54 protein-coding genes and 1 pseudogene (2 of these 55 cut by a window edge) are annotated in these 55,494 nt (G+C 64.0%); 30 read left to right on the top strand and 25 right to left on the bottom strand.

What is annotated here, in order from left to right:
* The 3 genes from CAY82_RS11835 to CAY82_RS11825 form a co-directional block, all read left to right on the top strand.
* Positions 1-1,738, top strand: the 3' portion of a protein-coding gene (locus CAY82_RS11835) for a molybdopterin cofactor-binding domain-containing protein (protein ID WP_087501361.1). It extends 512 nt beyond the left edge of the window; the window shows 1,738 of its 2,250 coding nt (coding positions 513-2,250); the start codon falls outside the window, past its left edge; the stop codon is at positions 1,736-1,738.
* A gap of 17 nt (positions 1,739-1,755) precedes the next feature.
* Entirely contained in the window at positions 1,756-3,099 is a 1,344-nt protein-coding gene (locus CAY82_RS11830) for a cytochrome c (protein WP_087501360.1), read from the top strand.
* A 152-nt stretch (positions 3,100-3,251) separates the two neighbouring features.
* Complete coding sequence (locus tag CAY82_RS11825; RefSeq protein ID WP_087501359.1) at positions 3,252-4,271, top strand: XdhC family protein; 1,020 nt, start codon at positions 3,252-3,254, stop codon at positions 4,269-4,271.
* A gap of 21 nt (positions 4,272-4,292) precedes the next feature.
* On the opposite strand, the gene CAY82_RS11820 is transcribed toward CAY82_RS11825, so the two are convergent.
* From CAY82_RS11820 to CAY82_RS11805, 4 genes are all read right to left on the bottom strand, one after another.
* The gene (locus CAY82_RS11820; RefSeq protein ID WP_087501374.1) at positions 4,293-5,084 is read right to left on the bottom strand and encodes an ABC transporter substrate-binding protein; all 792 of its coding nucleotides are present in this window, start codon (positions 5,082-5,084) and stop codon (positions 4,293-4,295) included.
* Positions 5,085-5,250: 166 nt separating this feature from the next.
* Positions 5,251-5,892 carry a LysE family translocator gene (locus tag CAY82_RS11815; RefSeq protein ID WP_087501358.1) on the bottom strand — a complete coding sequence of 214 codons (642 nt, stop codon included), beginning with the start codon at positions 5,890-5,892 and terminating at the stop codon, positions 5,251-5,253.
* Between the two features lie 50 nt (positions 5,893-5,942).
* A complete protein-coding gene (locus CAY82_RS11810; RefSeq protein ID WP_087501357.1) occupies positions 5,943-6,143 on the bottom strand; it encodes a DUF1289 domain-containing protein in 201 nt (66 codons plus the stop codon).
* A gap of 8 nt (positions 6,144-6,151) precedes the next feature.
* Entirely contained in the window at positions 6,152-6,469 is a 318-nt protein-coding gene (locus tag CAY82_RS11805; protein WP_087501356.1) for a hypothetical protein, read from the bottom strand.
* A 315-nt stretch (positions 6,470-6,784) separates the two neighbouring features.
* Here CAY82_RS11805 and CAY82_RS11800 point away from each other — a divergent pair, with 315 nt between their 5' ends.
* On the top strand, positions 6,785-8,533 hold the full coding sequence (locus CAY82_RS11800) for a BCCT family transporter (RefSeq protein ID WP_087501355.1): 1,749 nt from the start codon (positions 6,785-6,787) through the stop codon (positions 8,531-8,533).
* A 110-nt stretch (positions 8,534-8,643) separates the two neighbouring features.
* Here CAY82_RS11800 and CAY82_RS11795 read toward each other — a convergent pair whose 3' ends face one another.
* Entirely contained in the window at positions 8,644-9,123 is a 480-nt protein-coding gene (locus CAY82_RS11795; protein ID WP_087501354.1) for a VOC family protein, read from the bottom strand.
* Positions 9,124-9,327: 204 nt separating this feature from the next.
* Here CAY82_RS11795 and CAY82_RS11790 point away from each other — a divergent pair, with 204 nt between their 5' ends.
* Positions 9,328-9,978 carry a TIGR04211 family SH3 domain-containing protein gene (locus CAY82_RS11790; protein WP_087501353.1) on the top strand — a complete coding sequence of 217 codons (651 nt, stop codon included), beginning with the start codon at positions 9,328-9,330 and terminating at the stop codon, positions 9,976-9,978.
* Between the two features lie 123 nt (positions 9,979-10,101).
* On the opposite strand, the gene CAY82_RS11785 is transcribed toward CAY82_RS11790, so the two are convergent.
* Together CAY82_RS11785 and CAY82_RS11780 are read right to left on the bottom strand one after the other, a co-directional pair.
* Positions 10,102-10,374 carry a hypothetical protein gene (locus CAY82_RS11785; protein WP_087501352.1) on the bottom strand — a complete coding sequence of 91 codons (273 nt, stop codon included), beginning with the start codon at positions 10,372-10,374 and terminating at the stop codon, positions 10,102-10,104.
* A 93-nt stretch (positions 10,375-10,467) separates the two neighbouring features.
* Entirely contained in the window at positions 10,468-11,388 is a 921-nt protein-coding gene (locus CAY82_RS11780; protein ID WP_087501351.1) for a LysR family transcriptional regulator, read from the bottom strand.
* Between the two features lie 124 nt (positions 11,389-11,512).
* On the opposite strand from CAY82_RS11780, the gene CAY82_RS11775 reads away from it, so the two are divergent.
* Both CAY82_RS11775 and CAY82_RS11770 read left to right on the top strand, forming a co-directional pair.
* Positions 11,513-12,247, top strand: a complete 735-nt coding sequence (locus CAY82_RS11775) for an SDR family NAD(P)-dependent oxidoreductase (RefSeq protein WP_087501350.1) — start codon at positions 11,513-11,515, stop codon at positions 12,245-12,247.
* Positions 12,248-12,262: 15 nt separating this feature from the next.
* The gene (locus tag CAY82_RS11770; RefSeq protein WP_061551649.1) at positions 12,263-12,469 is read left to right on the top strand and encodes a 4-oxalocrotonate tautomerase family protein; all 207 of its coding nucleotides are present in this window, start codon (positions 12,263-12,265) and stop codon (positions 12,467-12,469) included.
* 23 nt (positions 12,470-12,492) lie between these two features.
* On the opposite strand, the gene CAY82_RS11765 is transcribed toward CAY82_RS11770, so the two are convergent.
* Positions 12,493-13,362 (bottom strand): LysR family transcriptional regulator, encoded by an 870-nt coding sequence (locus CAY82_RS11765; protein ID WP_087501349.1) that lies wholly within the window; start codon positions 13,360-13,362, stop codon positions 12,493-12,495.
* 107 nt (positions 13,363-13,469) lie between these two features.
* On the opposite strand from CAY82_RS11765, the gene argC reads away from it, so the two are divergent.
* Both argC and CAY82_RS11755 read left to right on the top strand, forming a co-directional pair.
* A complete protein-coding gene (gene argC / locus CAY82_RS11760; RefSeq protein WP_087501348.1) occupies positions 13,470-14,411 on the top strand; it encodes an N-acetyl-gamma-glutamyl-phosphate reductase in 942 nt (313 codons plus the stop codon).
* Between the two features lie 79 nt (positions 14,412-14,490).
* On the top strand, positions 14,491-15,177 hold the full coding sequence (locus CAY82_RS11755; protein ID WP_087501347.1) for a GNAT family N-acetyltransferase: 687 nt from the start codon (positions 14,491-14,493) through the stop codon (positions 15,175-15,177).
* A 111-nt stretch (positions 15,178-15,288) separates the two neighbouring features.
* Here CAY82_RS11755 and CAY82_RS11750 read toward each other — a convergent pair whose 3' ends face one another.
* From CAY82_RS11750 to CAY82_RS11730, 5 genes are all read right to left on the bottom strand, one after another.
* Positions 15,289-16,044, bottom strand: a complete 756-nt coding sequence (locus CAY82_RS11750; protein WP_087501346.1) for an ABC transporter permease — start codon at positions 16,042-16,044, stop codon at positions 15,289-15,291.
* Positions 16,044-17,249, bottom strand: a complete 1,206-nt coding sequence (locus CAY82_RS11745) for an ABC transporter substrate-binding protein (RefSeq protein ID WP_087501345.1) — start codon at positions 17,247-17,249, stop codon at positions 16,044-16,046. Before CAY82_RS11745 ends, CAY82_RS11750 begins: the two co-directional genes overlap by 1 nt.
* Complete coding sequence (locus tag CAY82_RS11740) at positions 17,236-18,057, bottom strand: ABC transporter ATP-binding protein (protein ID WP_087501344.1); 822 nt, start codon at positions 18,055-18,057, stop codon at positions 17,236-17,238. The genes CAY82_RS11745 and CAY82_RS11740 overlap by 14 nt, the downstream gene beginning before the upstream one ends.
* A complete protein-coding gene (locus CAY82_RS11735; protein WP_087501343.1) occupies positions 18,054-19,118 on the bottom strand; it encodes an acyl-CoA dehydrogenase family protein in 1,065 nt (354 codons plus the stop codon). The genes CAY82_RS11740 and CAY82_RS11735 overlap by 4 nt, the downstream gene beginning before the upstream one ends.
* Positions 19,119-19,217: 99 nt before the next feature.
* Complete coding sequence (locus tag CAY82_RS11730; RefSeq protein WP_046615469.1) at positions 19,218-19,778, bottom strand: carboxymuconolactone decarboxylase family protein; 561 nt, start codon at positions 19,776-19,778, stop codon at positions 19,218-19,220.
* Between the two features lie 102 nt (positions 19,779-19,880).
* On the opposite strand from CAY82_RS11730, the gene CAY82_RS11725 reads away from it, so the two are divergent.
* Positions 19,881-20,792: an AraC family transcriptional regulator gene (locus CAY82_RS11725; RefSeq protein WP_087501342.1), complete on the top strand. Its 912-nt coding sequence runs from the start codon at positions 19,881-19,883 to the stop codon at positions 20,790-20,792.
* Between the two features lie 118 nt (positions 20,793-20,910).
* Here the strand turns inward: CAY82_RS11725 and CAY82_RS11720 are convergent, their stop codons facing one another.
* Positions 20,911-21,450: an Rrf2 family transcriptional regulator gene (locus tag CAY82_RS11720; RefSeq protein ID WP_087501341.1), complete on the bottom strand. Its 540-nt coding sequence runs from the start codon at positions 21,448-21,450 to the stop codon at positions 20,911-20,913.
* A 258-nt stretch (positions 21,451-21,708) separates the two neighbouring features.
* On the opposite strand from CAY82_RS11720, the gene CAY82_RS11715 reads away from it, so the two are divergent.
* The gene (locus CAY82_RS11715; RefSeq protein WP_087501340.1) at positions 21,709-22,911 is read left to right on the top strand and encodes an NAD(P)/FAD-dependent oxidoreductase; all 1,203 of its coding nucleotides are present in this window, start codon (positions 21,709-21,711) and stop codon (positions 22,909-22,911) included.
* Positions 22,912-22,979: 68 nt separating this feature from the next.
* On the opposite strand, the gene CAY82_RS11710 is transcribed toward CAY82_RS11715, so the two are convergent.
* Positions 22,980-24,386 (bottom strand): cytosine permease, encoded by a 1,407-nt coding sequence (locus CAY82_RS11710; protein ID WP_087501339.1) that lies wholly within the window; start codon positions 24,384-24,386, stop codon positions 22,980-22,982.
* 317 nt (positions 24,387-24,703) lie between these two features.
* On the opposite strand from CAY82_RS11710, the gene CAY82_RS11705 reads away from it, so the two are divergent.
* The 10 genes from CAY82_RS11705 to CAY82_RS11660 all read left to right on the top strand — a co-directional run bounded on the left by CAY82_RS11705 (position 24,704) and on the right by CAY82_RS11660 (position 33,970).
* Positions 24,704-25,189, top strand: coding sequence for a flavin reductase family protein (locus tag CAY82_RS11705; protein WP_087501338.1), 486 nt, complete (start codon positions 24,704-24,706; stop codon positions 25,187-25,189).
* A 75-nt stretch (positions 25,190-25,264) separates the two neighbouring features.
* Entirely contained in the window at positions 25,265-26,305 is a 1,041-nt protein-coding gene (locus tag CAY82_RS11700; protein ID WP_087501337.1) for an LLM class flavin-dependent oxidoreductase, read from the top strand.
* 271 nt (positions 26,306-26,576) lie between these two features.
* The gene (locus CAY82_RS11695; protein WP_087501336.1) at positions 26,577-27,173 is read left to right on the top strand and encodes an amino acid synthesis family protein; all 597 of its coding nucleotides are present in this window, start codon (positions 26,577-26,579) and stop codon (positions 27,171-27,173) included.
* A 68-nt stretch (positions 27,174-27,241) separates the two neighbouring features.
* On the top strand, positions 27,242-28,075 hold the full coding sequence (locus CAY82_RS11690; protein ID WP_087501335.1) for an alpha/beta fold hydrolase: 834 nt from the start codon (positions 27,242-27,244) through the stop codon (positions 28,073-28,075).
* Positions 28,072-29,553, top strand: coding sequence for an aldehyde dehydrogenase (locus tag CAY82_RS11685; RefSeq protein WP_087501334.1), 1,482 nt, complete (start codon positions 28,072-28,074; stop codon positions 29,551-29,553). The genes CAY82_RS11690 and CAY82_RS11685 overlap by 4 nt, the downstream gene beginning before the upstream one ends.
* 12 nt (positions 29,554-29,565) lie before the next feature.
* Positions 29,566-30,051 (top strand): flavin reductase family protein, encoded by a 486-nt coding sequence (locus tag CAY82_RS11680; protein WP_003258675.1) that lies wholly within the window; start codon positions 29,566-29,568, stop codon positions 30,049-30,051.
* 142 nt (positions 30,052-30,193) lie between these two features.
* On the top strand, positions 30,194-30,583 hold the full coding sequence (locus tag CAY82_RS11675) for a carboxymuconolactone decarboxylase family protein (protein WP_046617259.1): 390 nt from the start codon (positions 30,194-30,196) through the stop codon (positions 30,581-30,583).
* 90 nt (positions 30,584-30,673) lie between these two features.
* Entirely contained in the window at positions 30,674-31,420 is a 747-nt protein-coding gene (locus tag CAY82_RS11670; RefSeq protein ID WP_087501333.1) for a GntR family transcriptional regulator, read from the top strand.
* 21 nt (positions 31,421-31,441) lie between these two features.
* The gene (locus CAY82_RS11665; protein WP_087501332.1) at positions 31,442-32,005 is read left to right on the top strand and encodes an NUDIX hydrolase; all 564 of its coding nucleotides are present in this window, start codon (positions 31,442-31,444) and stop codon (positions 32,003-32,005) included.
* 183 nt (positions 32,006-32,188) lie between these two features.
* Positions 32,189-33,970, top strand: coding sequence for an ATP-binding protein (locus tag CAY82_RS11660; protein WP_087501331.1), 1,782 nt, complete (start codon positions 32,189-32,191; stop codon positions 33,968-33,970).
* 4 nt (positions 33,971-33,974) lie between these two features.
* Here the strand turns inward: CAY82_RS11660 and CAY82_RS11655 are convergent.
* Both CAY82_RS11655 and CAY82_RS11650 read right to left on the bottom strand, forming a co-directional pair.
* A pseudogene (locus CAY82_RS11655) lies at positions 33,975-34,157 on the bottom strand (LysE family translocator); the annotation flags it as partial.
* 15 nt (positions 34,158-34,172) lie between these two features.
* On the bottom strand, positions 34,173-34,787 hold the full coding sequence (locus CAY82_RS11650) for a LysE family translocator (protein ID WP_087501330.1): 615 nt from the start codon (positions 34,785-34,787) through the stop codon (positions 34,173-34,175).
* 112 nt (positions 34,788-34,899) lie between these two features.
* On the opposite strand from CAY82_RS11650, the gene CAY82_RS11645 reads away from it, so the two are divergent.
* Positions 34,900-35,352, top strand: a complete 453-nt coding sequence (locus tag CAY82_RS11645) for an Lrp/AsnC family transcriptional regulator (RefSeq protein WP_087501329.1) — start codon at positions 34,900-34,902, stop codon at positions 35,350-35,352.
* Between the two features lie 413 nt (positions 35,353-35,765).
* Positions 35,766-37,178: a cytosine permease gene (locus CAY82_RS11640; RefSeq protein ID WP_087501328.1), complete on the top strand. Its 1,413-nt coding sequence runs from the start codon at positions 35,766-35,768 to the stop codon at positions 37,176-37,178.
* Between the two features lie 23 nt (positions 37,179-37,201).
* On the opposite strand, the gene CAY82_RS11635 is transcribed toward CAY82_RS11640, so the two are convergent.
* Entirely contained in the window at positions 37,202-37,906 is a 705-nt protein-coding gene (locus CAY82_RS11635) for an NUDIX hydrolase (protein WP_087501327.1), read from the bottom strand.
* 140 nt (positions 37,907-38,046) lie between these two features.
* Between CAY82_RS11635 and CAY82_RS11630 the strand changes: the two genes are divergently transcribed.
* Both CAY82_RS11630 and pncB read left to right on the top strand, forming a co-directional pair.
* Positions 38,047-38,697: an isochorismatase family protein gene (locus CAY82_RS11630; RefSeq protein ID WP_087501326.1), complete on the top strand. Its 651-nt coding sequence runs from the start codon at positions 38,047-38,049 to the stop codon at positions 38,695-38,697.
* Positions 38,694-39,893 (top strand): nicotinate phosphoribosyltransferase, encoded by a 1,200-nt coding sequence (pncB, locus tag CAY82_RS11625; RefSeq protein WP_087501325.1) that lies wholly within the window; start codon positions 38,694-38,696, stop codon positions 39,891-39,893. Before CAY82_RS11630 ends, pncB begins: the two co-directional genes overlap by 4 nt.
* Before the next feature lie 11 nt (positions 39,894-39,904).
* On the opposite strand, the gene CAY82_RS11620 is transcribed toward pncB, so the two are convergent.
* Positions 39,905-40,792: a LysR family transcriptional regulator gene (locus tag CAY82_RS11620; RefSeq protein WP_087501324.1), complete on the bottom strand. Its 888-nt coding sequence runs from the start codon at positions 40,790-40,792 to the stop codon at positions 39,905-39,907.
* Between the two features lie 111 nt (positions 40,793-40,903).
* Here CAY82_RS11620 and CAY82_RS11615 point away from each other — a divergent pair, with 111 nt between their 5' ends.
* Complete coding sequence (locus CAY82_RS11615) at positions 40,904-41,965, top strand: YeiH family protein (RefSeq protein ID WP_087501323.1); 1,062 nt, start codon at positions 40,904-40,906, stop codon at positions 41,963-41,965.
* Positions 41,966-42,177: 212 nt separating this feature from the next.
* The gene (gene ppnN / locus CAY82_RS11610; RefSeq protein WP_085623623.1) at positions 42,178-43,551 is read left to right on the top strand and encodes a nucleotide 5'-monophosphate nucleosidase PpnN; all 1,374 of its coding nucleotides are present in this window, start codon (positions 42,178-42,180) and stop codon (positions 43,549-43,551) included.
* A 209-nt stretch (positions 43,552-43,760) separates the two neighbouring features.
* Here the strand turns inward: ppnN and CAY82_RS11605 are convergent, their stop codons facing one another.
* From CAY82_RS11605 to katG, 3 genes are all read right to left on the bottom strand, one after another.
* Positions 43,761-46,310 carry an EAL domain-containing protein gene (locus CAY82_RS11605; RefSeq protein ID WP_087501322.1) on the bottom strand — a complete coding sequence of 850 codons (2,550 nt, stop codon included), beginning with the start codon at positions 46,308-46,310 and terminating at the stop codon, positions 43,761-43,763.
* A 102-nt stretch (positions 46,311-46,412) separates the two neighbouring features.
* Positions 46,413-47,741 carry a CDP-diacylglycerol--serine O-phosphatidyltransferase gene (gene pssA, locus CAY82_RS11600; RefSeq protein ID WP_087501321.1) on the bottom strand — a complete coding sequence of 443 codons (1,329 nt, stop codon included), beginning with the start codon at positions 47,739-47,741 and terminating at the stop codon, positions 46,413-46,415.
* Positions 47,742-47,958: 217 nt separating this feature from the next.
* Complete coding sequence (gene katG / locus CAY82_RS11595) at positions 47,959-50,187, bottom strand: catalase/peroxidase HPI (RefSeq protein ID WP_087501320.1); 2,229 nt, start codon at positions 50,185-50,187, stop codon at positions 47,959-47,961.
* Positions 50,188-50,552: 365 nt separating this feature from the next.
* On the opposite strand from katG, the gene CAY82_RS11590 reads away from it, so the two are divergent.
* Positions 50,553-51,458, top strand: a complete 906-nt coding sequence (locus CAY82_RS11590) for a LysR family transcriptional regulator (protein WP_087501319.1) — start codon at positions 50,553-50,555, stop codon at positions 51,456-51,458.
* 99 nt (positions 51,459-51,557) lie between these two features.
* Positions 51,558-52,154: a hypothetical protein gene (locus CAY82_RS11585; protein WP_087501318.1), complete on the top strand. Its 597-nt coding sequence runs from the start codon at positions 51,558-51,560 to the stop codon at positions 52,152-52,154.
* Positions 52,155-52,260: 106 nt separating this feature from the next.
* Here the strand turns inward: CAY82_RS11585 and CAY82_RS11580 are convergent, their stop codons facing one another.
* Positions 52,261-53,139, bottom strand: a complete 879-nt coding sequence (locus tag CAY82_RS11580) for a DMT family transporter (protein ID WP_087501317.1) — start codon at positions 53,137-53,139, stop codon at positions 52,261-52,263.
* A 247-nt stretch (positions 53,140-53,386) separates the two neighbouring features.
* On the opposite strand from CAY82_RS11580, the gene CAY82_RS11575 reads away from it, so the two are divergent.
* Positions 53,387-54,211, top strand: a complete 825-nt coding sequence (locus CAY82_RS11575; RefSeq protein ID WP_087501316.1) for an aldo/keto reductase — start codon at positions 53,387-53,389, stop codon at positions 54,209-54,211.
* A 76-nt stretch (positions 54,212-54,287) separates the two neighbouring features.
* Here CAY82_RS11575 and CAY82_RS11570 read toward each other — a convergent pair whose 3' ends face one another.
* On the bottom strand, positions 54,288-54,797 hold the full coding sequence (locus tag CAY82_RS11570; protein ID WP_087501373.1) for a GNAT family N-acetyltransferase: 510 nt from the start codon (positions 54,795-54,797) through the stop codon (positions 54,288-54,290).
* A gap of 126 nt (positions 54,798-54,923) precedes the next feature.
* Positions 54,924-55,494, bottom strand: partial view of a catechol 1,2-dioxygenase gene (gene catA / locus CAY82_RS11565; protein WP_087501315.1) — the 3' portion only. 365 nt of this gene lie beyond the right edge of the window; only the last 571 of its 936 coding nucleotides appear in the window; its start codon lies off the right edge, out of view; its stop codon occupies positions 54,924-54,926.

Raw genomic sequence — 55,494 nt, 5'->3', positions numbered from 1 at the left:
AGGTCACGTGGTACATACCACGACTGGCCGTTCCATCCCCTATGGTGAACTGGCCGGGCGCGCCATGGACCTGCCGGTGCCAGACCCAGCCAGCGTCAAGCTGCGCGATCCCAGCCAGTTTCGCTGGATCGGCAAGCCGGTACGTCGCCTGGATGCCTACGACAAGTCCACCGGCAAGGCCGTATACGGCATCGATATCAAGGTCGACGGCATGCTCCACGCTGCCGTGCAGCACGCACCACGCCTGGGCATGACCGTCGGCAGCCTGCGCAACGAAGACCAGGTCAAGGCCATGAAAGGCGTGCATTCGGTGCATCAGCTGCCGGGTGCCGTAGCCGTGGTTGCCGAACGCTGGTGGCACGCCAAGCGCGCGGTCGAAGCCATCCAGGTGGACTGGCAGGAGCCCGCGGCCGACAGCCCGGTACGGCCGATGCCGGCCGATTTCTCCAGCGATGGCTGGCGCGAGCACCTTGCCACGGTCACGGGCCCGGCCCGCGACGACGAAAACCAGGGCGATGTGGCCGGCATGCTGGCCAGTGCCAAGACCCGGGTCGAGGCAACCTACCACAACCAGTACCTCAACCACGCCCAGCTTGAGCCGCCGTCTGCACTGGCGCGCTTCAACCCGGATGGCACCCTGGAAGTGTGGCTGCCTAACCAGGCCCCGGACATGTTCCGGGACGACATCGCCAAACGCACCGGCCTGCCCCCGGAGCAGATCACCCTGCATTCGCCGTTGCTGGGCGGTTTCTTTGGTCGCCACTTCCTGTACGACTCGGCCAACCCCTACCCGCAGGCCATTGCCTTGGCCAAGGCGGTCGGCCGGCCGGTGAAACTCATCTGGAGCCGCGAAGAAGAATTCCTCCGTGATGTGCTGCGCCCGGTCGCCGTGGTGAAGTTCCGCGCCGGGCTGGATGCCGACGGCTTGCCGGTGGCCCTCGAAGCCGTGAGCGCCACCGAAGGCCCGACCGAAGCCATCGCTGGCAAGCAAGGCGAAAAACTCGACCCGACCGCGCTCGAAGGCTTGTCGGGCAAGGCCTACGCCATCGCCAACAAGCGCATCGCGCAGATCTACGTAAAAGGCCCTGCCATGCTCGGCTACTGGCGCTCGGTGGGCAACTCGCTGAACGATTTCTTCTATGAGTCGTTCCTCGACGAACTGGCCGACAAAGGCGGCAAGGACCCGTTCGAACTGCGCCTGCACCTGCTGCGCGACAATCCGCGCCTGACCAACCTGTTGCAGGCCGTCGCCGAGCTTTCCGGCGGCTGGAAGCGCGGGCCGTTCACCGCCGAGGATGGCAGCAAGCGGGCGCGCGGCGTGGCCATGGCCTCGCCGTTCGGCTCGGAAGCAGCGGTCATTGCCGAGGTGTCGATCGAGAACGGCCAGGTCAAGGTGCACGACATCTGGCAGGCCATCGACCCGGGCAGCATCGTCAACCCGGCGATCATCGAACACCAGGTCAACGGTGCCGTAGCTCTGGGCCTGTCGCAGACGCTGCTGGAGGAAGCGGTGTACGTGGAGGGCAAGCCGCGCGCACGCAACTACGACCTGTACCCGATCCTGCCGCCGTCGCGCATGGCCAGGGTGCATATGCGCATTGTCGAAAGCGGGGCGAAGATGGGCGGAATCGGAGAACCACCGTTGCCCGCGGTGGCACCGGCAGTGGTCAACGCAGTCGCGCAGCTCATTGGCCAGCGCGCACGCAGCCTTCCATTGAGCAGCCATACCTTCAGCTGAGCACACAAGGACGCCCCATGACCCATCGTTTCGCAAGAACCGCTGGCTGGCTGGCGCTGCCGTGCCTGGTCGCAGCAGGCCTGCTGGCCTGGTACGTCACCCGCGAGCCCGCCTCGCCATTTGCCGACGCGCAAGCCACGGCCGCCGACCCGGCACTGGTCAGCCGTGGCGAGTACGTGGCCCGGCTCAGCGACTGCGTGGCCTGCCACAGCCTGCCGGACGGCAAACCGTTCGCCGGCGGGCTGGAAATGGCCACCCCGCTGGGGGCGATCCACGCCACCAACATTACCCCCGACCGCGACACCGGCATCGGTCACTACAGCCTGGCCGACTTCGATCGCGCCGTACGCCAGGGCGTCGCGCCCGGTGGCCGGCGGCTTTACCCGGCCATGCCCTACCCGTCCTACGCCAAGCTCAGCGATGACGATGTAAAGGCGCTGTACGCCTTCTTCATGCACAGCGTGCGACCTGTGCAGCAGGCCAACCTGACCAGCGACATTCCCTGGCCACTGAACCTGCGGTGGCCCATCGCCTTGTGGAACGGCCTGTTCGCCGCCACCACGCCATACACCGGTCAGGCCGGGCAGGATGCGCAGTGGAACCGCGGCGCCTACATCGTCCAGGGCCCCGGCCACTGCGGCAGTTGCCATACCCCGCGCGGCCTGGCCTTCAACGAAAAGGCCCTGGATGACAGCGGCAAGCCGTTCCTCGCTGGCGCACTGCTCGATGGCTGGTATGCACCTAGCCTGCGTGCCGACCCCAACACCGGGCTGGGGCGCTGGAGCGAGGCGGAAATAACGCAGTTCCTGAGGACCGGGCGCAATCGGCACGCGGTGGTATTTGGCTCGATGACCGAGGCCTTCAACAACTCCACGCAGTTCATGAGCGACGAGGACCTGGCCGCCATCGCCCACTACCTGAAGTCGCTGCCCGGGGACCCGCAACGCGACGGCGCGTCGTGGCAGTACCAGGCCGAATCGGCGGCAGCGCGGCTCGATCGCCCTGGGGCACATACCTATGTAACCCGCTGTGCGTCGTGCCACGGCCTGGACGGCAAGGGCCAGGCCGAATGGATGCCACCCTTGGCCGGCGCTACCTCGGCACTGGCCAAGGAAGACGCCTCGGCGATCAATATCACCCTCAATGGTTCGCAGCGGGTGGTGACGGACGGGTTGCCCGATGCCTATCGCATGCCGGCCTTCCGTGAGCAATTGAGCGACCAGGAAATCGCTGATGTGCTGGGTTTCGTGCGCAGTGCCTGGGGGAACAATGGCGGTGCAGTGAACGCGCAGGCGGTGGGCAAGTTGCGTGGGCATACCGACCCGGCCAGCAGTAGCCCGATCATTTTGCACATGCGATGAAATTTGGTGGCTGTACTGGCCTCTTCGCGGGTGAACCCGCTCCCACAGGTACTGCACAGGCACTGATGACTAGTGCAAATCCTGTGGGAGCGGGCAAGCCCGCGAAGAGGCCGGAACTGCCACCCTTGAACATCAGGTTTAACGGAGTCCCCATGGAAAGCATCGACCTGCTCGTCCTGCGCACCACCCGAGACTGGCTCGCCGCCGGCCACCGCGTCCTGCTCGCCACGGTGGCTCGCACCTGGGGCTCTTCCCCCCGCCCAGTGGGCTCGATGATGGCCCTGCGCAGCGACGGCCGTGTGGTCGGCAGTGTTTCTGGCGGCTGCATCGAAGACGACCTCATCCACCGCTACACCAGCGCCTACGGCGGCCCCGGCATGCCCGGCGGCCTGCCCCAGGTGGTGCGCTATGGTGTCAGCGCCGACGAGGCCCACCGCTTCGGCCTGCCCTGTGGCGGTACCCTCGAACTGGTGCTGGAATTCACCCCGTCGTTGCAAAACCTCGAGCAACTGCTGGCCGGCCTCGACAGCGGCAGCCTGGTACGCCGTGAGCTCGACCTGCGCAGCGGCAAAGCCGGCCTCACCGCCACCACCACGCCCGAACTGTTCAGCTTCGATGGCCAGCACATGCTCAGCACCCTCGGCCCCGGCTACCGTCTGCTGCTGATCGGTGCCGGCGCGCTGGCCGAATACCTGGCGACCATGGCCCTGTTCAATGGCTTCAACGTTTCACTGTGCGACCCGCGCCCCGAGTACACGGCAGGCTGGCACGTTGCCGGCGTCAACCGCCTGGCCGGCATGCCGGACGACGTGGTCCGCGCCTTCGCCCCGGACCTGCGCAGCGCCATCGTCGCCGTCAGCCACGACCCCAAGCTGGATGACCTGGCCCTGCTCGAAGCCCTGCACAGCCCGGCGTTCTACATCGGTGCCATCGGCTCAAGGCGCAACAGCCAGCTTCGTCGCGAGCGGCTGATCGAGCACTTCGGCGAAAGCGAAGCGTCGTTGCAGCGCCTGCACGGCCCTATCGGCATTTATATCGGTAGCAAGACCCCGGCCGAGATCGCCGTCAGCGTCATGGCCGAAATCCTCGCGGCGAAGAACAATGTCAGCCTGCCCGGCGCGGTCAGCGTGACCCGGGCCAAGGAAGCCGAGCAGCTGGCGCGGGCCCTGTAGGAGCGCATACCAGGCTGCTATTTATTGCCAACGCTCCAGGTTTTGCTGCAACAACTGCTCCGGCAGCGCCCCGGCAACGATCTTTTCCATCTCCCTCGCCAGCGCCTCACGCAGTTGTGGCTGGTTGCAGGGCGAGTAATGGGACAGTGCCAGATACAGCCCTTCACTGGATATCGGTGGCTCCAGCACCTGTACAGTACCGGCAATCCCCAGGGTGCGCGCCAGCGCCATGCCGGGGTACTGCTCGTACACCACGTAATCGCTGCGCTTGTGCATCAACTTCTCGAACGCCTGCCTGGCACCGGGTACCGCTTCGAGGGTGAGGTTGGCCCTGGCGTAGTCGTCGAACTGCTGGCCGTGGCTGTTGTTGACCAGCGTGCCGCCTTTTCGGCCCTTCAGATCGGCCCATTGCTGGTAGGCAAAGGCATTGTCCTGACGCACCCAGACCACGCTGGGCGTATGCAGGAATGGCGGGGCAATGAAATCCATTTGTTGCTGGCGGGCCTTGGTCAGGAAATACCCGGCCATCAGGTCGATCCGTCCCGTGCGCACTTCTTCCTGGGCGCGCGACCACGGCCCGCCGTAGACCACCTCGATTTCCAGCCCCAACTGCTTGCCCAGGTACTTGAGCAGGTCGGCATTGGCACCGATCAGTTGCTGGGGGTTTTGTGGGTCGCGCCACAGATAGGGGGGGTATTCCGGGTTGCCGGTGGCGGTTAGCCGCCGGCACTCCTCAAGCGCTGCCGCCGCCGACGGCAGCAGCAACAGGCACGGCAACAGCAGCAAAGCGTGGCGAAAGCAGCGCTCCATTATCGACAACCCTCGGCACATGTAACATCCGCAGACCCGGAGCGGTGGCCAAAGACTGCCACATCCTGTGGTCGACTGCAGCATCCATCTGTGCGTGCTGTAGACAGTCTGGACCATGTACGGCCATCAGGTTGGCCTTTTATCGGCCAGAAGAAGCGGCCCTCGTATTTCAGGCCCCTTGCCGGCGCATCGCCAGGATCGCCGCGCCAAAACCGATGAAGGTCGTGCCCACTACCCGGCTCACCCAGCGCGACAGCGACGGCCGGCTCAGCACGCCCTTGGCCCGCGCCGCAAGCGCGGCATACAGGCTCAGCGAAACCAGCGACAAGGCCACGAATATCCCGGTCAGGATCAGGAACTGCGGTAGCAAGGCCGCCCCTTGGTCGATGAATTGCGGGAACAGCGCGGTGAAGAACATCGTCGCCTTGGGGTTGGTCACCGCCGTAAGGAAGGCCGACTTGTATAGCTTCAGCCGCGTGGGCCGGACCTTGGCCACACCCTCTACGGTGCCCTGCGCCAGCATCGGGCTCTTTTTCAGCAATTGCCGCGCCCCCAGATAGAACAGGTAGCCCGCCCCCAGGATCTTCACGGCATTGAACAGCATTTCGGAACTGGCCAGTAACGCCCCCAGCCCCAGCATGGCGGCAGCCGACAGACAGAACAGGCCCGAGCCATTGCCCAGCGACGACCAGATAGCGCTGCGCTGGCCATGGGCCAGGCTGTTGTTGATGGCCATCAGGGTGGCAGGGCCGGGGCTGGCGATCGCGATTGCAGCGACCAGGGTAAAAGCAAACAGCGAGTGAGTATCCATTTTCAGGCTCGTCAGACAATCAGGAGAGGCCGCGTGCAGGGCACGCAGGTTCAGTCGGCATTCTGCCGCTTGGCCACCTTCTTGGCGATAGCCTTCATCCGCGTTGCCGCCCGCTGCACGGTGGCCATCTTCTCGGGACGCTTCATGCCCCGCCATTTGCGGATTTCGTCACGGGTGCGGCCGCAGCTCACGCACAAATCACTGTTGAGCTGGCACAGCGATACGCAAGGGTTGTCGATGTCTTTGGCCATGCCGCCACTCAGCCGGGCATTTCTGCCCGTGCACGCTCGGCGGCGCCGTGGAACACCTGGCGTACTTCCTCGGCCTTGACCTTGGTAACCGACCTGGCAGCCAGTAGCTCGTCGACCACGCGCAAGCCCTGCTCCAGTGCGGTGGCCAGTTGTTCGCGGTCGGAGGCGTCAGCGATATCACCCAGATAAGGAGCGATGAGGTACACGTAACGGTCCTGCAGCTTGAGCGCTTCCAGCGCGTCGAGGGCTTTCTGGAACCGATCGGCAGCGGCAGGGCTCATGCTCAATTTATCGAAATGAATCAGGCTCACACGGTCAGTGGCCATTTTGACGAATCTCCGTTTCCTGGTGCGGCCAGGCCCACAAGCAGCAGCGCTTCTACGGTGCTCGGATGTGCAGGCCCGGGGAATGCCCATCAGGGTACCAGAACGCGAGGCAGAAAGGGCCATCGCCCCCGGAACTAAAAGTATTTGGCAGGTCGCGTAATGGACGCCCCGGGGCGTTATCGGGACAGGAACCGCCGTTTCCTGCGCAGGATAATCGCGCCAGCAATCTCCTCGCCGGGGCAGTCATCGAACTCGGTAGCCCACACAACAACAAGCCTGCACCTGCAGGTAAGCCAGAAAGGGGCCTCATCATTCATGGCAAAGGAACACATCACCGAAACGCTCGACCTTGGCGTGACGGACCCCTCGAAAACCGCAGAAGCACGCCAGGACCGGCATTTCGAGGGCAAGCTCGACTGGATCGTCTTTGGCTTCACCAGCCTCCTGGCAATCGCTTTCGTCCTCTGGGGCTTCCTCAACCAGGCCAGCCTCGCCAGCCGCGCCTCCAGCGCGCAATCCTGGGTCATTCTCAACTTCGGCTGGTTCTTCGTGCTTACCTCCACCCTGTTCGTGGTGTTTGTGCTGTGGCTGGCCGCCAGCCGTTACGGGCGGGTCCCGCTGGGCCGTGATGGCGAACAGCCAGAATTCCGCACGGTGTCCTGGGTGGCGATGATGTTCAGCGCCGGCATGGGCATCGGCCTGATGTTCTTCGGCGTGGCCGAGCCGCTATCGCACTATGTGTCGCCACCGCCTGGGTCGACCACCGGGCAGTCCAGCGAAGCGGTGCAGGTGGCCATGGCCACCACACTGTTCCACTGGACTCTGCATCCCTGGGCCATGTACGCCATCGTCGGCCTGGTGATTGCCTACGGCACCTTCCGCCGCGGTCGCTCGCAGCTGATTTCCGCCGCCTTCCGGCCGTTGATCGGCAAGCACGCCAACGGCCCGCTCGGCCGTCTGATCGACATGATGGCGATCTTCGCCACGCTGTTCGGCTCGGCTGCCTCACTGGGCCTCGGCGCGCTGCAGATCGCCGGTGGCCTGGAATACAACGGCTGGATCGAAAGCCCCGGCAAGCTGTTCTACATCTCGATCATCACCTTGCTGACCATTGCCTTCGTCACCTCGGCGGTATCGGGCATCGGCAAGGGAATCCAGTGGCTATCCAACACCAACATGGTGCTGGCACTGGTGCTGGCGTTATTCGTGTTCATGGTCGGCCCGACACTGCTGATGCTCAACCTGCTGCCGACCTCGATCGGCATCTACGTCAAGATGCTGCCGGAAATGATGGCTCGCACCAACGCCAGCGGCGGTGAGCAGATGAACAACTGGCTGGCCGGCTGGACCGTGTTCTACTGGGCCTGGTGGATTTCCTGGACGCCGTTCGTGGGCATGTTCATCGCCCGCATCAGCCGCGGCCGAACCATCCGTCAGTTCGTCACCGGGGTGCTGCTGGTACCGAGCCTGGTCAGCCTGGTGTGGTTCACCATTTTTGGCGGCGCGGGTATCGACGCCCTGCGCGAAGGCGCCTTCCAGCTGGCCAATGGTGCGGTCAACAGCAACCACGCGCTGTACCAGCTGCTGGACAGCTACCCACTGGCGTCGGCGACTTCAGTGCTGGTGATGGTTCTGGTGGGTATCTTCTTCGTTTCCGGTGCCGACGCGGCGTCACTGGTGATGGGCACGCTATCGGAGCACGGCACCACCACGCCATCACGGCGCACGGTGATCTTCTGGGGCGCGCTGACCGGTACGGTGGCGGCAATCATGCTGGCGATCGGCGACCCGCGCGCCCCCGGCGAGGCGCTGACAGGCCTGCAGAACCTGACTATCGTCGTGGCCCTGCCATTCGTGGTGGTGATGGTGCTGCTGTGCCTGGCGCTGTACCGCGACCTGCGCAAGGACCCGATGATGCTGCGCCACCTGCGAGGCAACGAGCTGATCGAAAAGGCCGTGCTGTATGGCGCGGTGAAGCATGGCGAAGAGTTCTACATCGTGGTGCAGGAAAAGAAGGCTTCGGCCAAGGTGGCGGCGGCAGAGGCCGAAGTGACCGGCAACTGATCGGGCCAATCAGAGGAAGCCGGGGCCGCTTTGCGGCCCATCGCTGGCAAGCCCCACAGGTACGGCACAGAAGGTGGCAATTGTGTGCGTCCCCTGAAAACGGACTGGCATCAGCCCTTCAACGCTGCCTCGATTTTCGCCACCTCGATCTTGCCCATCTGCATCATGGCGTCGAATGCCCGCTTGGCCGCCGCCCGATCGGGGTGGCTGATGGCTTCGATGAGGATACGCGGGGTGATCTGCCACGAAATCCCCCATTTGTCCTTGCACCAACCGCAGACGCTGGCCTCGCCGCCGTTGCCGACAATGGCATCCCACAAGCGGTCGGTCTCGGCCTGGTCCTCGGTACTGACCTGGAACGAAAAAGCCTCGCAGTGCGTGAAGGCCTTGCCGCCATTGAGCCCCACGCAGGGAATACCCATCACGCTGAACTCCACGGTAATCACGTCACCTTGCTTGCCGGATGGATAATCACCGGGTGCCTGGTGTACGGCAATCACTCTGCTGTCAGGGAAGATGCTGGCGTAAAAATTGGCAGCCTCCTCGGCATCGTTGTCGTACCAGAGGCAGATAGTGTTCTTGGCAGTCATGGTCTTGCTCCATGAAAGAGTGTGAACCTCTGAGTCTAGTACGGTGTCACCGCTTGGAGCCATGCAACATCCTGCAGACATTTCCGATATCAGGTAGTGAACCTGCTGACAAAAAAACGGTCTTTCGCTGACGGTCAACTCACCGACCGGTTCATCGGCCCAGTCACCGGGCCTACTTTTTTCCTGTTTCCGCGAAGACCCGACATGCCCGATTCCCGCCCGATTGCTTTCGCCCTCACTGCCCTGCACGGCGGCCTGATCGCCGCCTTGGTGACCCTTGCCGCCCCCGTGCACGCCGAAGAGCCTGCCAGCGATGCACGCTGGGTCAGCGACAGCCTGAGCACCTACGTACGCAGCGGCCCGACCGATGGCCACCGCATCGTTGGTACGCTCAAGTCCGGGCAGAAGCTGACCCTGATTGGCAGCCAGGGTAACTACAGCCAGGTGCGCGGGCAGAACGGCGATGTGGTGTGGATTCTCAGCAACGATCTGCAGTCGGTGCCAGGCCAGGGCGAGCGCCTGCCGCAGCTCGATGCCCAGGTCGCGGACCTGACCGGGCAATTGAAGAACATCGACGACAGCTGGAAGAACCGCGTGCAGGGCATGCAGGAAACTCTCGATTCACGCAAGAAGCTGATCGACGAACTTGAAGCACGCAACAAGGCGCTGAATGAACAGCTCGACCAGAGCCAGTCGGAGCTGCGCGATACCCAGGCACGCCTGGGGGACGAGAACAAGCAGGTGATGATGCGCTACATGGTGTATGGCGGCAGCATTGCCGGCGCGGGCTTGCTGGCGGGGCTGATCCTGCCGTCGCTGACCCGTGGGCGCAGGAAGAACGATCGCTGGTTCTGAAGACGGCGCCAGCCTGCGCTGGCCTCTTCGCGGGTAAACCCGCTCCCACAGTAACCACGCTGGCCTTGAGCCTGTTGGAGATACTGTAGGAGCGGGTTTACCCGCGAAGAGGCCAGCAAGGGCTTACTTGCTACGTGCCTTGTTGTAGATAGTCTTGGCTTGGTCCGCCGAGGCCTGACACTGAGTCATATCTCCCTTGCTCTGAGCATCCTTGGCATTTTGCAAGTGAACTTTGAAGTCATGGGCCATACCGCCATGCATTGCCTGGCCACTGGCCTTGTCGAAATCCTCAAGCTCCTTGATCTTGGCCGCACAGTTGCTCGCAGGGTCTGCGTGTGCGGCAAAACTGAGGACCGAGGCAATCACCAGCAAGGGTATGCATTTCGTGGATTTCATGGAGCGTTCTCCTGGAAAACCTTGGGGTCGTCGAGGTACATGAGGCCTGACGCAGCCAGAAGCATAGTTGCCCAATACCTGCAGCGTACCGTTTCAGCCCAACGGCAGGCCGGCTTGCGCACACAGGAAATCGATGAACACCCGCACCCGTAACGGCATGTGCCGGGCCTGAGGGTAGATCAGCGTGAATGGCCGCGAGGTCCCGCCAAACTCAGCGAGCACTTCTACCAGTTCGCCATTGGCCAGTGCGTCCTGCACGGTAAAGCGATAAGCCTGCATCAGCCCGCCGCCATGGCGCACCAGCGTAGCGGTAGCCAGGAAATCGCCCAGGCAAGTGAACGCTCCCTGGGTTTCGATCTCCACCTGCTGGCCATCCTGGCGAAAACTCCACGGTGGGCGGCGGCCACTGCTGGGTATTTCGAACTGGATGCACTCATGTTGCAGCAAATCCTGCGGTGTTTGTGGCGTGCCGGCACGGGCCAGGTAGGCCGGCGTGGCCACCACTACCAGTTCGGCATCTTCCAGGCGGCGCGCCACCAGCCGTGAATCGGCCGGCTCGCGGCCACGAATGGCCAGGTCGAACGGTTCCTCGGCGAAATCGACGTTGCGGTTGCTGACATGCACATCCACCTGCACCTTCGGGTAGCGCTGACGAAAACGCGGCAGCAGCGGCAACAGGCGGTGGTGGGCATAGGGCGTGGGGGCACTGATGCGCAGGCGGCCGCTTGGCTCGACCTGCCCACCCGTGACCTGGCGCTCGGCCTCGACCAGTTGCCCCAGCGCCTGCCGGCATTGCTGGTAATAGGCTTGGCCCGCTGCGGACAGGCGCATCTGCCGGGTAGTGCGGACGAACAGACGCACGCCCAGGCGCTCTTCCAGGCGCGCCACGCTGCGGCTGACTGCCGCCGGTGTAACGCCGGCCTCCGTGGCCGCGGCAGTGAAGCTGCCGCTGTCGGCGGCCAGACAGAACAGCTCCAGACTGCCCAGTTGCAGATCATCGAAATGGCGGGTCATGACAGCTCGATTAATTACATGATGTATCGATTGAAATGCGCTTTACCTCATTTTTCAAGTGTTAGTTGCAACCTACAGTGGCTCCACACCGAGCCCATGGCTCACTTCACTGGAGATCATGTACATGAACACACCAAGTACCGTCATCATCACCGGGGCCTCCAGCGGCCTGGGTTTTGCCCTGGCAGAGGCCTTCCTCGAACGCGGCGACAACGTGGTCGGCAATGCCCGCAGCCAGGCCCGCCTGGAGCAAGCCGCCGCCCGCCTCGGTAACCCTTCGCGCTTCATCGGCGTAGCTGGCGATATCGCCGAACCGGATACAGCGCAGCGCCTGTTCGCCAGTGCTGTACAAACCTTTGGCGGAGTCGACCTGCTGATCAACAACGCCGGCATCTTCATTGCCAAGCCGTTTGCCGAGTACAGCGAAGCGGATGTCGATGCCCTGGTCGGCACCAACCTCAAGGGATTCTTCTACCCGGCCCAGGAAGCGGCGCGAATCATGGCCCGGCAGGGGCATGGGCAGATCATCGCCATCACCGCCTCCATCGCCTTGCAACCGGACACCCGCGTGCCGGCCCTGCTGCCGGTACTGGTCAAGGGCGGCCTGAACCAGGCGGTGAAAGGCCTGGCGCTGGAAATGGCAGCCAGCGGCGTGCAGGTGAATGCCGTGGCACCGGGAATCATCGATACGCCACTGCATGGCGGCAATGTGCAGGGGCTGGGCGCACTGTCACCCAGTGGCCGCACCGGCTCGCCGCAGGATGTTGTGGATGCGGTGTTGTACCTGGCCGACTCACGCTTCGTCAGCGGCGTGATCCTGCCGGTGGATGGCGGTAGCACCGCTGGCACCTGGCATTGAAGAGGAGCTGCAATCATGCCTTATGTTCATATTCGCGTGACCGATGAAGGGGTTAGCGCCGAGCACAAGCGCCAGCTGATCGAACAGACGACCCGCATGCTGCAGCAGGTGCTGGGCAAGCCGCCGGCCAGTACCTTTGTGGTGATCGAGGAGGTGCCGACCGATAACTGGGGGGTCGGCGGAGAAACAGTGACCGCTGTGCGGGCCCGAGAGCGGGGTTGAAACCTGGGGCCGCTGTTCGGCCCCTACTGGCGCAACCGCTCCAACGCCTGCAACACATACCCCGTGGCTCGCTCCCGGCAGGCAATGCCCAATTGCCGCCACAACCCCGGCCGCAGTGGCCGTCGGGCAATGCGCCGGTCCAGCTCCGCTGCCTCCCCCTCCTGCGGCAACAACGTCGCCCCATACCCGGCCCCGACCAGGCTCTTGATCGCATCGTTGTAGTTCAGCTCGATTCGCGGCTCTGGGTACAACCCCGCTGCCGCGAACCACTCGCCGGTCACCCGCGACAGCTGGGTGCTGCTGTCGTTGAGGATCAACGCCCGCTGCGCCAGCCAGGCCGGCGTGACACTGGCCGGCGGCTGCCAGTCGGCCGGCACGTAGGCCAGGATCGGGTCGCGCCGCCAGGGGGTGACCGCAAGTCCTTTGCCGGCCACCTGCGGCAAGGCCACCAGGCCGATATCCAGCGTACCCTCGCGCAAACGTGCAAGCGAAGCCTGAGAGGTCAGCACCTGTACCTGCACATCGATCCCCGGGTGCACCGTACGCAGGTGCTCCAGCGCCTGCGGCAGCAGGTGGGCGATTGCACCGGTGGAAGCGCCCAGGCGCACCCGACCAGTCAGGCCCTCAACCTGCCGACGCACTTCATCCAGCGCCAGGTCGGCGTCGGCCAGCAGGCGGCGGGCACGGGCCAGCAGGGTTTCGCCAATGACCGTGGGCCGCACCTGGCCGCGGGTGCGGGTAAGCAACGAGGCGCCGATGCGCGCCTCCAGCTCGGCCACGTGCAGGCTGATGGTGGGCGGTGCCAGGTTGAGCTGGCGGGCGGCTTCGGCAAAGGAGCCCAGGTCTGAAATGACCACCAGGGTGCGGAGGCGATCGAGGCTGATTTCGCGCATGGGCCAACTCGTTCAGGAAAGATGAATATCTTGATCATCATATTCAAATTTTCTTTACCAGAGCCACAAGCGAGCATAGGCCATCCCTCCCCGATCGGACTTTGACCATGCACACCCCTGTTGTCTTCATCGACGGTGACCAAGGCACCACCGGCCTGCAGATCCATGCCCGCCTGCAAGGCCGCAGCGATCTGCGCCTGCTGACCCTGCCCGAAGCCGAGCGCAAAGACCCGCACCGCCGCCGCGAGGCAATCAACAATGCCGACATCGCGCTGCTGTGCCTGCCCGACGATGCTGCCCGCGAGGCCGTGGCGGCGATCCACAACCCGCAGGTGCGGGTGATCGACGCAAGCTCCGCGCACCGTACCAGCCCAGGCTGGGTCTATGGCCTGCCGGAGCTTGACGAGCAGCAAGCCGAGCGCATCGCGCACAGCAAGCGCGTCAGCAACCCCGGCTGCTATCCCACCGGCGCCATCGCCCTGCTGCGCCCACTGGTCAAGGCCGGCCTGCTGCCAGCGGATTACCCGCTGAACATCCACGCCATCTCCGGCTATTCCGGCGGTGGCCGCGCCGCAGTCGAACGGCATGAACAGCCCGCCGCCGGCAAAACCCCGGCCCTGCAACTTTACGGCCTGGAGCTGGCACACAAGCACGTGCCGGAAATCCAGCAGCACGCCGGGCTGTCGGCGCGGCCGATGTTCATGCCCGGCTACGGTGCCTACCGCCAAGGCATCGTGCTGAGCATCCCGCTGCAGTTGCGCTTGCTGCCCGGCCAGGTCAGTGCCGAACAGCTGCAGGCCTGTCTGCAGCAGCACTACCAGGGTGCCCGCCATGTCCAGCTGATGCCCCTGCACCAGCACGGCGCAGCGCCGAACCTCGACCCCGAGGCGTTGAACGACAGCAACGACCTGCGCCTGGCGCTTTACGCCAACCCTGAGCATGGCCAGGTGCTGCTGACCGCAGTGTTCGACAACCTTGGCAAAGGTGCCTCCGGTGCGGCGGTGCAGAACCTCGACCTGATGCTCGGTGCATTGCAGGTACAAGGCTGATCGGCAAAACCGGTTAGACTGTGCAGCCCGCGCCCGCACGGCGCGGGCCGTCCATCCACCCGCCGGAGCCCGCACCCCGATGTTCATCCTGAGCCGCCTCGACAGCGTGCCGCCTGAATCTTTCCAGAACCAGATCCGCGAACTGGTGATCCACAATGTCGGCGAACTGAGCAGTGTCGCCATCAGCGCCGACAACCCGCTGTACCCGCTGTACCAGTATGGCGTCGGCATGGAGGTGCACCAGTACCTGCAAGCACTGGACGGCACCCGCGGCCTGGCCGTGACGCTGACCCTGGCGCTGGATGCCGAGGCACCGGACCAATTGCTGGGGTTCGCCCTGTCACTGCCGGCCGAGGACGATGACCAGGCGTGCGCCCTGGCGTTCCTCGCCGTGCGCGCCAGCCATCGTCGCCAGGGCATCGCCCGCGCCCTGCTGGGCGACCTGCAGGCACGCCATGCCTGCGTCGAGCTGAATGCCTTTGCCAGCCAGGTACCGTGGTTCGAGGCGATGGGCATGCAGGTGGTGGCCGCCAATGGGCCGCAGGTCCTGATGAGCAGTACCGGGCGGGCTAGCGGCGCGCTGATCGGGCGGCTGGATATTGCGCCGATCTACCAGACGGCGGAAGTGATGCAGATCCATACCTACCTGCTCAACCAGCAGGGTGAGGATGCGATGATCGAAGCGGAACAGATGCGGGATGAGCGGCTGGACGAACTGACCGCTCAGGCCCGGGAGTGTGTACGGCAGCGCAAGACCGTGCATTGATCCAAGGGCCTGTTCGCGGGTAAACCCGCTCCCACAGGTATCCCGCCGCTCTCGGGCCCGATGATGTCCCTGTGGGAGCGGGTTTACCCGCGAAGATGCCCCACTGGCCCCTCAGCCATGCACCCAACGCCGATGCAGCCCACGCGCCAGGGCATCCAGTACAAACCCCAGCACCCCGATCAGCAGCACCATCGCCATCAGTTCGGAATACGCCAGCCGGTCGCGGGTATCGAGAATGAAGTACCCTAGCCCCGCACTCACCCCGAGCATTTCGCACGGCACCAGCACAATCCACAGAATACCGATGGCCAGGCGTACGCCGGTCAGCACATGGCCGATCACGCCGGGCACGATCACCTTGCACAAGGTCTCCCGGCGCGTGGCACTCAAACTGCGGCTCAACTGCAACCAGCGTGGGTCCAGCTGCCTTACCCCGGCTGCCGTGTTCAGCAAGATCGGCCACAACGCCGCAAACGCCAGCAGGAAGTAGATAGGCTGGTCCCCCACGCCCATCAGCATCACCACCACCGGCATCCACGACAGCGGCGAGATCATACGCAGGAACTGGAACGCCGGCGTGGTCGCCGCCTCCAGGTGCCGGTAACTGCCCACCAGCAAGCCCAGCGGTACGCCGATCAGCAGTGCCAGCAGCAGCCCGACCAGGATTCGCTTGAGGCTGACCCAGATATGCCCATAGACCTCGCCCTGCCCCAACAAATCGAACAGGCTGGCCAGAGTCGCGGCCGGCGAAAAGCGTGCCGACAGTCCATCGGCCTGGCCGAACACCGCTACACCGGCCCACCACAACAGCAACAAACCCAGCAACCCGGCTAGCCCCAGGCCGGCATGAACGACATGCGTGCGCATCAGACCGCAAACTCCTCGCTACGCTCGAAATTGTCAGCGATGCCGAACACCGACGGCCCGCCAACAGAGGCGATGGCGTTGCGCACGAAGCGGTCGTCGACCAGGTCGCGGGCGGTCTGTGCCGGGTCCAGGCCGGCAAGGAACGCGCTGTCGCCCTCGATCAGGGTGGTCTTCAGGCGCTTGACCAGCTCTTCGGTGTAGCTGGGGAATGGGTAAGGCTGGAAATCGATACGTTTTTCGTCCCACTGCTGGTGGCGAATGGCGCCGCTGGCAATATAACCGGCACGGTCCTCTACAGCCGGGGCCAGCACTTTGCTCAGCACCGCGGGTTCATGCGGGGTGTACTTGTTGGGGCCGGCCTTGGACAACAACGCGGCGGCCTCGGCACGATGGCCGCGGGTCCAGTGCTGGGCCTTGACGATGGCGTTTACCACCTTCTGCGACCATTCCGGGCGGTTGTTCAGGTCGTGCTCGTGCATGAACACCACGCAGCAGGCGTGGTTGCGCCACACATCGCCGGTAAAGCGCTGCACGCGACCGACCTTGAGGTTCTCGGCCAGGGCGTTGAATGGCTCGGCGACGATATAGCCGGCGATACGCTTGCTGGCCAGCGCCGGCGGCATATCGGACGGCGGCAGCACCAGCAGGTTGACTTCGTTGCCGGCCAGCGGCGCATTGGCTGGCTTCGAGACCGGAGTCAGGCCGTTGTCGTTGAGCATCTGCTGCAGCACCACGTTATGGATCGAGTACCAGAACGGGATGGCCACGGTCTTGCCGCCCAGCTGTTTCATGTCGCTGATATCCGGGGCCACTGTCAGGCCTGAACCGCCCACGTGGTTCCAGGCCACCACCTTGGCCGGCACCTTGCTACCGTAGCGGGCCCACACGGTCATCGGCGACAGCAGGTGGATGACGTTGACCTGACCGGAGATGAACGCCTCGATCACCTGCGCCCAACTGCGCAGCAGCACCGGGCGCTCGGCCTTGATGCCTTCGGCCTCGAACAGGCCGTTGTTGTGCGCCACCAGCAGCGGCGTGGCATCGGTGATCGGCAGGTAACCGATACGCACCGGCGCGTCCGACTCGGCGGCTGCACGGGCCTGCAGGCTCGACAGCAAAGGCAGTGCACCGGCGGCCGTGAGCATGGCGCCGAGTTTGAGGAAATCGCGACGCGAAGAAGTGGAACAGCAGTCATCCATGCACATGGACAGCCTCCGAGGGCAACGGGGTTGAGGTAGGTTCGACTGTGCGGCTTGCCCGCCGAAGGGTTTTGAGGATTTCGATGCGCAAGGCGCCCAGTTCCTCGACCCGCTGCGTCCGTGGTTGCGGCAGGTCGATGTGCCACTGACCGAGGACGTGCGCTGGGTGGTTGCCCAGTAGCAGGACCCGGTCGGACAGCAGCAGGGCTTCGTCGATATCGTGGGTGATCAGCACCGCCGCCGTGTTGTGGGTGGCGATCAGTTGCAGCAGCAGTTGCTGCATGTCGGCCCGGGTCACTTCATCCAGCGCGCCGAACGGCTCGTCGAGCAACAGCACTTCGGGCTGGCGCGCCAGGCAGCGGGCCAGCGCGGTGCGCTGGGCCATGCCGCCGGACAACTGCGCCGGGTACTGGCCGCGGGCATGGGCCAGGCCCACGGCGGCAATCGCATGGTCGATGCGTGCGCGCCGTTCGGCAGCGGCCAGTTTGGGCTGGCGGGCGAAATCCAGGCCGAAGGCGACGTTCTTCTCCAGGCTCAACCAGGGCAACAGGCTCGGGTCCTGGAAGGCCACCGCCAAGCGTGGGTGCGGGCCCTGCAGCGGCTGGCCGTGCAGGGTCACGCTGCCACTGCGGGGCTGCTGCAGGCCGGCCAATACCCGTAGCAGGCTGGACTTGCCGACCCCGCTGGGGCCGAGGATGGTCACCACTTCGCCGGGGGCCAGTTGCAGGTCGAACTGCGCCAGCACCGCCTGCCAGCCACCCTCGCGCGGGTAGCCCAGGCTGATGTCGCGGACTTCGAGCAACACTGGGCTCATGCCGCCCCCGCCAGGCGTTGCAGTTCGGCACGCAGTTGCACCAGGCTGGGCGTGACGATCGGCACGAAGGCCGACTCGCGCCAGCGGCGGGCAAAGCCCTCACCGTACTCACTGAGGTAGGCCTTGCCACCACTGGCCTGCAACTCCAGCTGCACGGCGTCGGCAGCGCTTTCGGCCAGGATGATGCGCAACTTGAACAAGGCTGCAGGCTGCTGCTGGAAGCGGCCATCGAGCAGGCCCTGCTTGAGCTCGCTCACGGTGTTTTCCAGGCGCTCGCCAAGCACCTGGCGTGCTTCGTCGAGGAACGAGGCACGCCCATGCAGGTGTGCCTGAACTTCCGCCAGCGCCCTTCGCGCCAGGCCAATGGCCATGCCGCATTGCAGCGCCAGGAACGCCGGGCGTACCCGGGGCAGGAACTCGCGGGCATTTTCGTGCAGCAACCAGCCACGCTGCAATTGCACCTGGTGGAAGGCCAGTGCCGCAGTGTTGCTCGACTGCAGGCCCATCAGTTGCAGGTCGTCGGAGCGCTCCAGGCCTTGTGCGTCGGACGGAATGGCCAGCACGAACGGCGCGCCACCACCTTCGTCTTCGATAGCCGCAGCCACCACAAAACCGCTTTTACGCAGGTTGGTCACCCAGTGCAGGCGCCCCTCTAGTTGCCAGCCATCGGCTGCCGGGCGGCCACGCACCTGCAGCGCTTCGATGCCGGAAAGGAACTTCATGGCGTTGGACAGCCCGGTAGCGCCGGCCAGTTCGCCAGTCAGCAGGCGCGGCAACAGCTGCTCACGCAGGGGCTGGTTGGGGCTGTGCAACAGGTATTCGATGAAGGCGCGCTGGCCCCAGCAGACGAACGCCGCTGCCAGCGAGCGGTTGGCGATTGCGGCGATGGCCTCGACCGCGTCGGTCACCTGCCCACCCGTGCCGCCCAAGGCCGGGTCGACACCGACACGCAGCAGCTGCGATTCGGCGATTTGCGCCAGCACCAGCTGCGGCTCGCACTGGCCCCGGTCAATGGCCTCGGCATTGGCATCCAGCCAGTGTCGAAATGCACAATCTTGCATGGTCTTGCTCCTTTGAAAACGCCGGGGCCGCTTGGCGGCCCATTCGCGGCACAAGGCCGCTCCTACAACGATCGCGCTACGACCGGTATCACACGCGGTTCATGCAGAAGGTTGCCAGCGGTACTTGCCCAGCTCGTCATTGAGCGGCGTCTGGGCGAACACATTAGCAAAGTTGCACAGGGTTGCGAGGCTCACGCCCAGAATCACCTCCAGCGCGTTACCTTCACTGAAGCCGGCCGCGCGGAAGGCCTGGTAAGTGGCCTCGCTGACATTGCCACGGGTGGCGATCACTTCGCGGGCGAACGCGGCCAGGGTTTCATAACGGGCATCGGGCAGCTCGCCACGAGCACGCAGTGCATCGACCACCTCCTGCGGCAGCTTGGCCTTGTTGAGAGCCACGGCCGTGTGGCCGGCCACGCAGAAGTCGCAGCCATGCTGGGTGGCGGCAATCAGTTGCACCACTTCACGCTCGGCCAGGCTCAGTTCGGATTTGCCGTTGAGTGCCGAAACGGTCACGTAGGTTTCCAGTGCCGCCGGGGCATTGGCCAGCACGCCCAGCAGGTTGGGGATGAAGCCGGAGTTCTTCTGCGCGTTCTCGAGGAACGGACGGGCCGCTTCCGGGGCGCTCTGCAGCGTGTGTAAAGTAATGCGCGAGGACATGGAGTGGTCTCCTTTGATGGGTGTCCCTACAGTCTGTTGGTTATAAGAACTACCCTCCATATTCATCAGTCGCCTTTCCTTGCTCTTGAGTCTTTGCATTAGATGATTTCGTCCAGCCACCTTGTCGATTGGTTATTAGAGGGTCTGGAGCTAGATGCCAGCCTGTTCCATGTGGGCCGCTACTGCGGCGGCTGGCACGCCAGCACCCAAGGGATGGGCCGGGCCAGTTTCCACCTGGTGGTGCAGGGGCATTGCTGGCTGCATATCGACGGCCACCCCGAGGCACTGCGCCTGGAGGCCGGCGATGCGGTATTCCTGCTGCGCGACCTCGGCTATCGCCTGGCCAGTGACCAGGACCCGGCCAGTGCCTGCACCCAGCCGCGCCAGCGCATGCAGGCCATGGATACCGAGGCGGTCGATGGCGTGGGGCTGGTGTGTGGTTTCTTCCACTTCAAGCCGGGCTTGTCGGCGCTGATCGTCGACGGCCTGGCCGACTGGATACTGCTGCGCGCCGATGAGCCGGCAGGGCATGCGGCACGGGCGTTGTTCGAGCTGATCCTGGAGGAATGCCGTCGCGCCGCCGGGCCGTCGCAGGCGTTGCTGGAGCGGCTGACGCATTTGTTGTTCCTGTATGTGCTGCGCCAGCAGGTGCACGCCGGGCAACCGCTGGGCGGGCTGGTCGCCCTCGCCCGCCAACCGGCGTTTGCCGGGCTGCTGGAGCAGTTGATCAAGCAACCGGGGCAAGCATGGACGCTGGAAAGCATGGCTGCCTGCACCGGGTTGTCGCGGTCAGCGTTTTTCAAGCGCTTCAATGAACTGGCCGGACAGTCGCCGGGGCAAGTACTGCTGGCGTTGCGCATGCGCCATGCCAGCCAGTTGCTGCGGGCGGGGCATACCGTGGAGCAGGTGGGGGCGCAGGCGGGGTATCAATCGGTGGCGGCGTTTACCCGGGCGTTTGCCAAGGCGATGGGGGTGCAGCCGGGGGCGTATCGGCGAGAGCATGAGGGGCGTTAGCCTGGACTGGCCTCTTCGCGGGTAAACCCGCTCCCACAGGTACCCCACAAGTTTCAGAGATTGTGATGCCCCTGTGGGAGCGGGTTTACCCGCGAAGAGGCCGGTGCAGGCAACAGATTCAGACCTGGCTGACCGGAATATCCCCTGCTCCCTTACCCTCCCGCCGCTCTCCCATCCAGGCATTGACCTTCTGCCCGAACTCGGCCGGCGCCTTGCGCCCGAACCGCCGCGCCAGATCAAGGATGGTCTGCTGCGCCAGGGCCTCTTCCATGCGCTTCTGCGCCCCCAGCATCACCGCATGGATCGCGCAGGTGCCCTCGGTCGCCCAACCCGGCGGCGCCCCCTCGAACAGGCTGCAACGCTCGCGAACTTCGCGACAGTCGAAGATCTTCTTCGGCCCGTCGATGGCGTTGACGATATCCAGCACGGTGATTTCGTCCGACGGCCGCGCCAGCCGGAAGCCGCCACGCACGCCCTCGGTGGCGGCCACCAGCCCGGCACGGGCCAGCTTGGTGAAGACTTTGGCCAGGTACTCTTGAGGCACACCCTGCAACTCCGCCAGGTCGCGCACGCTGGACTCGCGCGAGTCGCCCCGCTCGTCCACCAGGAACAGCAGGCAATGGATACCGTATTCGACGCCAGCACTGTAGAGCGACATATCTATCTCCGACCAATCTTGTCGCAAATGATACGCCCGTAGTACCTGGGCCGCAAAGCGTACAGCTTCCGCCGGTCGGCCTGTTTAATCCATTCAACCCAACAAATACGGCTATTCCGGCCAGGAAACGGCGGTGCGCAGTGTCGTCCTCGTGTAAAAAAGACTTGCACGCACAAACTACGACCAATAAAGTCGTAGTTATTCGAGAGGCATACAACCCGCCCTCGAAGCCCCCTTCGAACCTTGCGGAGCACCCCCATGAAATCGAACATTCTCATCATCGGTGCCGGCTTTGCCGGTGTCTGGAGCGCCCTCAGCGCCGCGCGCCTGCTCGACCAGGCCCAGCGCGCCGACGTCAGCATCAGCGTCCTCGCTCCACAGCCTGAACTGCGCATCCGCCCGCGCTTCTACGAGGCCGACGTGCACGGCATGAAGGCCCCGCTGGGCGAGCTGTTCGAAGCCGTGGGCATTCGCTTCATCCCGGGCAGCGCCGACAGCATCGATACCGAAGGGCGCAGCGTCAGCTACACCGATGCACTGGGGCACCGGCAACGGATCGCCTACGACCGCCTGATCCTCGCCGCCGGAAGCCAGGTCGCACGCCCGGCGGTGCCGGGGCTGGCCGAACATGCATTCGATGTCGACCAGATCGAATCGGCCATGCGCCTGGAACAGCACCTGGTCGGCCTGGCCGCCCTGCCCTCTTCGCCTGCACGCAACACCGTGGTGGTTTGCGGCGGTGGCTTCACGGGTATTGAAACTGCTACGGAAATGCCCGCCCGTCTGCGTGGCATCCTTGGTGCCAGTGCGTCGTTGCGGGTGGTGGTGGTCGACCGCGGTGCACACGTTGGCGCGGCGCTGGGCGCGGGTATAACACCGTCGATCGTCGCCGCCTGCGAACAGGCCGGGGTCGAGTGGCAGGCCGGGGCTTCGGTAGTCGCCGTCGATGCCGATGGCGTGACCCTGGACAACGGCGACCATATCGCCAGCAACACCGTGATCTGGACCGTTGGGGTCAAGGCCAGCCCGTTGACCGCACAGGTTTCCGGCGAACGCGACAACTTCGGCCGGCTGAAAGTGGACGACCACCTTAAGGTGCTGGGCCAGGACCATGTGTACGCCACCGGCGACACCGCCTGGGCTGCGGTGGATGAGTTGGGCAATCACGCCCTGATGACCTGCCAGCATGCCATCCCCATGGGCCGCCACTCCGGCAACAACGCCGCAGCCGACCTGCTCGGCCTGCAACCGGTGGTGTACCGCCAGCCCAAGTACGTCACCTGTCTGGACCTGGGCGAATGGGGCGCGGCATACAGCGAGGGTTGGGAGCGCGAACTGAAACTGCATGGCCAGGAGGGCAAAGACCTCAAGCGCCAGATCAACTCGGTGTGGATCTACCCGCCAGCGGCTGACCGAGTCCTGGCACTGGCCGCTGCAGACCCACTGATCGCGATCGTCTGACCGCAGCAAGGTGTGAGCTGAAATAGCCGGGGCCGCGTTGCGGCCCCTGTTACAGCAATGCCAATCTATCAGTCATTGACACTCACAACCCGCCCCGCCTTCCCGGCAGCCGTGCCCCGGGTCGCCAGGCAGTAATACAGCGGCACCGTCACCAGCAAGCCGAACAGCCACGACAGGTCAGCCCCTTCGACGATATTGGAATACGGCCCCACATACAGCGATGTATTGGCAAACGGCAACTGCACCAGGATGCCGCAGGCATAGGCAATGATCGCGTGGTGGTTGAAGCGGCCATAGATGCCGCCGTCGGCACTGAAGATCGAGGCGATGTCGTACTGGCCTTTCTTGATCAGGTAGAAGTCGATCAGGTTGATCGACGCCCACGGCACCAGCACCAGTAGCAGCGCCAGGATCAGGCCGATGAACTGGCCGATGAAGTCCGCCGAGGCATTCAGCGCCACCATGCCGCAGCCCGCCAGGATCACCGTAGCCAGCACCACCCGCACCTTGATGCTCGGTGTCCACTCGGCGATGAAGGTCTGGATCGCGGTCACGATCGACAGCACCGCGCCATACAGGTTGAGGGCGTTGTGGCTGATGATGTTGAGCAGGAACAACACCATCAGGATCGGGCCGAGCCAGCCGGTGGCCTGCCTGACCGCGTCCATCGCATCGGTGCCTTCCGGCACGCACAGCACCGCCACCGCGCCAAAGCTGAAGCACAGGATGGTGCCCAGGGTAGCGCCGAAATAGGTGGCCCAGAACGGCTTGGCAATGCCCACTTCATGCGGCAGGTAGCGCGAGTAGTCGGAGGTGTATGGCGAAAAGCTGATCTGCCAGATGGTGCCCAGCGACACGGTGGCAATGAAGCCCGACAGGTTGAACGCGCCACGGCTGAAGAAGTCGGCTGGCAGCTCCTGGGCGAACATCATGATGAAGCCGGCCAGCAGTGCCGAACCCATCACCCAGGTACCGATGCGGTTGAGGATGTGGATGAAGCGGTAGCCGATCACGCCAATGGCGGTGGCACTCAACGCCCCGATCACGATCGCGCCCGGCATCGGCACGCTCGGGGTAATGCCGTGGATGGTCTTGCCCGCCAGGACAATGTTGGAAATGAAGAAGCCGACATAGATCAGCGCGGTGAAGAACACGATCAGCAAGGCGCCGTAGCGGCCGAACTGGCCACGGCTCTGCACCATCTGCGGAATGCCCAACTGCGGTCCTTGCGCAGAGGCCAGGGCGATGACCACACCCCCAAGCAGATGGCCCAGCACGATGGCGACCAGCCCCCACAACAGGTTCAGGTGGAACACCTGGACCACCATGGCGCCGGTGACGATGGGCAGTGGCGCGATATTGGTGCTGAACCAGAGGGTGAACAGGTCGCGCACCTTCCCGTGGCGCTCGGCAGGTGGAACGTAATCGACCGTGTGATTCTCGACAAACTGGTGATGCGACGACGATTGGGACATTGGACTCAGCTCGAAAGGTCTTTTTTATCTTTGTAAGGAAACCGCATCTGGGCGGCCTCTCAGCTGAAGACCATATTATGGTATTCCATGATTTTGACAACGCTGATCCGCAGGAAATAACGCCCACTGATCCGCTTGCGCAACACCTTCAGCAAACCTCCTGAACGCTCAAACCCACGGCATACGTGGCCCGGAGCCGTTCATCGTGTAAATCATGGGCTGGAAAATTCCGCTTGCAAAATAGGTATTACGGTATACCATCAGACACATCAATGATAAAAACCGCGGACCACCGCAGCCCTTCAGAGGTACACCAGATGATCGACGCAACCGTCTACAAGCACGTTCTGGGCTCCTTCCCGTCCGGCGTTACCGTCATCACCACCCTGGACGACGACGGCTCGGTCGTCGGCCTGACCGCCAGCGCCTTTTCCTCCCTGTCGATGGACCCGCCGCTGGTACTGTTCTGCCCCAACTACGCCTCCGACTCCTACCCCGTACTGATCAGGCAGAAGCGCTTCGCCATTCACCTGCTGTCGGGTGAACAACAGGCCGAGGCCTATGCCTTCGCCAGAAAGGGCAAGGACAAGGCCAGCGGCATCGAGTGGTCCATGAGCGAACTGGGCAACCCGATCCTGGCCGGCGCCACCGCTGTCATCGAATGCGAGCTGTGGCGCGAATATGAAGGTGGCGACCACGCCATCATGGTCGGCAAGGTGCACAACTTGATCGCCTCCGAAGAGGCGCCACAGCCGATGGTGTACTGCCGCGGCAAGATGGCCAGCCTGCCGGCCTTTGCCTGAAGCCAGTTCTGAATCGAGACCGCTGGTGCCTACCCTGCCAGGCGCCAGCCCCTTTCAAGCGTTGAGGAAAGCCCCATGAAATTCTCGTTGTTCGTGCACATGGAACGTTGGGATGAACAGGTCAGCCACCGCCAGCTGTTCGAAGACCTGACCGAACTGACCCTGATGGCCGAAAACGGCGGTTTCAGCACCGTGTGGATCGGCGAACACCACGCCATGGAATACACCATTTCACCAAGCCCGATGCCACTGCTGGCCTATCTGGCCGCGCGCACCGACAAGATCCGCCTGGGCGCCGGCACCATCATCGCGCCGTTCTGGAACCCGATCCGCGTGGCCGGCGAATGCGCCCTGCTCGACGTGATCAGCAAGGGCCGCATGGAAGTGGGCCTGGCCCGTGGCGCCTACCAGTTCGAATTCGACCGCATGGCAGGTGGCATGCCGGCCACCGACGGCGGCAAGGCCCTGCGCGAAATGGTACCGGTGGTACGCAAACTGTGGGAAGGCGACTACGCCCATGACGGCGAAGTGTACAAGTTCCCCACTTCCACCAGCGTGCCGAAGCCTTACAACGCCGTACCGCCGATGTGGATCGCCGCCCGCGACCCGGACTCGCACAACTTCGCCGTCGCCAATGGCTGCAACGTCATGGTCACCCCACTGATGAAGGGTGACGAGGAAGTGCTGGACCTGAAGAACAAGTTCCAGGCCGCCCTGGACAACAACCCGGGCGTACCGCGCCCGCAACTGATGGTGCTGCGCCACACCCACGTGCACAGCCCCGCCGATCCGGACGGCTGGAAGATCGGCGCCCAGGCCATCTCGCGCTTCTACCGTACCTTCGATGCCTGGTTCGGCAACAAGATCACCCCGATCAACGGCTTCCTCGAGCCAAGCCCGGAATCGAAGTTCGCCGAAGTGCCAGCGTTCGAGCTGGAAAACATCCGCAAGAACACCATGATCGGCACGCCGGAAGAGATCATCGCGCGTATCAAGTACTACCAGGAACTCGGCGTCGACGAGTTCAGCTTCTGGTGCGACAACAGCCTGCCCCACGCCGAGAAGAAGAAATCGCTGGAGCTGTTCATCAAGGAAGTGGTGCCGGCGTTCGCCTGAATTCCCATTGCCTGAAACATTGCGGGACGCGCCCGCTCCCGTGGGCCCCAACGGCCCGCGTGAGCGGTTTTTTTTGGGCATTGATCCGTTGCCTGTGCCGGCCTCTTCGCGGGTGAACCCGCGAAGAGGCCGGCACAGAACGCCACAAAAACCCCGATACACAGCGCCTTTCGTCCCCTCGCAAGAGAAATTTCCAGGCACCTCTTGCGCAACAAGTATTATGGTATACCATCAGACAGCAAGAGCTGATAACCCTTACCAGGAGCCACTCATGAGTTTCGAAATCCGCAAGATCGTCACCTACTCCGAAGAGACCCGCATCGAAGGCGGCAAGGCCACCGACAAGCCGGTGACCATGGTCGGCCTGGCTGTCGTGATCAAGAACCCATGGGCCGGTCGCGGTTTCGTTGAAGATCTGAAGCCGGAAATCCGTGCCAACTGCTCGGACCTGGGTGCCCTGATGGTCGAGCGCCTGACTGCCGCCATCGGCGGCGCCAACAAGATCGAAGCCTACGGCAAGGCCGCAGTCGTCGGCGCCGATGGCGAAATCGAACACGCCTCGGCGGTGATCCACACCCTGCGCTTCGGCAACCACTACCGCGAAGCGGTACAGGCCAAGAGCTACCTGAGCTTCACCAACAAGCGCGGCGGCCCGGGCACCTCGATCCAGATCCCGATGATGCAGAAGGACGACGAGGGCCTGCGTTCCCACTACATCACCCTGGAAATGCAGATCGAAGACGCCCCGCGCGCCGATGAAATCGTGGTGGTCCTGGGCGCCTCCGATGGCGGCCGCCTGCACCCGCGCATCGGCAACCGCTACATCGACCTGGAAGAACTGGCTGCCGAAAAGGCCAACGCTCGATAACGACAACCAAGACGGGCCGGGGCGTGGCGTGCTTACCCGCCGCGCCCGACCTTCAAGGAGCGCCCTCCATGATTCAGCCTGTCGCTGAACGCACCCCCGCCGGCACCAGCTACCTGTCCGTCGGCCAGGGCCAACCCGTGGTACTGATCCATGGCGTGGGCCTGAACAAGGAAATGTGGGGCGGTCAGTTCGTTGGCCTGGCCAACGACTACCGCGTCATCGCCTACGACATGCTCGGCCACGGCCAGAGCGCCCTGCCGGCCGCCGACATCGGCCTGGAAGGCTACGCCGCCCAGCTTGCCGAGTTGCTCGATCACCTGCAGATCGCGCAAGCCACCGTGATCGGCTTCTCCATGGGCGGCCTGGTCGCTCGGGCGTTCGCCCTCGACTACCCGCAGCGCCTGGCTGCACTGGTAGTGCTCAATAGCGTGTTCAACCGCACTCCCGAGCAGAGTGCCGGCGTCATCGCCCGAGCCGCCCAGGCTGCGCAACTTGGCCCCGACGCCAACGTCGACGCCGCACTCGACCGCTGGTTCAGCCGTGAATACAAGGCCGCCAACCCGGCGCAGGTCGCCGCCATTCGCCAGGTGCTGGCGAGCAACGACCCACAGGGCTACCACACCACCTATTCGCTGTTCGCCACCCAGGACATGTACCGCGCCGACGACCTGGGCAGCATCCAGGTACCGACACTGATCGCTACAGGCGAGCTCGACTCGGGCTCCACCCCGGCCATGACCCGCCAGCTCGCCGCCAGCATTCCTGGCGCGCACAGCGTGGTCCTCGCCGAGCAACGGCATATGATGCCGGTGGAAGCACCGCGTGAAGTCAACAAGATGCTGCTGGACTTCCTCGCACAAGCCCGCACCCTCACCGAATCCGCCAAGGGGATTGTTGCATGACCCTCGTTCGTTTCCAGATGTGCATCGACGGCCAATGGCGTGATGCCCAGAGCGGCAAGACCTTCGACAGCCTCAACCCGGCCACCGCCCAGGCCTGGGCGCAACTGCCCGACGCTGACGAAGCCGATGTGGAGCTGGCCGTGCAGGCCGCCCAGCGTGCCTTCGACAGCAAGGAATGGCGCAGCATCAGCGCCACCGCGCGCGGCAAGCTGCTGCGTCGCCTGGGTGACCTGATTGCCGAGAACAAGGAACACCTGGCCCAGCTGGAAAGCCGTGACAACGGCAAGCTGATTCGCGAAACCCGCGGCCAGGTCGGCTACCTGCCGGAGTTCTTCCACTACACCGCAGGCCTTGCCGACAAGCTTGAAGGCGGAACGCTGCCGCTGGACAAGCCCGACCTGTTCGCCTACACCGTGCACGAGCCGATCGGCGTGGTGGCCGGGATCATCCCGTGGAACAGCCCGCTGTACCTCACTGCCATAAAGCTGGCCCCGGCCCTGGCCGCCGGCAACACCATCGTGCTCAAACCGTCCGAGCACGCCTCGGCGACCATCCTCGAACTAGCCCGCCTGGCACTTGAGGCCGGCTTCCCGGCCGGTGTGGTCAATGTGGTCACCGGCTACGGCCCCAGCACCGGCGCGGCACTGACCCGTCACCCGCTGGTACGCAAGATCGCCTTTACCGGCGGCGCCGCCACCGCCCGCCACGTGGTGCGCAGCAGCGCCGAGAACTTCGCCAAACTGTCACTGGAACTGGGCGGCAAGTCGCCGAACATCATCTTCGCCGACGCCGACCTGGACAGCGCCATCAACGGCGCCGTGGCCGGCATCTATGCCGCCTCGGGGCAAAGCTGCGTGGCCGGCTCGCGCCTGCTGGTGCAGGACGAGATCTTCGACGAGTTCGTAGAGCGCCTGATCGCCCGCGCCAGGCGCATCCGCATCGGCAACCCGCAGGACGACGCCAGCGAAATGGGCCCCATGGCCACCGCGCAACAGCTGGCCGTGGTCGAAGGCCTGGTGGCCGCGGCCAAGGCCGAAGGCGCCAAGCTGCACATGGGCGGCAAGCGTGCCGAGGTCGAGGGTGACGGCTGGTTCTACGAGCCGACTCTGTTCGAGTGCGACAGCAACTCGATGACCATCATGCAGGAAGAGGTGTTCGGCCCGGTTGCCGCGGTAATCCGCTTCAAGACCGAGGAAGAGGCCTTGGCCATCGCCAACGACTCGCAGTTCGGCCTGGCCGCCGGCATCTGGACCCGCGACCTGGGCCGTGCCCACCGCCTGGCCCGCGACGTGCGTTCCGGGATCATCTGGGTCAACACCTACCGTGCAGTGTCGGCCATGGCACCGATCGGCGGTTTCAAGAACAGCGGCTACGGCCGTGAGAGCGGCATCGATTCGGTGCTGGCCTATACCGAGCTGAAGACGGTGTGGATCAATCTGTCCACCGCGCCTATGCCCGATCCCTTTGTCATGCGCTAGGAGATTGCGCCCATGATCGAACCAGGCATATACAAAGATGTGATGGGTTCCTTCCCGTCCGGCGTCACGGTGGTCACCACCCTCGACGCCGATGGTGGCATCGTCGGCATTACCGCCAGCGCGTTCAGCGCGCTATCGATCGACCCGGCGCTGGTGCTGTTCTGCCCCAACTACGCCTCCGACACCTACCCGATCCTGCGTGACAGCAAGCAGTTCGCGATTCACCTGCTGTCCGCCGACCAGACCGCCGAGGCCTATGCCTTCGCCGGCAAGGGCAAGGACAAGGCAAAAGGCATCGACTGGCACCTGAGCGAGCTGGGCAACCCGCTGCTGGCCAAGGCCACGGCGATCATCGAGTGCGAACTGTGGCGCGAGTATGACGGCGGTGACCACGCGATCATCGTTGGCGCGGTGAAGAACCTGGTGCTGCCGGCCGAGCCGGTGACGCCAATGGTCTATCACAAGGGCAAGCTGGGCGCCCTGCCCCCGCTGGGCTGATAGACCTCATTGGCTTCTTCGCGGGCTCGCCCGCTCCCACAGGGATCGCATAGCTGCTGAAACCTGTGCAGTACCTGTGGGAGCGGGCAAGCCCGCGAAGAATCCGACACCGATGACCTTGTTTCATTCCGGAGTACTGCACATGAGCAATGAAAAGTACGAAAAAGGCCTGCAGATCCGCACCCAGGTGCTGGGCGAGGACTACGTCAACCGCTCGATCCAGAACGCCGACGACTTCACCAGGCCGTTGCAGGAACTGGTCACCGAATACTGCTGGGGCCACGTCTGGGGCCGCGAAGGCTTGTCGCTCAAAGAGCGCAGCATGATAAACTTGGCCATGATTTCCGCGCTCAACCGGCCCCACGAGCTCAAACTGCACATTCGCGGCGCCCTGCGTAATGGCCTGAGCCGTGAACAGATTCGCGAGATCCTGCTCCAGGTCGGCATTTATTGCGGCGTGCCCGCGGCGGTGGACAGCTTCCGCCTGGCCCGCGAAGCGTTCGCTGAAGCCGATGCGGAGTCAACCCGTTAACACCGGGCTGTTCGAACCCACGCAAGGAGCACCCAAGGTTCGTGGTGCTATTGCGGTTGCGGCCGGGCAGCCTCTTTAAGAGCGCACTTGATGAAACGCCAGCCACTCGACGACAGCTTCAAGGTCAACCGTAACCCCGTCACCCTGCGCGAAATCGTGCTCGACAAGTTGCGCGCCGCGATCATGAACTTCCACTTGCTGCCAGGCGACCGCCTGGTCGAGCGCGACCTCTGTGATCGCCTCGGCGTCAGCCGCACCTCGGTGCGTGAAGCCCTGCGCCACCTGGAATCCGAAGGCCTGGTGGAATTCGCCGACGCCAAAGGGCCGCGCGTGGCCATCATCACCCTGGAAGACGCCCGCGACATCTACGAGCTGCGCTGCGTGCTCGAAGGCCTGATCGTGCAACTGTTCACCCTCAACGCCAAGGCCAAGGACATCCGTGCCCTGGAGCGCGCGCTGGAGGTCAACCGCGAAGCCCTTGCAGAAGGCGAGCTGCAACAGGTGCTGGACTCGGTACAAGGTTTCTACGATGTGCTGCTGGAAGGCTCCGGCAATCAGGTGGCGGCCCAGCAGCTGCGCCAGTTGCAGGCGCGCATCAGCTACCTGCGCGCCACCTCGGTGTCGCAGGAGAACCGACGTGGCGCCAGCAACCGCGAAATGGAAAAGATCGTCGAGGCGATCAAGAGCGGCGACCCGCTGTTGGCCCACCAGGCTTCGGTCGACCACGTCCGCGCCGCTGCCAAGGTGGCCCTGGACTACCTGCGCCAGAAGCAGGATGACAACGTCAAGGTGCGCGAGATGGTCGAGCCCCTGGCCTTGAAGGACCCACGCATATAAGCCACCCACAGGCCACCGATCATGCCCAACGCCCCGCGCTACTGCCCGCACTGCACCACGGAACTGGCCCGGGGCGTTCCCACAGGCGACACCCACGAACGCCTGCACTGCACAGGCTGCGGCTACATCCACTACATCAACCCGAAAATCATCGCCGGCTGCATCATCGAACGTGATGGCAAGTACCTGCTGTGCCAGCGCGCCATTCCGCCGCGCCCCGGCACCTGGACCCTGCCGGCCGGGTTCATGGAAGCGGGCGAGACCACCGAACAGGCGGCCCTGCGCGAGGTCTGGGAAGAAAGCGGCGTACGTGCCGAAATCGTCTCGCCGTACTCGATCTTCAGCGTCCCGAGGATCAGTGAGGTGTACATCATCTTCCGCGCCATCGCCACCGAAGAAACCGGGCAGTACGGGACGGAAACACAGGCATACAGGTTCTTCGAGCCGGACGAGATCCCATGGGACGAAATCTACTACCCGGCAATCCGGCAGATTCTCGAGCGCTATATCCTCGAGCGGCAGGCCGGGGTTTATGGCATCTACGTGGGCAATGACGACACTGGCAAGGTGCACTTCATTCGCTAGCCTGGGCCGGCCTCTTCGCGGGTGAACCCGCTCCCACAGGGATAGCACTTTGCTCCAGGTGTGTACCTTACCTGTGGGAGCGGATTTATCCGCGAAGGGGCCGGTTCAGCCACCAAAAATTCTCGCCAAACGTCTATTCTGGATGCACCCTTAAGGCCTTACGCAAAAGGACCAGCAGAGCACATGGCAAAATGGCTAGACGGCGGCGGGCTGATGGCCGAGCGCATCCGCAACCACGATTGGGCTGCCACCCCGCTGGGCCCGCTGCAGCACTGGCCCGACCCGCTGAAGACCAGCCTGGCCCTGTGCCTGGCCTCGCGCTTCCCACAAGCAGTGCTTTGGGGCCCTGACCTGCTCACCCTGCACAACGACGCTTTCTCGCAGATTCTCGGGAAAAAGCCCTCAGCCCTGGGCATCCCCTTCAGCGCCGTCTGGCAGGAAGCCTGGGCCGACATCGGCCACATGGCCAACCGCGCCCTGGCCGGCGAGGCTGTGTACATCGAAGACTTCCCGCTCACCATCGAGCGCAACGGCAGCCCAGAACGGGCCTATTTCACCTTCTGCTACAGCCCCATCCGCGACCATGATGGCAAGGTGCTTGGCATGCTCGACACAGTCACCGAAACCACCGCCAGCGTGCTCGCCAACCAGCGCCTGAACTTCCTCGACGACCTGGGCCGTGCCGTGGCCGACGCCACCGACCCGGACCAGATCCTCGCCACTACCACGCGCATGCTGGTCGAGCACCTGCAACTGTCGAGTTGCGCCTACGCGGTGATGGAGCCCGACGAAGACGGCTTCACCATCTGCGGCGATGCCGTGGCACCCGGCTCGCCGCATCTTTTGGGCCAATATCGGCTGCACGATTTCGGCGAGCTGGCGCTCAGCCGCCTGCGCAGTGGCCAGGCCTTGGTGATTCATGACAACCTGAGCGAGCTGCCCGCAGAGGAAGCCGCCACCTTCCAGGCAATCGGCATCACCGCAACCATCTGCATGCCTCTGATCAAGGGCGGCCGGCTGACCGCACTGATGGCCATTCACGACAAGGTGCCACGAGAGTGGACCCACTATGAACAGGCGCTGATCGGCGAAGTCACCGAGCGCTCCTGGGCGCATATCCAGCGGGTGCAGGCCCACGCCGAAGTGCGCGAGGCCATGGCGACACTGGAAGCGCTGAATGCCACCCTCGAACAGCGCGTGGACGAGCGCACCACCCAACTGCTGCACACCGAGGCCGTGCTGCGCCAGACCCAGAAGCTCGAAGCCATCGGCCAGCTGACCGGCGGCGTGGCCCATGATTTCAACAACCTGCTTACCATCATTCGCTCGTCACTGCACTTTCTGCAGCGCCCCAACCTAGACGCAACGCGCCGCGAACGCTACCTCAAGACCATGTCCGACACCGTCGATCGCGGTACCAGGCTGACCGGTCAATTGCTGGCCTTCGCCCGCCGCCAGGCCCTGAGCCCGCAAGTGTTCGAGGCCGGGCCACGGCTGGAAGCCATGGCCGACATGCTCGACACCGCCACAGGTGCGCGGATCCAGGTCGAGCTGCAGCTGCCGCAGGCGCCTTGCCATATCCGTGCCGACCTCAACCAGCTGGAAACCGCGGTAATCAACCTGATGCTCAACGGCCGCGATGCCATGGCCGGCGAAGGCACCTTGCAACTGCGCCTGCAGGCCGACCAGCGCCTACCGGCCCTGCGCGGCCAGGCGCCACAGCCGGGGCCATTCGCGGCGATTTCAGTGAGCGACAGTGGGGTCGGCATTGCCGCCGAACTGCTGGAGCGCATCTTCGACCCGTTCTTCACCACCAAGGCACCGGGTGAAGGCACTGGGCTCGGGCTGTCGCAGGTGTTCGGTTTTGCCAAGCAGTCCGGGGGCGATGTACAGGTGGACAGTGTCTTGGGCCAGGGCACTACCTTCACTTTGTACCTGCCCCAGGTACCGCCGCCTGCTGGCTAGGCGATCAACGCCGCCCTTCGGCCAGCATGCGCACGGCCAGGCCCGCCAGCACCGTGCCCATCAGCCAGCGCTGAACCTGCTGCCACACAGGGCGACCGGCGAGGAACACGGCGATCGATCCGGCCATGATCGCGATCAGTGCATTGACCGAAACGCTGATGGCGATCTGCGTCGAACCCAGCACCAGCGGAGGCCAATGCATTCAACCCATTTGGCCGGCGATCAAGCCCAGCGCCACCGTGATCATCGCCACCCCCGACACCCGCCCGACCAGTTTCGCCGCCCCCGGTCGAGTGCTCAGCACCGCTTTGGCGCCATAACCGACCAGCGAGTAGATCACCAGCGAGCTGCACAGGTGCACCAGGCCCAACAGCAAGATCTGCAACGGTACCGGCCAGCTCGATTGCGGGTCGGTAAACTGCGGCAACAGGGCCAGGAACAGCAGGAACACTTTCGGGTTAAGGCCACTGACGCAAAACCCCTTCAATGCCCAGCGCGACCCCGACTCCCCCGCACCATCCTGCCCGGCCGCCGGCAATGCCGGGCTCAGCAACAGGTTGCCACCCAGCCACAACAGGTAGCTACACCCCGCCAGGGTCAGCAAGGTCAACGCAAGCGGATGGCCGGCCAGCAAGCTGCCGACCCCGGCTGCCACCACCAGGGTTGCGAGGAAATGCCCCGACAACATCCCCGCCACCGCGGGCATCACCCAGCGCCCACGCATGCCGGCCGAAATGGCATAGGCCCAATCCGCGCCCGGGGTAATCACGAATAGCATCGACACGGCCCAGAACGCCGTCAGAACACTGAGAGCCACTTGAATCTTCCTTTTTCCACTGCGTTGGGATGACGAAAGATTACGGATTCCGTCGAGGGATTTTCTTTCGTATATTCCTCAGCAACCCCAGATGACTGGAAGATTCTTCTCAATGGACAGGACTGATCGAAAAATTCTTGCCGAACTGCAAAAAGACGGTCGGCTATCGGTGACCGAGTTGTCCGACCGTGTGGGGCTTAGCCTGTCGCCCTGCCATCGGCGCTTGAAGGCACTGGAGGAATCCGGCGCGATTCTTGGCTATCACGCCCGCTTGGCGCCGAGCGCCCTGGGGCTGAACTTTGCCGCGCTGGTGTTCGTGACCCTGCGCGAAGTCACCCGCCAGCCGGTAGCGGACTTCGAGGCAGCGCTGGCCGAGATCCCGCAGATCGTCGAGGCGCAGCGACTGTTTGGCGACCCGGATTACCTGCTGCATGTGGTGGCCAAGGATTTGCCGGCGTTCCAGAAGCTGTATGACGAGCAGCTGACCAGCATTCCCAATGTGAAGCGGTTGAGTTCGACCCTGGTGATGAAAGAGGTGATTCAGGATCGGTTGTTGCCGATGTAGGTGTTTCCTTCAGTGCCGGCCCTTTTGCGGGTAAATCCGCTTCCACCCCGACCGCATTGACATCAAGTCATGCCCGTACCTGTGGGAGCGGGTTCACCCGCGAAAGGGCCGGTACAGGCCACCTTTTCATCTGCCCTGCAAACACGCACGGCGCACCACCAAAGCACACCCCTTCTCACCGACACAAGGCCAAAACCCTCTAGCCCAGGCCCTCCCGCCCCCTGGCACCCTCTTTGCTTCCGTCCCCCGCTTAACCTTTTGTCAGCCTTAGGTTTTTTAAGGCTTATGGGTACATATTTACTAATTTCTCGTTATCCCCGCACCCCGCATCATCGCTCCAACAAGAACGCGTCGCCCTTCGCCGGCACGCCCCCGGGCAGCTCCCGATGCCCTACCTTGCCTTGGAGTCAGTCATGACCAGTGCAGCCAATTCGGCCCCCCTCATAGAAAAACACACGATCGGCTACGTGCCCCCGCAAGACCGCCATGGAAAGGTAAGGGATCTGTTCACACTGTGGTTCGGCGGCAACATCGCGCCGCTACCCATCGTCACAGGCGCGCTCGGCGTGCAACTGTTCCACCTGAACCTGGTATGGGGAATCGTCGCCATCCTGGTCGGCCACCTGGTCGGTGGCGTACTGATGGCGCTGCACTCGGCCCAGGGCCCGCAGATGGGCATCCCGCAGATGATCCAGAGCCGCGCCCAGTTCGGCTCGCTCGGTGCGCTGCTGGTGGTGGTGATCGCCGGGGTCATGTACATCGGCTTCTTCGCCTCCAACATCGTCCTCGCCGGCAAATCGCTGCACGGTGTGGTCGATGCCGTGCCGGTACCGGTGGGCATCGTCATCGGTGCGCTGGGCTCGGGCATCATCGGCATCATCGGCTACCGCTTCATCCACGTGCTCAACCGCATCGGCACCTGGGTGCTGGGTATCGGCATCGTGGTCGGCTTCGGCTACATCTTCAGCCACGTGCAGAGCGACGACTTCCTCACTCGCGGCGGCTTCAACCTGGCCGGCTGGCTGGCCACCGTGTCGCTGGCGGCGCTGTGGCAGATCGCCTTTGCGCCCTACGTGTCGGACTACTCGCGCTACCTGCCGGCCGACGTGAAGGTCAGCTCGACGTTCTGGGCTACCTACCTGGGCTCGGCCCTGGGTTCGAGCCTGTCGTTCATCTTCGGCGCCGTGGCGGTGCTGGCGATCCCGGCCGGCATGGACACCATGGACGCGGTCAAGCTGGCCACCGGTACCCTCGGCCCGATCATGCTGGTGCTGTTCCTGCTCAGCGTGATCAGCCACAACGCCCTTAACCTGTATGGCGCAGTGCTGTCGATCATCACCCTGGTGCAAACCTTCGCCCACCGCTGGATCCCCACCGCCAAGAGCCGCGCCGTACTGTCGCTGGCAGTGCTGACGGCCTGCTGCGTGGTGGCGGTGTTCGCCTCGGCGGACTTCATCGGTCATTTCGTCGACATGGTGCTGGTACTGCTGGTGGTGCTGGTGCCGTGGACGGCGATCAACCTGATCGACTTCTATGCCATTCACAAGGGCGACTACGATATCCAGTCGATCTTCCAGGTCGATGGCGGCATCTATGGGCGCTACAACCCGCAGGCGCTGATCGCCTATGCCGTGGGCATCGTGGTGCAGATCCCGTTCATGAACACGCCACTGTATGTCGGGCCGATTTCCGAACATATCAGCGGGGCTGACCTGTCGTGGCTGGTGGGGCTGGCGGTTACCTCGCCGCTGTACTGGTGGCTTGCCAGCCGGGACAGTGCCTACCGTCGCCGGCAGATGAGTGCCAAGGTAGCCATGGGGCACTGATTCACGACGGCAGGTATAGACGACTAAGCCCCCTCAGGCAGCAGACTGCGATCAAACATGAACGCCCGCTCCCCCTGCGGGGTGTACTGATACAACTGCTGCGGCCGGCCCAGCCGGGGCTGGTTCTTCTCCCCGGTATCCCTTACCCATCCCAGCTCGCGCAAGCGTTCCAGGCGTTTGCGCAGCGAGGTGTTGTTCACCGCCTGCCCCAGGCACGCCTGCACCGCCCCCAACGCATCCAGCACGGTAAATTTCTCCGCGAGCAGGTACAGCGGCAGGCTGCTGTACACCGTCTTGGCCGCTAACCGCTCACGGGCGCGCTCTACCAGCAGGTTATGGTCGAACGGCAACAGCACCTTGCGCCCCAACACACTGTCCAAATCGAAAAACGCCAGTTGCTCACCCTCGACCTGCTGTTGCGGGTCGAGCAAGGCCAGGTAATAGGTACTGAGCGACCAACCACGCGGGTCACGGAAGGCATTGCCCTCGGTGCCCACCTGCTCCATGTAGCACGGCACAATTCGGGCTTTTTCACGCAGGGCCCGGTCGGCGGCGCCTTCCAGGCTGGTGTCAGGGGTGCGGCCATTGACGATGACGCCCGGCAAGGCCCACTGGCCGGCATGTGGTTCACGCTCACGACGGTGCAACAACACTTGCAGATGCTGGGCTTCGGGGACCATGCGCAGGGCGACGATATCGACGCTGGCCAGGACTTCGGTGGTACTCACAGGGTGGCTCCGCTCTTGAACGCCTTTATATTTCACCAGGTATTTTAAATAACACAAGACTTGAATACAGGCGAGAAACAAGCTTGACATACTTAATGCACCAGATGAATTATATAGACATTCCAGCGAGGAGCACCGCCATGAAGATCGCCAGTTTCGATGTCGACGCGCAAAACGGCTTCACCGCCAACGTCCCGCAGGAGCTACCCGTCCCCGAAGGCGACGAAATCGCGGCTGATCTCAACACCATGGCATTGCGAGCCGACCTGCGCCTGGGCAGCAAGGACGCCCACCCAGCCAATGCCGCCTGGGTGGTCGCCGACCCCGCGCACATGCTGCAACCCCTGCAACTGGCCAACGCCGACCTGACCTGGGTCAGCCACTGCGTCCCCGGCACACCGGGCTTCGAGTTGCTGCCCGGCCTGCCTGCCCCCATCGACTACGACTATTTCGTGTGGAAAGGCGTCGAGCCCGACCTGCACCCCTACGGCGCCTGCTACCACGACCTGGCCGAGCGTCGCTCGACCGGGGTGATCGAGTACCTCAAGGTGCAGCAGGTGGGCGCGGTGATCGTCGGTGGCCTGGCCCTGGACTATTGCGTCAGGACCACCGCCCGCCAATTGCGCCAGGCCGGCTTCCGGGTGCTGCTGTATCTGCCGGCCTGCCGCGCCCTCACCCAGGCAGGCGCCATCGAGGCGTGTGGCGCCCTGGCTGCCGACGGCGTGATCCTCTGCGGCGACGAAGCCGCGCTCGATTACCAGCTCTCTCTGATCAAGGAAGACCGCCCATGAGCGACAGCGTCTTCGGCCCACGCATCATCCAGAACCTGCTGGACACCGACTTCTACAAGATCACCATGATGCAGGCAGTGCTGCACAACTACCCCAACGCCGAGGTGGAGTGGGAGTTCCGCTGCCGTAACGGCGAGAACCTCGCGCCTTACCTGGCGGAAATCCGTTACCAGGTCGAGCAGTTGGCCGATGTCAGCGTCACTCACGACCAGCTCGCCTACCTGGAGAAGATCCCGTTCATCAAACCGGACTTCATCCGTTTTCTCAGCCTCTTCCGCTTCAACCTGCGCTATGTGCAAGTGGGCCTGGATGACGTCGGGCAACTGGCGATTCGCGTGCGCGGGCCGTGGTTGCATGTGATTCTCTGCGAGATCCCGCTGCTGGCGATCATCAGCGAGGTGCGCAACCGCTACCGGTATCGCGAGGTGGTGATAGAGCAAGTCCGCGAGCGCCTGTATCAGAACCTCGACTGGCTAAAGGCCGAGGCCAGCGCCGATGAACTGGCCGGTTTCCAAGTGGCCGACTTCGGCACCCGGCGGCGCTTCTCCTACCGGGTGCAGGAAGAGGTGGTTCACATTCTCAAACGTGACTTCCCGGGCCGCTTCGTCGGTACCAGCAACGTTCACCTGGCCCGCGAATACCAGCTCAAGCCGATCGGCACCATGGCCCACGAATGGTTCATGGCTCACCAGCAACTCGGCCCGCGCCTGGTCGACAGCCAGGCTGCAGCGCTGGAGTGCTGGGTGCGGGAATACCGTGGGTTGCTGGGCATCGCCCTGACCGACTGCATCACCATGGACGCGTTCCTGGGCGATTTCGACCTGTACTTCGCCAAGCTGTTCGATGGCCTGCGGCACGATTCGGGCGATCCGCTGGCCTGGGCGGAAAAAGCCATTGCCCACTATGAGCGGCTGGGGATCGACCCGAAGAGCAAGACCCTGATCTTTTCCGACGGGCTGGATTTTGCCAAGGCGCTGGGGCTGTACCGGGCACTGCATGAGCGGATCAATGTGAGCTTTGGCATTGGTACCAGACTGACCTGCGATATCCCGGGGGTGGAGCCGATGAACATCGTGATCAAGATGACAGCGTGCAATGGGGCACCGGTTGCAAAGATTTCCGACAGCCCGGGCAAGACACAGTGCCGGGATGAGAACTTCGTGGCCTATCTGAAGCATGTCTTTCAGGTGGATTGAGGCCGGTACCATCAGCCCACCTCTTTCAGGCCAATACACAACTCGAGAAACCGCGCCGCCGCCCGCGACGGGGTGGCTGCATGCGGCACCAGAATGGAAAACCGCCGCACCAACGCCTGCGGCACCACCTGCAACCGCTGCAACGCCCCGTCCTCATGCCGGATCGACATCGCCGACACAAAGCCAATCCCCATCCCGGCCCGCACCGCCTCCTTCACCCCTTCCACCCCGGCAATCTCCAGCGCCACGCGCATCGGCACGCCGCTGCGGGCAAATGCCCGCTCGACGATCTGCCGCACACCCGAGCCGCTCTCACGCAGCACCAACGGGTAGGCGCCCAGCGATGCCAGCGTCTGCTGGTCACTGCCAGCCAACGGATGACCACGCGGAACGATGGCCACGATCTCGTCTTCCCGCCACGCCGTCACCGCCGTGCCCAATGGCAATTCCTGCCCAGGCGGTCCCTCGATCAGGGCGATATCGACGTTGTCCAGCGCAGCGACGATTTCCGCCGTATTGCCGTTGGAAGTGCTCACCAGCACCTCTGGATAGCGGGCATGGAAATCGGCAATCAGATACGGCAGCAGGTAGCTGGCCGGCGTGGTACTGGCGCCAATGCGCAAGGTACCGCGCTCCAGCCCGCGCATGGCCTCGCGCAATGCCACAGCCTGACGGAAGGTTTCTCGCAGGCGCTCGGCATGGGCCAGCAACTGCTCGCCAGCGGCTGTCAGCCGCACACCACGGCCAGCGCGCTGATAGAGGGGCTCGCCAAAGGCCTCCTGCAGCAGTTTGAGCTGGCCAGACACCGCCGGCTGCGACAGGTGCAGGGCCTGGGCTGCATGGCTGATGTTGCCGTGCTCGGCGACGGTGGCAAACGTTATCAGTTGTTCTGGGGTCATGATTGAAAAATATCAGCTAACCGGATATTTGCCATTCTAAATTACGATTTTTTATAAGCTTATAACCAGATTAACGTAAGCCATGTCGAAACATCTTTCCGGAGGACTCACATGGCCACGGTTCCGTCCAACCCCGCCTTTGCGCCTACCCTCTCCACCCGGGGGCGGCTAAATGGCATCCTGTTCGTCGCGCTGTTCGCGCTTGCGGTCACCCAGCTGGCCGCCCTGCCCGCCATCGCCAACCTGGGTATCAGCCCGCTGATCGTCGGTATCGTCGCCGGTGCGCTTTACGGCAATGCACTGCGTGACGGCGTACCGGCTAGCTGGGCGGCGGGTATCAACTTTTCCGCCCGCGGCCTGCTGCGCATTGCCGTGGCCTTCTTCGGCCTGCGGGTAAGCCTGCAGGAAATTGCCGAAGTCGGCTGGTCGGGGCTCATCGTGTCGTTGCTGGTGGTATCCAGCACCCTGCTGATAGGCCTGTGGTGCGGCATGAAGGTCTTCAAGCTGGACCGCGATACCGCCTTGCTGACTGCGGCCGGCAGCGCCATCTGCGGCGCCGCCGCGGTTCTGGCCTTCGAGTCGGCCCTGCGCAGCGCACCGCATAAAAGCGCCATGGCGGTTGGTAGCGTGGTGCTGTTCGGCACCCTGTCGATGTTCCTCTACCCATTGGCGATCAATGCCGGCTGGCTGCACCTGGACACCATGGGCGCCGGGCTGTTCCTGGGTGGCACCATTCACGAAGTGGCCCAGGTGGTCGGTGCGGCCAGCAACGTCAGCCCCGAGGCCACGCATATCGCCACCATCGTCAAGATGACCCGGGTGATGCTGCTGGTACCGGTGCTGCTGGTGGTCGGGCTTTGGATCAGCCGCGCGCGCCTGCCGGGCCAGGCACAGGGCAACGGGCGCATCGCCATGCCCTGGTTCGCCTTCGGCTTCCTCGCGCTGGTGCTGGTGAATTCGCTGCAGGTATTGCCGGGCAGCGTGACGCAGGCGGTCAACAGCCTGGATACCTTTGCCCTGACCATGGCCATGACGGCGCTGGGTATGGAGACGCGCTTCAGCCAGATTCGCCAGGCCGGGCCGCGGGCGCTGGCGACCGGGGCGATTCTCAACCTCTGGCTGGTGTTTGGCGGCGTGGCAATTACCCTTGGCGTGCAGAAACTGTTGGGATGACTTGAGACTGAGTCGCCTGCTTCGCGGGTAAACCCGCTCCCACAGGTATCGCGCTGCTTTCAGAACCTGCGCCGTACCTGTGGGGGCGGGTTTACCCGCGAAGCAGGCGACTCGGTCCCATGACGTTTTTGTTGCCCCCCCTCGTTGCCGCCCGCATTTCTCGGTATGGTGTTGTCAAAGAAGGATGTTTTACCCGCACAGGAAAGACTTAGATGCCTCAACGCAATGTCATCAATGCATCCGTCAGCCCCAAAGGCAGCCTGGAGACGCTGTCACAACGTGAAGTGCAGCAACTGAGTGAAGTCGGTACCGGTAGCCTTTACACCCTGTTCCGCCAGTGCGCCCTGGCCATCCTCAACACCGGCGCCCATGTCGACAATGCCAAGACCATCCTCGAGGCCTATCAGGATTTCGAGGTGCGTATCCATCAACAGGACCGCGGCGTGCGCCTGGAGCTGCTGAATGCCCCGGCCGACGCCTTCGTCGATGGCGAAATGATCGCCAGTACCCGTGAAATGCTGTTCAGCGCCCTGCGCGATATCGTCTACACCGAAAGCGAGTTGGCCAGCCAGCGCATCGACCTGGAAAGCTCCCAGGGCATCACCGACTACGTCTTCCACCTGCTGCGCAACGCTCGCACCCTGCGCCCCGGCGTGGAGCCGAAGATGGTGGTGTGCTGGGGTGGCCATTCGATCAGCAGCGAGGAATACCAGTACACCAAGAAGGTCGGCCACGAGCTGGGCCTGCGCAAGCTGGACGTGTGCACCGGCTGCGGCCCGGGTGTGATGAAGGGCCCGATGAAGGGCGCCACCATCGCCCACGCCAAGCAACGCATGCACGGCAGCCGCTACCTGGGCCTGACCGAACCCGGCATCATCGCCGCCGAAGCGCCCAACCCGATCGTCAACGAACTGGTGATCCTGCCGGACATCGAGAAGCGCCTGGAAGCCTTCGTTCGTGTCGGCCACGGCATCATCATCTTCCCGGGCGGTGCCGGCACGGCCGAGGAGTTTCTCTACCTGCTGGGCATCCTCATGCACCCGGACAACCAGGAACTGCCGTTCCCGGTGGTACTCACCGGCCCGCGCAGTGCCGAGCCGTACCTGCAACAGCTGCACGCCTTCGTCGGCGCCACCCTGGGCGAGGCGGCGCATCGCTTGTACGAAATCATCATCGATGACCCGGCGGAAGTCGCCCGGCACATGGTCGAAGGGCTCAAGGCGGTCAAGCAGTTCCGTCGCGAGCGCAACGATGCCTTCCACTTCAACTGGCTACTGAAGATCGAAGAGAGCTTCCAGCGCCCGTTCGACCCGACCCACCAGGCCATGGCCGACCTGGACCTGCGCCGCGAACTGCCGGCCCACGAACTGGCCGCCAACCTGCGCCGGGCGTTTTCCGGTATCGTCGCCGGCAACGTGAAGGACAAGGGCATCCGCCTGATCGAGGAACACGGGCCGTATCAGATCCGTGGCGACAGCGCCGTGCTGGACCCGCTGGGCCGGCTATTGCAGGCGTTCGTCGACCAGCACCGGATGAAGCTGCCTGGCGGCGCAGCGTATGTGCCGTGCTACCAGGTGGTGACCTGACTCACCTTGTCTGAATTGTAAGTTTGCCGTCAGCCCCTGTGGGTTGGCCATCGATAGCCTGAGTGCCGAGATGGCTGACCTACAGAGGTTCGACGATGAAAGCCTTCCTGACTGACGGCGTATTGCTGCTGTTGCTGTCTGGCCAGATTGAATGCGCTCGCAACGACTTTTCAGAGAGCTATACACACTTGCCAGAAAATCACCCCGCCTTACCGGGAAGCGCCCCGATCTTCGGTCTCTCCCGCAGCCATCAGACGCATCAACACCTGGTTTTCCACCGGCCTGCTCAGCAGGTAGCCCTGCACCTCATGGCACTGGTCGTCGCTGAGCAAGGCCAGCTGCTCCGAGGTCTCCACCCCTTCGGCAGTGACTGTCATGCCCATCGCATTGCCCAGGTTGATGATAGCCTGCACCACACTGCGATCACTGCTGCTAGTGCCCAGCGACTGGACGAAACGCTTGTCGATCTTGATGCTGTCGAACGGGTAGGTGCGCAAGTAGCCCAGGGAAGAATAGCCCGTACCGAAGTCATCCATGTTCAGCCGTACCCCCAGCTCTTTCAGCGCGTTCATGGTCTGCAGGGCACCTTCCACATCGTTGAGCATGACGTTTTCGGTAATCTCCAGCTCCAGGCGATGGGCAGGCAGCCCGGTTTGACGAAGTGCTTCAGCCACATCACGGACCACATCACTGCGGCTGAACTGCGCCGGCGACATGTTGACCGAGACCATGATGTCGAGCGGCCAGTCGCGGGCCAGTGAGCAGGCTTCCTGAAGCACCCAGTTGCCCAGTTGCACGATCAGGTCGGACTCCTCGGCCAGGGCGATGAAACGGTCTGGCCGCAGCAGGCCGAGCCGTGGATGTTGCCAGCGCACCAGCGCCTCGGCAGAGGCAACCGTCACGCCGTCAACCTTGTAGCGCGGCTGGAAGCGCAAGCGCAATTCGCCGCGCGCGATGCCTTCGCGCAACTCACGTTCCAGCTCGCGCTTTTCCAGCAAGGTCGTGTTCAACTCGGCCGAGAAATACCGCCATGTATGCTTGCCGGCCTGCTTCGCGCTGTAAAGGGCGACATCGGCGTAACGAATAAGGTCGCTAGCGATACCGGGATACTCCGCGGACAACACCACACCCAGGCTCACCCCTACCCGTACCTGGTGCTGCTCAAACAGGATCGGACGCTGCAGAGCTTCGATGACACGCGCACAAAAACGGTCCACTTCATCGTGCTTGCCTGGCTTGGCCAGCACGATGACGAACTCGTCACCACCCAGACGTGCCACCAGGTCGGTATTGCGGGTCACCTGCCCCAGCCGATGCGCCACTTCGATCAGCACGGCATCCCCGGCCGGGTGGCCGAGGCTGTCATTGATCGGCTTGAAATTGTCCAGGTCGAGCATCAGCAAGCCCAGCTCTGCGTTGCCGGCATCTTCCAGGAAACGGAACAACTTGTTGCGGTTGGGCAGGCCGGTGAGCGCGTCGTGCAGCGACAGATGCTGGATCTGCGCATGGGCGGCCACTTCGTCGGTGATGTCGGTGCAGGTACCCCGGTAACCCCGGCAGGTCCGGTGTTCGATGATGGCCTTGGCGGCGACCCGGCATTCTCGCCGTTGCTCATGTCGATCATGGTATTGGCAGCGCAAGGTACCGGTTGCCTCGCTGCTGGCGAGGCCATGCAGCCAGGTATCGACCTGGCTGGTATCACAGGCGAACAGCTCGCTGACGGGGCGATGCAACCAGTGCTCCAGGGTGTGCCCGGTAAGCTCGGCAAAGCGCGGTGACAGGTAGGTCAGGTGTTGCTGCGCATCAGTTTCCCAGATCCAGTCCGACGCCGCCTCTGCCACAGCCTTGAAGCGCGCTTCACTGGCCTCCAGGGCGTCTTTGGAAACGGCAAGCTCACGGTGGCTGCGGTCGATACTGGCACTTGCGCGCATGGCATGACGGGCGAACAGGGCCATGACCAAGGCTATGATCAGCAATGCCAGGGCCAGGGGAAACAGGACAGTCCTAAGCAGATCAGTCCCTGGCTGCTCGATATGCCAGGTCATGGCGTAGCCGCTATCCTCCAGCGGCAAACGCCCCTGGTCCGCGTGCACCTGGGACGCTGTCACGACGGCAAAGCCTGACAGCCCGGCAGCACGCCCCAGTTGCCCGAGGACCGTCGGGCTGAGAACCCTCACGAACACCAGCACCGCACCGGAGGCCGGCGGCGGTTGCCCCGTCGAAGGCGGGCGGATAATGGCCGCGGTGTATAGCGCCGGCTGGCCGTCGAACAGCAGGTAGCCAGACGCAGCCTGTTCCTGCTGCACAGCCTGCCGCGCCCGCTGCAACACCTGGGCGCTGCTGGCGCTGTGGCGTTCAAGGCCTTGTTCGCTGAGGCGCCCTTCCAGCATGGCGTATTGAGTGCCGTCATCGTCTAGCACGAAGACCCCTTCATAGCCATCGGCGCTATACAGCGTGGCCCCGAGGTTATCCTCGTTGTAGGCCCAGTGCCGGTCTACAGGCCCGGCCAGGTGGTCGTATGCGGCTTGCCAGACGGCATAGGCCACCAGGTAGTTGCGGTCGTTCTTCTGCAATTGGGTCAGCGCCGACTCGGCGTGAAAGCGGCTCTGTGCCCGCTCGCGCTCGTCCAGCGCCCCGGCGATGCGGTACAAGGAAACCAGACCCAGTAGCAATATCAACAACAGCAGGCTGGAAAATACCAGCGTCAACTGCCTAACCACCTGACTACGTGACGAATTACTGCCGAAGCTTGCATCCATTCAATGGGCGCCTTTTGCCATATCTACAGGATTGACTGGTGCCGGTTGGCGGTAATCGGTCCAACCGACGAATGACCTTGGTAAGCACAGGTGCGTTTGCTCTCAGAGCACCCGCTTGATCAGCGGCTCCAGCCGGCTATAGCGTAGCCGGCGCAGGAGCTTGCGCACCTCCTTGGGGTGCTCGGCCTTGACCCCCAGCGCCTCTGCCGAGCCAATCTTCGGCGCATGCCGGCGCAGCTCGGCCAACTCTGCTTCCCGTGGCGCCAGCCATTGCCCCAGCGGGTCATCGATCAGCAGGCCATTCTCCAGGTCCAGGTTGAAGCCGCGCGGGTTCAGGTTGTTACCGGTCAGCAGCGAATAGCGCTGGTCGATCCACACCCCCTTGGCATGGAAGGTATGCCCGGGATCGTTCCAGATCCGTACCTGCAACTGGCCGCTGGCAATCGCGGCGTGGCGACGTCGGGTGAAGGCACGCAGGTTGTCTTCGTACAGGTAGGGTAACGCGCCGCTGGCACTGAACGGCTCGCCAGGGGCGATATAGAAGTCGTTGGCCGTGCGATCCCCCACGATCAGTTCCACCCGCACACCACGGGCCAAAGCATGGTCGAGCTCGCGCATCAGCACCCGGGGCGGGTTGAAATACGGCGTGCTGATGATGACCTGCGTGCGCGCCGCCGCCAGCAAGGCGCACAGCGCCCGGTTCAACGGGTTGCCGCGCCCCACACCCAACAGCGGGATCACCCGCAAGCCCTGCCCCGCCCCGCTGGCCGGTACCTCATAGGCCATGCGCCGCAGCCGCGCGCGCAAGCGCCGGATGTCGCCGCGCAGGCTGCGGGTGGAGGGTGGCGCCGGCAGATCGAGGCGCGGTGTGGCAGTGTGGTGCAGCAGGCGTCGCACCAGATCGACCATGGCGTCGGCCAGCGCAGGCGACTGGAACAGGTGGTAGCGGTCCAGGCGATAGCGGTCGAAACGGTGCAGGTACACGTTGTTCAGGCTGGCGCCGGTATAGATCACGCAGTCATCGATGATGCTGCCCTTCAGGTGCAACACGCCGAACAGCTCGCGGGTCTGCACGGGTACACCGTGAATGACGATGTCCAGCCCATGGTGCTGGCGCTGGGCCTGGTACCAGGCGGCGTTACCCGGCTGGCGCCCGGCGCCCAACAGGCCGCGCCGGGCACGGAACCAGTCGACCACGATAGTGATTTCCAGCCCCGGCCGCGCGGCTTTGGCCTGGTACAAGGCATCCAGCACTTCCTGCCCGGCTTCGTCCTCCTGCAGGTACAGCGCGACGATGACGATGCGCCGGGTTGCGGCGCGGATGCGCTCGAGCAGGCAGGCGCGGTAGGCCTTGGCATCGGGCAGCACCTGGATCGACTCAGCCGACATGGCGTAGCCTGGCAATGCCGCCAGCATGGATTGGGGGTTCACGAACGATCACCTTCTGTGTGCAATCACTATCGTGCATCAGCTTGCACAGGAAGATCGAAATGGTCCAGCCCCCGGAGAGCATGGGGCTGCTTCGCAGCCCATCGCGACACAAGGCCGCTCGTACAGGTATCGCGCAAGCCAGAAAGGCTACGCAGGGCCTGTAGGAGCGGCCTTGTGTCGCGACAGGGGCGCAAAGCGCCCCCAGTTTCCGAGGAGGCTATTTCAGGTCGAAGCGATCCAGCTCCATCACCTTCTCCCAGGCGGCCACAAAGTCCCGCACGAACTTTTCACCGCCATCATCGCTGCCATACACCTCGCTCAAGGCCCGCAACTGGGCATGGGAGCCAAACACCAGGTCAACCCGGCTACCGGTCCACTTCACCTGCCCGGTCTTGCGGTCGCGGCCTTCGAAGGTTTCGTTATCCGCCGAGGTCGGCTTCCATTCCACGCCCATGTCCAGCAGGTTGCGGAAGAAGTCGTTGCTCAGGGTACCGACCTTGTCGGTGAACACGCCCTGCTGGCTGCCGCCATGGTTGGCGCCTAGCACGCGCAGGCCGCCGATCAGCACGGTCATTTCAGGCGCGGTGAGGGTCAACAACTGGGCCTTGTCCAGCAGCAACTTCTCGGCCTTGACGCTGTAGCGAGCCTTGGTGAAATTGCGGAAGCCATCGGCCAGCGGTTCCAGCACGGCAAACGACTCGACGTCGGTCTGCGCCTGGGAGGCATCGGCACGCCCTGGGCGGAACGCCACGCTGACGTTATGCCCGGCGTCCTTGGCAGCCTTTTCAACTGCGGCGGCCCCGGCGAGAACGATCAGGTCGGCCAAGGAGATTTTCTTGCCACCGGCATTGAACTCGGCCTGGATCTTTTCCAGGGCCGCCAGCACCTTGCCCGTACCCTGGTTCGCCGGCCAGTCCTTCTGCGGCGCCAGGCGCAGGCGGCCACCATTGGCCCCACCACGCTTGTCCGAACCGCGGAAGGTCGACGCCGCAGCCCAGGCAGTGGCCACCAGCTCGCCAACGCTCAGGCCCGTCGCCAGCACCTTGGCCTTGAGCGCGGCAATGTCCTGCTCGCCCACCAGCGGGTGGTCCACTTTTGGGATCGGGTCTTGCCACAACAGCTCTTCGTTTGGCATTTCCGGGCCCAGGTAGCGCGCCAGCGGGCCCATGTCGCGGTGGATCAGCTTGTACCAGGCGCGTGCGAAAGCGTCTGCCAACTGGTCAGGGTTGTCCTTGAAGTGGCGGGCAATCGGCTCGTAGATCGGGTCGAAGCGCAGCGCCAGGTCGGAGGTGAGCATCGACGGTGCGTGGCGCTTGCCCGGGTCGTGGGCGTCCGGCACGCTACCCACGCCTTTGCCGTCCTTTGGCCGCCACTGGTGGGCACCGGCGGGGCTCTTGGTCAGCTCCCAGTCATAGTTGAACAGGTTGTTGAGGTACTCGTTGCTCCACTGGGTGGGGGTCGAGGTCCAGATCACTTCCAGGCCACTGGTAATGGTATCGCCGCCCTTGCCGCTGCCGTACTTGTTGGCCCAACCCAGGCCCTGCATCTCCAGGCCTGCAGCTTCCGGTTCGGGGCCGACGTTGTCGGCGGGGCCTGCGCCGTGGGTCTTGCCGAAGGCGTGCCCGCCGGCAATCAGGGCCACGGTTTCCTCATCGTTCATGGCCATGCGGCCGAAGGTGTCACGGATGTCCTTGCCCGAAGCCACCGGGTCGGGGTTGCCTTCCGGACCTTCCGGGTTCACATAGATCAGCCCCATCTGCACGGCGGCCAGCGGGTTTTCCAGGTTACGGCCCTGTTCCTCGGGGCGCTTGGCCGGCTCCGCCACCAGGTCGCCCTGGCCCGGCGGCTGGGCCTTGCCGTAGCGGGTGTCACCGCCCAGCCAGACCTTTTCCGACCCCCAGTACACATCTTCGTCCGGCTCCCACACATCGGCACGCCCGCCAGAGAAGCCGAAGGTCTTGAACCCCATGGATTCAAGGGCGACGTTGCCGGTGAGCACGATCAGGTCAGCCCAGGAAATCTTGTTGCCGTATTTCTGCTTGATCGGCCACAGCAGGCGCCGGGCCTTGTCCAGGCTGACGTTGTCCGGCCAGCTGTTGAGCGGGGCGAAGCGCTGCTGGCCAGAGCCTGCCCCACCCCGGCCATCGCCGATGCGGTAGGTCCCTGCGCTGTGCCAGGCCATGCGGATGAACAGCGGGCCGTAGTGGCCAAAGTCGGCGGGCCACCAGTCCTGGGAGTCGGTCATCAAGGCGTTCAGGTCTTTCTTCAGAGCTTGGAAGTCGAGGCTCTTGAACGCCTTGGCATAGTCGAAACCCGGGTCCATCGGGTCGGACTTGGAGGAATGTTGGTGAAGAATTTTCAGGTTGAGCTGGTCAGGCCACCAGTCACGATTGGTGGTGCCGCCACCTGCGGTTTGATGGAACGGGCATTTCGATTCGTTCGACATCTGCGGGTACCTTTGGGTCGGTTATCCAGATTTCCGGTCTATGCCAGGTGTTCTTTCAGCCGAGCGCGTTGGCTCGTGCTACCCCTCATCAGGTCTACACGGGGCTTGCGAAGCTGTCACGACGGGGTTGGCGCGGTCTTGCACGCAGGTGCTGCCATGCCGCCCTTTCGCGGAATTCGCGGGGCCTGGGGAAAGACTAGCCGAGCTTGGGCAGAGTTCTAATAGAGTGGCTATTGAGGGGTGATAGCCTGGCTCTGTCAGGGGCACGCCTGTACTGGCCTCTTCGCGGGCACATCCATACAAGGCAACCAGGCTGTCCAGATGCTTCAATACTCCGCCCCCCTCTAATGCGGAACCCGCCCCTCATGAACCGCAACGACCTGCGCCGCGTCGACATGAACCTGCTGGTACTGTTCGAAGCCCTGATGATCGAACGCAACCTGACCCGCGTCGGCGAAAAGCTGTTCATCACCCAGTCCACCGTCAGCGCCGCCCTCGCCCGCCTGCGCGAACTGTTCGACGACCCGCTGCTGATCCGCAACGGCCGGGCCATGGAGCCCACGCCACGGGCCATGCAGATCTTCGCCGAGCTGGGGCCGGCCATGGACGTGATTTCCGCCGCCATCAGCCGCGCCCGGGAGTTCGACCCGGCCAACAGCTGCAACGTGTTCCGCCTGGGCCTGTCGGACGATGCCGAATTCGGCCTGTTCCCTGCCCTGTTACAGGCCCTGCGCGAAGAGGCTCCGGCCATTAGCGTGGTGGTACGCCGGGCCAACTTCCTGCTGATGCCGGGGCTGCTGGCCAGCGGCGAGATCTCGGTGGGCGTGAGCTACACCACAGACCTGCCGGCCACCGCCAAGCGCCGCAAGCTGCGCGACATCGGTGTGCGGGTGCTACGCGCCGATGACCGGCCGGGCCCGCTGACCCTCGACGAATACTGTGCCCGTCCGCATGTGATGGTGTCGTTCTCCGGCGACATGAGCGGCAATATCGATCTCGATCTGGCACGCATCGGCCGCTGCCGCAAGGTGGTGCTGGCGGTGCCGCAGTTCGGCAGCCTGCGCGCCCTGCTGCGCAACACCGAGCTGATCGCCACGGTGCCGGACTACGCCGCCTGCGCCCTGGCCGACGACGGTAGCCTGCGCGCCGACCCGGCGCCGTTCGAGATCAACGAAGCCGAACTGTCGATGGTCTGGAGCGGCGCCCAGGACAACGACCCGGCCGAGCGCTGGCTACGCGAACGCATCCTGCAGTTCATGGCCACGCAGTGATGCATCGACCTCATCGATAGCCACCATGAATGCCATCAAGTTCCGCTGCGGCCAGCCCGGGCAGAAGATGGCGGCATTCATTGAACGATGAGGCCTCCCATGAAAACCGGCATGATCGCTGCCCTGCTTGCCTTGCTGGCCGCCCTCGGCGGTTGTGCCAGCCCGACCACTATCGACACGCAGCCCTACGGGCACTTCTATTCGGCCACAGCCATTTCCAGCGTCGCCCTGGCGCCCGGCCAACGGGTGGCGGTGCTGCTGGGGCGTGACGCCGAAGCGACTCTCGAATACCTCGGCAGCCATCGCCCCCTGGCCGCCGCGCCGGCCCAGGGCCAGCGCGTGTCGGTGGCAACCCTGAGCAGCGAAAGCCAGGCGTATGACTGGCTGGCGCGGTCACTGGCGCAGCAGTTCGCTGAAGTGACGTTCTATGACGACCTGGACACGCTGCTGGGCGACCACCCGGATGTGATCGTGTTGCTGGACACCGAAAGCCGCCTCGCCAGTGCGGATATCGAGAGCCGGGTGCTAGCGCGCTTCTTCGATGACCAGCTGACCTATATCGGCCGCGCTGAAGGGCGTGCCAGCAAGCGCCTGGGCAATGTGGCGCGGGTGGTCGAGGATGAGCGAGCGGTGCAGGCGGATGCGCTGCGGGACTTTGACGATTCGTTGCAGGCTTTATTGAAGAGGCGCGTTTGAAGGCCCTTTCGCGGGTAAACCCGCTCCCACAGGTACAGCGCAACCCTCGGGCACGGCGCTGGACCTGTGGGAGCGGGTTTACCCGCGAAGAGGCCACTACAGGTTGTCACTTGCCCCGCTGCATCCACGCCGCCCCCAGCCCACTGAGGCAGATTACCGAGATACCCACCAGGCTCAGGGTATCCGGCATCTGGCTGTAGACAACCAACCCAAGCAGCCCGGCAAACACGATCTGGCAATAGCTGAATGGTGCCAGCAACGCCGGTGCCGCATGGCGGAAGGCCTGGGTCAGCAGCAGGTGCGCAGTCATGCCAAAGCCACCCAGCGCCAGCATCAGCAGTGCATGGTCCCAACGCGGCATTTCCCAGAAGAACGGCACCAGCGCACTCATCGCCAGGGTGTTGCATAACCCCGCATAGAAGTTACTGGTGGTCGGGCTGTCATGCGCTGCCAGGATCCGCGTCAGCAACTGATAGAAGCAAAAGCCCAGCGCCGAACCGAACGGATACAGGATGGCCGGGGTGAACATCGCCCCGTCCGGGTGCACCACCACCAGCACGCCGATGAAACCCATCACCACCGCCACCCACTGTCCCACCGTCACCCGCTCCTTCAACAGCGGCGCCGACAGCGCGGTGACCAGCACCGGGGCGAGGAAGTTGACCGCCGTGGCCTCGGCCAGCGGCAGGTACTGCAGACCGGTGGTGAAAAGCAGGCTGGTACTCAGCAGGCTCAGGGCACGTAACGTCTGCAACAACGGCCGGCGGGTGCGCAGCACGTTGAACCCGGCCTTGGGCAGGAAAATGCTGGCCATCAGCAACGTGTGCACCACATACCGCGCCCACACCACCATGATGATCGGGTACAGGCCGCCGAGGAACTTGGACAGGGCATCGTGACTGGCGAACAGGAACGTCGCCACCACCACCAGGGCGATGCCGCGCAGGGGTTGGTTGACTCCGGACAGCGGTGTGCTGGAACTCATGGCACTCTCGATGACGGCGCGGCTGGATGCGGCGCCCAGGGAAGGCCGCGCAGGCGTTGCCTGGCGGATGCATCAGATCGGATTCTAGAAGAGATACCGAAGCATAAGGAAGTTCAATTGCCGCTTGTCCAGGTCGGCTGCAGTTTCTGTTCGCTGATCGACCACTTTCCGCTCCACGCGCATGGCCCGTGCCGTGCTGATCGCCGACCATCGAGTGCGAACCCTGCACACCCTACAAGGAATTTACATGCAAAGGCTCACCACCCGTAACGGCCTGAACCTGCCCGCGATCGGCCTGGGCACCTGGCCAATGACTGGCAGCGAGTGCACCCAGGCCGTGCGCCAGGCGCTTGAAGTGGGTTACCGGCACATCGACACCGCCACTGCCTATGACAACGAAGCCGCCGTCGGCCAGGCCCTGCGCGACAGTGACGTGCCACGCGAGCAGATTCACCTGACCACCAAGGTGTGGTGGGATCGCCTGGCGCCCAAGGCCATGCGCCAGTCGCTGGAGGACAGCCTGCGCGCGCTGGGGACCGAGCAGGTCGACCTGTTCTACATCCACTGGCCCGGCCAGGACTGGGACCTGGCCCGCAGCATCGAAACCCTGGTAGCGCTGCGTGACGAGGGCAAGGCCCGCAGCATCGGCGTGGCCAACTTCCCGCTGGGGTTGCTGCGCCAGGTGGTGGAAACCCTGGGCGCGCCATTGTCGGCGATCCAGGTGGAATACCACGTGCTACTCGGCCAGCAACCGCTGCTGGACTATGCCCGCCGCCACGACCTGCTGCTTACCGCCTACACCCCGCTGGCCCGTGGGCAGGCGGCGGCGCAGCCGGTGATCCAGGCGATTGCCCGCAAACATGGCGTACTGCCCAGCCAGGTGGCGCTGAAGTGGTTGCTGGACCAGGACGGCGTGGCGGTGATCCCCAAGGCCGGCAGCCGCGAGAACCAGCTGGCCAACCTGGCGGCGTTGAACGTGCAACTGGATGACGATGACCGCATGGCGATTGCCGGGTTGCCAAAGGACCAGCGGGTGGTGAGCCCGGCGTTTGCGCCAGACTGGAACAGCTGAGCGCTGCTCAATATCTGAAAGCTGGCACGATCTCTGTGGGAGCGCGCAAACCGTTATGCCGGCGTCATGACCTGCTTCAACCGCTCGTTCGCCGGTGCCGGCCGCCCGCCACCAGGAAATTGAGCAAGGCCGGTTCGTCATCCAGGGCTATCGCCTGCGCCGGGCGCGATAGCTCGGCCAATACGGCCTTGCAGAAGGCCACGGCAGGCGCGTCCTGTGCGTAACAGCGCAGCAGCCAGTCGCCCTCGCCGCCCAGCAGCTGCAACGCCACCGCCCGGCCGATGCCCTGGCGGCGGTACTTTTTCAGGATGAACAGATCGGCCAGTTCGAACGCGTCGATACCCGGCAGCTCGCTGCGTTCAACCAGCACGAAGCCGGCGATGAAGCCATCTGCCAACACCAGGTACGCGCCCCAGCCATCGGCCTGCCAGTAACGTTGCAGGTGTTCGTCATGGATATAGAAGCGGCCGTCCACTTCCACGTCTTCCTGTTCCCAGTCGGAGGACTCGTAGGCGTAGAACTGGTAGAGGTTGCGAATCAGCGGAGCCTGGTCGGCGGTGGTCGCCAGCAGTTCGATGGGCAGCATGGTGGTGGGCTCGGGCAAAAGGCGGATTCTAGATTACCAGCCCCTGGCAGCAAAAAGCCCGGACCCTCCCCGCACGGAAAGGCCCGGGCAAAAACCCGTCATCGATTGGTAAGGGACCCTGTGGGCTCAGCTGTTTTGCAACGCACGCGGGCGGTGGCTGCGCGCCTCGGCGTCCGGCGCCTTGGCCGCCTGCAGGTGAAAGTCGAACGCCAGCTCGGCAAAGCGCTCGCCCTGTACGCCGCGATCACGCGCCGCCGCAGCATCCTCGACAAAGCGCAGCTCGCCGATCAGCCCGTCACGGGTGGCATAGGCAAAGTCATCCCACAGGTACTGGTCACCGGCAAAGTTGATCTGCGTGGTCAAATGGCGGTGCCCCGGCGCCGAGATGAAGAAGTGCACGTGCGCCGGGCGCTGGCCGTGACGGCCGAGCAGGTCCAGGCACTCCTGGGTTGGCCCCTGCGGGTCGCAGCCGTACCCCGACGGCACGATGGAACGCGCGCGGTAGCGCCCTTCGGCATCGGTGATGATGCGCCGGCGCAGGTTGTACTCGGACTGGGTCGAGTCGAAGTATGAATAGGTGCCCTGGGTGTTGGCGTGCCACAGGTCGACAGTGGCGCCGGCCAACGGCTTGCCGTCGGCATCGAACACCTGGCCCTGGAGGAACATCACCACGCCCGGGTCGCTGCCGTCGTCCATG

This window comes from Pseudomonas sp. SID14000 (assembly GCF_002165135.1).
Taxonomy (GTDB): domain Bacteria; phylum Pseudomonadota; class Gammaproteobacteria; order Pseudomonadales; family Pseudomonadaceae; genus Aquipseudomonas.
The sequence above is the reverse complement of the archived record's forward strand: the minus strand, read 5'-3'. Positions and strand labels throughout refer to the sequence as shown.

What these genes read in the sequence shown, in the direction of transcription:
- CAY82_RS11830 (WP_087501360.1), top strand. Translation starts at nt 1,756, where the DNA reads ATGACCCATCGTTTCGCAAGAACCGCTGGCTGGCTGGCGCTGCCGTGC.
- CAY82_RS11825 (WP_087501359.1), top strand. Translation starts at nt 3,252, where the DNA reads ATGGAAAGCATCGACCTGCTCGTCCTGCGCACCACCCGAGACTGGCTC.
- CAY82_RS11815 (WP_087501358.1), bottom strand. Translation starts at nt 5,892, where the DNA reads ATGGATACTCACTCGCTGTTTGCTTTTACCCTGGTCGCTGCAATCGCG.
- CAY82_RS11810 (WP_087501357.1), bottom strand. Translation starts at nt 6,143, where the DNA reads ATGGCCAAAGACATCGACAACCCTTGCGTATCGCTGTGCCAGCTCAAC.
- CAY82_RS11805 (WP_087501356.1), bottom strand. Translation starts at nt 6,469, where the DNA reads ATGGCCACTGACCGTGTGAGCCTGATTCATTTCGATAAATTGAGCATG.
- CAY82_RS11800 (WP_087501355.1), top strand. Translation starts at nt 6,785, where the DNA reads ATGGCAAAGGAACACATCACCGAAACGCTCGACCTTGGCGTGACGGAC.
- CAY82_RS11795 (WP_087501354.1), bottom strand. Translation starts at nt 9,123, where the DNA reads ATGACTGCCAAGAACACTATCTGCCTCTGGTACGACAACGATGCCGAG.
- CAY82_RS11790 (WP_087501353.1), top strand. Translation starts at nt 9,328, where the DNA reads ATGCCCGATTCCCGCCCGATTGCTTTCGCCCTCACTGCCCTGCACGGC.
- CAY82_RS11785 (WP_087501352.1), bottom strand. Translation starts at nt 10,374, where the DNA reads ATGAAATCCACGAAATGCATACCCTTGCTGGTGATTGCCTCGGTCCTC.
- CAY82_RS11780 (WP_087501351.1), bottom strand. Translation starts at nt 11,388, where the DNA reads ATGACCCGCCATTTCGATGATCTGCAACTGGGCAGTCTGGAGCTGTTC.
- CAY82_RS11775 (WP_087501350.1), top strand. Translation starts at nt 11,513, where the DNA reads ATGAACACACCAAGTACCGTCATCATCACCGGGGCCTCCAGCGGCCTG.
- CAY82_RS11770 (WP_061551649.1), top strand. Translation starts at nt 12,263, where the DNA reads ATGCCTTATGTTCATATTCGCGTGACCGATGAAGGGGTTAGCGCCGAG.
- CAY82_RS11765 (WP_087501349.1), bottom strand. Translation starts at nt 13,362, where the DNA reads ATGCGCGAAATCAGCCTCGATCGCCTCCGCACCCTGGTGGTCATTTCA.
- argC (WP_087501348.1), top strand. Translation starts at nt 13,470, where the DNA reads ATGCACACCCCTGTTGTCTTCATCGACGGTGACCAAGGCACCACCGGC.
- CAY82_RS11755 (WP_087501347.1), top strand. Translation starts at nt 14,491, where the DNA reads ATGTTCATCCTGAGCCGCCTCGACAGCGTGCCGCCTGAATCTTTCCAG.
- CAY82_RS11750 (WP_087501346.1), bottom strand. Translation starts at nt 16,044, where the DNA reads ATGCGCACGCATGTCGTTCATGCCGGCCTGGGGCTAGCCGGGTTGCTG.
- CAY82_RS11745 (WP_087501345.1), bottom strand. Translation starts at nt 17,249, where the DNA reads ATGTGCATGGATGACTGCTGTTCCACTTCTTCGCGTCGCGATTTCCTC.
- CAY82_RS11740 (WP_087501344.1), bottom strand. Translation starts at nt 18,057, where the DNA reads ATGAGCCCAGTGTTGCTCGAAGTCCGCGACATCAGCCTGGGCTACCCG.
- CAY82_RS11735 (WP_087501343.1), bottom strand. Translation starts at nt 19,118, where the DNA reads ATGCAAGATTGTGCATTTCGACACTGGCTGGATGCCAATGCCGAGGCC.
- CAY82_RS11730 (WP_046615469.1), bottom strand. Translation starts at nt 19,778, where the DNA reads ATGTCCTCGCGCATTACTTTACACACGCTGCAGAGCGCCCCGGAAGCG.
- CAY82_RS11725 (WP_087501342.1), top strand. Translation starts at nt 19,881, where the DNA reads ATGATTTCGTCCAGCCACCTTGTCGATTGGTTATTAGAGGGTCTGGAG.
- CAY82_RS11720 (WP_087501341.1), bottom strand. Translation starts at nt 21,450, where the DNA reads ATGTCGCTCTACAGTGCTGGCGTCGAATACGGTATCCATTGCCTGCTG.
- CAY82_RS11715 (WP_087501340.1), top strand. Translation starts at nt 21,709, where the DNA reads ATGAAATCGAACATTCTCATCATCGGTGCCGGCTTTGCCGGTGTCTGG.
- CAY82_RS11710 (WP_087501339.1), bottom strand. Translation starts at nt 24,386, where the DNA reads ATGTCCCAATCGTCGTCGCATCACCAGTTTGTCGAGAATCACACGGTC.
- CAY82_RS11705 (WP_087501338.1), top strand. Translation starts at nt 24,704, where the DNA reads ATGATCGACGCAACCGTCTACAAGCACGTTCTGGGCTCCTTCCCGTCC.
- CAY82_RS11700 (WP_087501337.1), top strand. Translation starts at nt 25,265, where the DNA reads ATGAAATTCTCGTTGTTCGTGCACATGGAACGTTGGGATGAACAGGTC.
- CAY82_RS11695 (WP_087501336.1), top strand. Translation starts at nt 26,577, where the DNA reads ATGAGTTTCGAAATCCGCAAGATCGTCACCTACTCCGAAGAGACCCGC.
- CAY82_RS11690 (WP_087501335.1), top strand. Translation starts at nt 27,242, where the DNA reads ATGATTCAGCCTGTCGCTGAACGCACCCCCGCCGGCACCAGCTACCTG.
- CAY82_RS11685 (WP_087501334.1), top strand. Translation starts at nt 28,072, where the DNA reads ATGACCCTCGTTCGTTTCCAGATGTGCATCGACGGCCAATGGCGTGAT.
- CAY82_RS11680 (WP_003258675.1), top strand. Translation starts at nt 29,566, where the DNA reads ATGATCGAACCAGGCATATACAAAGATGTGATGGGTTCCTTCCCGTCC.
- CAY82_RS11675 (WP_046617259.1), top strand. Translation starts at nt 30,194, where the DNA reads ATGAGCAATGAAAAGTACGAAAAAGGCCTGCAGATCCGCACCCAGGTG.
- CAY82_RS11670 (WP_087501333.1), top strand. Translation starts at nt 30,674, where the DNA reads ATGAAACGCCAGCCACTCGACGACAGCTTCAAGGTCAACCGTAACCCC.
- CAY82_RS11665 (WP_087501332.1), top strand. Translation starts at nt 31,442, where the DNA reads ATGCCCAACGCCCCGCGCTACTGCCCGCACTGCACCACGGAACTGGCC.
- CAY82_RS11660 (WP_087501331.1), top strand. Translation starts at nt 32,189, where the DNA reads ATGGCAAAATGGCTAGACGGCGGCGGGCTGATGGCCGAGCGCATCCGC.
- CAY82_RS11645 (WP_087501329.1), top strand. Translation starts at nt 34,900, where the DNA reads ATGGACAGGACTGATCGAAAAATTCTTGCCGAACTGCAAAAAGACGGT.
- CAY82_RS11640 (WP_087501328.1), top strand. Translation starts at nt 35,766, where the DNA reads ATGACCAGTGCAGCCAATTCGGCCCCCCTCATAGAAAAACACACGATC.
- CAY82_RS11630 (WP_087501326.1), top strand. Translation starts at nt 38,047, where the DNA reads ATGAAGATCGCCAGTTTCGATGTCGACGCGCAAAACGGCTTCACCGCC.
- pncB (WP_087501325.1), top strand. Translation starts at nt 38,694, where the DNA reads ATGAGCGACAGCGTCTTCGGCCCACGCATCATCCAGAACCTGCTGGAC.
- CAY82_RS11620 (WP_087501324.1), bottom strand. Translation starts at nt 40,792, where the DNA reads ATGACCCCAGAACAACTGATAACGTTTGCCACCGTCGCCGAGCACGGC.
- CAY82_RS11615 (WP_087501323.1), top strand. Translation starts at nt 40,904, where the DNA reads ATGGCCACGGTTCCGTCCAACCCCGCCTTTGCGCCTACCCTCTCCACC.
- ppnN (WP_085623623.1), top strand. Translation starts at nt 42,178, where the DNA reads ATGCCTCAACGCAATGTCATCAATGCATCCGTCAGCCCCAAAGGCAGC.
- CAY82_RS11605 (WP_087501322.1), bottom strand. Translation starts at nt 46,310, where the DNA reads ATGGATGCAAGCTTCGGCAGTAATTCGTCACGTAGTCAGGTGGTTAGG.
- katG (WP_087501320.1), bottom strand. Translation starts at nt 50,187, where the DNA reads ATGTCGAACGAATCGAAATGCCCGTTCCATCAAACCGCAGGTGGCGGC.
- CAY82_RS11590 (WP_087501319.1), top strand. Translation starts at nt 50,553, where the DNA reads ATGAACCGCAACGACCTGCGCCGCGTCGACATGAACCTGCTGGTACTG.
- CAY82_RS11585 (WP_087501318.1), top strand. Translation starts at nt 51,558, where the DNA reads ATGAAAACCGGCATGATCGCTGCCCTGCTTGCCTTGCTGGCCGCCCTC.
- CAY82_RS11580 (WP_087501317.1), bottom strand. Translation starts at nt 53,139, where the DNA reads ATGAGTTCCAGCACACCGCTGTCCGGAGTCAACCAACCCCTGCGCGGC.
- CAY82_RS11575 (WP_087501316.1), top strand. Translation starts at nt 53,387, where the DNA reads ATGCAAAGGCTCACCACCCGTAACGGCCTGAACCTGCCCGCGATCGGC.
- CAY82_RS11570 (WP_087501373.1), bottom strand. Translation starts at nt 54,797, where the DNA reads ATGCTGCCCATCGAACTGCTGGCGACCACCGCCGACCAGGCTCCGCTG.